General features: G+C 55.1%; 50 protein-coding genes (1 of these 50 cut by a window edge). 31 read left to right on the top strand and 19 right to left on the bottom strand.

Annotation, left to right across the window (positions count from 1 at the left end; genetic code table 11):
• Window positions 1–165: 165 nt before the first annotated feature.
• The 4 genes from csgA (at window position 166) to ymdB (ending at window position 2,101) form a co-directional block, all read left to right on the top strand.
• Complete coding sequence (gene csgA, locus ACOT1A_RS16545; protein WP_003858043.1) at window positions 166–621, top strand: curli major subunit CsgA; 456 nt, start codon at window positions 166–168, stop codon at window positions 619–621.
• Window positions 622–677: 56 nt separating this feature from the next.
• A complete protein-coding gene (gene csgC / locus ACOT1A_RS16540) occupies window positions 678–1,010 on the top strand; it encodes a curli assembly chaperone CsgC (protein WP_023299776.1) in 333 nt (110 codons plus the stop codon).
• A 153-nt stretch (window positions 1,011–1,163) separates the two neighbouring features.
• On the top strand, window positions 1,164–1,484 hold the full coding sequence (locus ACOT1A_RS16535; protein ID WP_276170113.1) for a type 1 fimbrial protein: 321 nt from the start codon (window positions 1,164–1,166) through the stop codon (window positions 1,482–1,484).
• 80 nt (window positions 1,485–1,564) lie between these two features.
• A complete protein-coding gene (gene ymdB, locus ACOT1A_RS16530; protein ID WP_150314847.1) occupies window positions 1,565–2,101 on the top strand; it encodes an O-acetyl-ADP-ribose deacetylase in 537 nt (178 codons plus the stop codon).
• A gap of 41 nt (window positions 2,102–2,142) precedes the next feature.
• On the opposite strand, the gene mdoC is transcribed toward ymdB, so the two are convergent.
• Complete coding sequence (mdoC, locus tag ACOT1A_RS16525) at window positions 2,143–3,282, bottom strand: glucans biosynthesis protein MdoC (RefSeq protein ID WP_022647705.1); 1,140 nt, start codon at window positions 3,280–3,282, stop codon at window positions 2,143–2,145.
• 255 nt (window positions 3,283–3,537) lie between these two features.
• On the opposite strand from mdoC, the gene mdoG reads away from it, so the two are divergent.
• The 3 genes from mdoG (at window position 3,538) to ACOT1A_RS16510 (ending at window position 7,924) form a co-directional block, all read left to right on the top strand.
• On the top strand, window positions 3,538–5,091 hold the full coding sequence (mdoG, locus tag ACOT1A_RS16520) for a glucans biosynthesis protein MdoG (protein ID WP_032622136.1): 1,554 nt from the start codon (window positions 3,538–3,540) through the stop codon (window positions 5,089–5,091).
• Window positions 5,084–7,612, top strand: a complete 2,529-nt coding sequence (gene mdoH, locus ACOT1A_RS16515; protein WP_023299777.1) for a glucans biosynthesis glucosyltransferase MdoH — start codon at window positions 5,084–5,086, stop codon at window positions 7,610–7,612. The genes mdoG and mdoH overlap by 8 nt, the downstream gene beginning before the upstream one ends.
• 84 nt (window positions 7,613–7,696) lie before the next feature.
• Window positions 7,697–7,924, top strand: coding sequence for a YceK/YidQ family lipoprotein (locus ACOT1A_RS16510; protein ID WP_003858030.1), 228 nt, complete (start codon window positions 7,697–7,699; stop codon window positions 7,922–7,924).
• A gap of 7 nt (window positions 7,925–7,931) precedes the next feature.
• Here the strand turns inward: ACOT1A_RS16510 and ACOT1A_RS16505 are convergent, their stop codons facing one another.
• The 3 genes from ACOT1A_RS16505 to ACOT1A_RS16495 all read right to left on the bottom strand — a co-directional run bounded on the left by ACOT1A_RS16505 (window position 7,932) and on the right by ACOT1A_RS16495 (window position 10,689).
• On the bottom strand, window positions 7,932–8,306 hold the full coding sequence (locus ACOT1A_RS16505) for a MysB family protein (protein WP_003858026.1): 375 nt from the start codon (window positions 8,304–8,306) through the stop codon (window positions 7,932–7,934).
• 79 nt (window positions 8,307–8,385) lie between these two features.
• Complete coding sequence (gene mdtG / locus ACOT1A_RS16500; protein ID WP_276170112.1) at window positions 8,386–9,621, bottom strand: multidrug efflux MFS transporter MdtG; 1,236 nt, start codon at window positions 9,619–9,621, stop codon at window positions 8,386–8,388.
• 141 nt (window positions 9,622–9,762) lie between these two features.
• Entirely contained in the window at window positions 9,763–10,689 is a 927-nt protein-coding gene (locus tag ACOT1A_RS16495; protein WP_023305852.1) for a Kdo(2)-lipid IV(A) acyltransferase, read from the bottom strand.
• A 218-nt stretch (window positions 10,690–10,907) separates the two neighbouring features.
• On the opposite strand from ACOT1A_RS16495, the gene ACOT1A_RS16490 reads away from it, so the two are divergent.
• Window positions 10,908–11,957: a rhodanese-related sulfurtransferase gene (locus ACOT1A_RS16490; protein ID WP_022647710.1), complete on the top strand. Its 1,050-nt coding sequence runs from the start codon at window positions 10,908–10,910 to the stop codon at window positions 11,955–11,957.
• 38 nt (window positions 11,958–11,995) lie between these two features.
• Here the strand turns inward: ACOT1A_RS16490 and ACOT1A_RS16485 are convergent, their stop codons facing one another.
• The 9 genes from ACOT1A_RS16485 to mdtH all read right to left on the bottom strand — a co-directional run bounded on the left by ACOT1A_RS16485 (window position 11,996) and on the right by mdtH (window position 18,679).
• Window positions 11,996–12,574 (bottom strand): YceI family protein, encoded by a 579-nt coding sequence (locus tag ACOT1A_RS16485; protein WP_022647711.1) that lies wholly within the window; start codon window positions 12,572–12,574, stop codon window positions 11,996–11,998.
• Between the two features lies 1 nt (window position 12,575).
• On the bottom strand, window positions 12,576–13,142 hold the full coding sequence (locus ACOT1A_RS16480; protein ID WP_022647712.1) for a cytochrome b: 567 nt from the start codon (window positions 13,140–13,142) through the stop codon (window positions 12,576–12,578).
• A 226-nt stretch (window positions 13,143–13,368) separates the two neighbouring features.
• Complete coding sequence (locus ACOT1A_RS16475; protein ID WP_022647713.1) at window positions 13,369–13,482, bottom strand: YceO family protein; 114 nt, start codon at window positions 13,480–13,482, stop codon at window positions 13,369–13,371.
• Window positions 13,483–13,532: 50 nt separating this feature from the next.
• On the bottom strand, window positions 13,533–14,651 hold the full coding sequence (gene solA / locus ACOT1A_RS16470) for an N-methyl-L-tryptophan oxidase (RefSeq protein ID WP_105322641.1): 1,119 nt from the start codon (window positions 14,649–14,651) through the stop codon (window positions 13,533–13,535).
• Window positions 14,652–14,765: 114 nt separating this feature from the next.
• Window positions 14,766–15,020: a biofilm formation regulator BssS gene (gene bssS / locus ACOT1A_RS16465; protein ID WP_023299782.1), complete on the bottom strand. Its 255-nt coding sequence runs from the start codon at window positions 15,018–15,020 to the stop codon at window positions 14,766–14,768.
• Window positions 15,021–15,293: 273 nt separating this feature from the next.
• Window positions 15,294–15,539 (bottom strand): DNA damage-inducible protein I, encoded by a 246-nt coding sequence (dinI, locus tag ACOT1A_RS16460; RefSeq protein WP_022647715.1) that lies wholly within the window; start codon window positions 15,537–15,539, stop codon window positions 15,294–15,296.
• 75 nt (window positions 15,540–15,614) lie between these two features.
• A complete protein-coding gene (pyrC, locus tag ACOT1A_RS16455; RefSeq protein ID WP_421625528.1) occupies window positions 15,615–16,661 on the bottom strand; it encodes a dihydroorotase in 1,047 nt (348 codons plus the stop codon).
• A gap of 128 nt (window positions 16,662–16,789) precedes the next feature.
• Window positions 16,790–17,350 (bottom strand): lipoprotein, encoded by a 561-nt coding sequence (locus ACOT1A_RS16450; RefSeq protein WP_023305855.1) that lies wholly within the window; start codon window positions 17,348–17,350, stop codon window positions 16,790–16,792.
• A 120-nt stretch (window positions 17,351–17,470) separates the two neighbouring features.
• A complete protein-coding gene (gene mdtH / locus ACOT1A_RS16445; RefSeq protein ID WP_048966512.1) occupies window positions 17,471–18,679 on the bottom strand; it encodes a multidrug efflux MFS transporter MdtH in 1,209 nt (402 codons plus the stop codon).
• A 236-nt stretch (window positions 18,680–18,915) separates the two neighbouring features.
• Here mdtH and rimJ point away from each other — a divergent pair, with 236 nt between their 5' ends.
• From rimJ to murJ, 4 genes are all read left to right on the top strand, one after another.
• Entirely contained in the window at window positions 18,916–19,500 is a 585-nt protein-coding gene (rimJ, locus tag ACOT1A_RS16440; protein WP_368958451.1) for a ribosomal protein S5-alanine N-acetyltransferase, read from the top strand.
• Window positions 19,501–19,509: 9 nt separating this feature from the next.
• Window positions 19,510–20,160 carry a YceH family protein gene (locus ACOT1A_RS16435; RefSeq protein WP_045307934.1) on the top strand — a complete coding sequence of 217 codons (651 nt, stop codon included), beginning with the start codon at window positions 19,510–19,512 and terminating at the stop codon, window positions 20,158–20,160.
• A 2-nt stretch (window positions 20,161–20,162) separates the two neighbouring features.
• The gene (locus tag ACOT1A_RS16430; protein WP_023305857.1) at window positions 20,163–21,086 is read left to right on the top strand and encodes a Gfo/Idh/MocA family protein; all 924 of its coding nucleotides are present in this window, start codon (window positions 20,163–20,165) and stop codon (window positions 21,084–21,086) included.
• Window positions 21,087–21,215: 129 nt separating this feature from the next.
• Window positions 21,216–22,751, top strand: coding sequence for a murein biosynthesis integral membrane protein MurJ (gene murJ, locus ACOT1A_RS16425; RefSeq protein ID WP_017384735.1), 1,536 nt, complete (start codon window positions 21,216–21,218; stop codon window positions 22,749–22,751).
• Between the two features lie 58 nt (window positions 22,752–22,809).
• Here the strand turns inward: murJ and flgN are convergent, their stop codons facing one another.
• From flgN to flgA, 3 genes are all read right to left on the bottom strand, one after another.
• On the bottom strand, window positions 22,810–23,235 hold the full coding sequence (gene flgN, locus ACOT1A_RS16420; protein WP_022647721.1) for a flagella biosynthesis chaperone FlgN: 426 nt from the start codon (window positions 23,233–23,235) through the stop codon (window positions 22,810–22,812).
• Between the two features lie 4 nt (window positions 23,236–23,239).
• A complete protein-coding gene (gene flgM, locus ACOT1A_RS16415) occupies window positions 23,240–23,533 on the bottom strand; it encodes a flagellar biosynthesis anti-sigma factor FlgM (protein ID WP_003858002.1) in 294 nt (97 codons plus the stop codon).
• Between the two features lie 93 nt (window positions 23,534–23,626).
• Window positions 23,627–24,286 carry a flagellar basal body P-ring formation chaperone FlgA gene (gene flgA / locus ACOT1A_RS16410; protein ID WP_022647723.1) on the bottom strand — a complete coding sequence of 220 codons (660 nt, stop codon included), beginning with the start codon at window positions 24,284–24,286 and terminating at the stop codon, window positions 23,627–23,629.
• 157 nt (window positions 24,287–24,443) lie between these two features.
• Between flgA and flgB the strand changes: the two genes are divergently transcribed.
• The 11 genes from flgB to flgL all read left to right on the top strand — a co-directional run bounded on the left by flgB (window position 24,444) and on the right by flgL (window position 34,343).
• The gene (flgB, locus tag ACOT1A_RS16405) at window positions 24,444–24,860 is read left to right on the top strand and encodes a flagellar basal body rod protein FlgB (protein WP_003857999.1); all 417 of its coding nucleotides are present in this window, start codon (window positions 24,444–24,446) and stop codon (window positions 24,858–24,860) included.
• A 3-nt stretch (window positions 24,861–24,863) separates the two neighbouring features.
• Window positions 24,864–25,268 (top strand): flagellar basal body rod protein FlgC, encoded by a 405-nt coding sequence (gene flgC, locus ACOT1A_RS16400; protein WP_003857997.1) that lies wholly within the window; start codon window positions 24,864–24,866, stop codon window positions 25,266–25,268.
• Window positions 25,269–25,279: 11 nt separating this feature from the next.
• Entirely contained in the window at window positions 25,280–25,990 is a 711-nt protein-coding gene (gene flgD, locus ACOT1A_RS16395; RefSeq protein ID WP_003857994.1) for a flagellar hook assembly protein FlgD, read from the top strand.
• Between the two features lie 26 nt (window positions 25,991–26,016).
• Window positions 26,017–27,267: a flagellar hook protein FlgE gene (gene flgE / locus ACOT1A_RS16390; protein WP_276170111.1), complete on the top strand. Its 1,251-nt coding sequence runs from the start codon at window positions 26,017–26,019 to the stop codon at window positions 27,265–27,267.
• 20 nt (window positions 27,268–27,287) lie between these two features.
• Window positions 27,288–28,043, top strand: a complete 756-nt coding sequence (locus tag ACOT1A_RS16385) for a flagellar basal body rod protein FlgF (protein ID WP_022647727.1) — start codon at window positions 27,288–27,290, stop codon at window positions 28,041–28,043.
• An 11-nt stretch (window positions 28,044–28,054) separates the two neighbouring features.
• Window positions 28,055–28,837 (top strand): flagellar basal-body rod protein FlgG, encoded by a 783-nt coding sequence (flgG, locus tag ACOT1A_RS16380; protein ID WP_000625853.1) that lies wholly within the window; start codon window positions 28,055–28,057, stop codon window positions 28,835–28,837.
• 57 nt (window positions 28,838–28,894) lie between these two features.
• Window positions 28,895–29,593: a flagellar basal body L-ring protein FlgH gene (flgH, locus tag ACOT1A_RS16375; protein WP_023299788.1), complete on the top strand. Its 699-nt coding sequence runs from the start codon at window positions 28,895–28,897 to the stop codon at window positions 29,591–29,593.
• Window positions 29,594–29,605: 12 nt separating this feature from the next.
• Complete coding sequence (locus tag ACOT1A_RS16370) at window positions 29,606–30,703, top strand: flagellar basal body P-ring protein FlgI (protein ID WP_022647728.1); 1,098 nt, start codon at window positions 29,606–29,608, stop codon at window positions 30,701–30,703.
• Window positions 30,704–31,657, top strand: coding sequence for a flagellar assembly peptidoglycan hydrolase FlgJ (gene flgJ / locus ACOT1A_RS16365; protein ID WP_023305862.1), 954 nt, complete (start codon window positions 30,704–30,706; stop codon window positions 31,655–31,657).
• Between the two features lie 75 nt (window positions 31,658–31,732).
• The gene (flgK, locus tag ACOT1A_RS16360) at window positions 31,733–33,373 is read left to right on the top strand and encodes a flagellar hook-associated protein FlgK (RefSeq protein ID WP_276170110.1); all 1,641 of its coding nucleotides are present in this window, start codon (window positions 31,733–31,735) and stop codon (window positions 33,371–33,373) included.
• Window positions 33,374–33,389: 16 nt separating this feature from the next.
• Complete coding sequence (flgL, locus tag ACOT1A_RS16355) at window positions 33,390–34,343, top strand: flagellar hook-associated protein FlgL (RefSeq protein WP_022647731.1); 954 nt, start codon at window positions 33,390–33,392, stop codon at window positions 34,341–34,343.
• A gap of 75 nt (window positions 34,344–34,418) precedes the next feature.
• Here the strand turns inward: flgL and ACOT1A_RS16350 are convergent, their stop codons facing one another.
• Window positions 34,419–35,630 carry an MFS transporter gene (locus ACOT1A_RS16350; protein WP_276170109.1) on the bottom strand — a complete coding sequence of 404 codons (1,212 nt, stop codon included), beginning with the start codon at window positions 35,628–35,630 and terminating at the stop codon, window positions 34,419–34,421.
• A gap of 109 nt (window positions 35,631–35,739) precedes the next feature.
• On the opposite strand from ACOT1A_RS16350, the gene ACOT1A_RS16345 reads away from it, so the two are divergent.
• Window positions 35,740–36,678, top strand: a complete 939-nt coding sequence (locus tag ACOT1A_RS16345; protein WP_022647733.1) for a LysR family transcriptional regulator — start codon at window positions 35,740–35,742, stop codon at window positions 36,676–36,678.
• A 40-nt stretch (window positions 36,679–36,718) separates the two neighbouring features.
• On the opposite strand, the gene rne is transcribed toward ACOT1A_RS16345, so the two are convergent.
• Complete coding sequence (rne, locus tag ACOT1A_RS16340; protein WP_276170108.1) at window positions 36,719–39,826, bottom strand: ribonuclease E; 3,108 nt, start codon at window positions 39,824–39,826, stop codon at window positions 36,719–36,721.
• 570 nt (window positions 39,827–40,396) lie between these two features.
• On the opposite strand from rne, the gene rluC reads away from it, so the two are divergent.
• Window positions 40,397–41,344 (top strand): 23S rRNA pseudouridine(955/2504/2580) synthase RluC, encoded by a 948-nt coding sequence (rluC, locus tag ACOT1A_RS16335; protein ID WP_041907418.1) that lies wholly within the window; start codon window positions 40,397–40,399, stop codon window positions 41,342–41,344.
• A gap of 79 nt (window positions 41,345–41,423) precedes the next feature.
• Here rluC and ACOT1A_RS16330 read toward each other — a convergent pair whose 3' ends face one another.
• Entirely contained in the window at window positions 41,424–42,008 is a 585-nt protein-coding gene (locus tag ACOT1A_RS16330; protein ID WP_032624478.1) for a Maf family protein, read from the bottom strand.
• Between the two features lie 140 nt (window positions 42,009–42,148).
• Here ACOT1A_RS16330 and yceD point away from each other — a divergent pair, with 140 nt between their 5' ends.
• From yceD to fabG, 6 genes are all read left to right on the top strand, one after another.
• On the top strand, window positions 42,149–42,670 hold the full coding sequence (gene yceD / locus ACOT1A_RS16325; RefSeq protein WP_003857966.1) for a 23S rRNA accumulation protein YceD: 522 nt from the start codon (window positions 42,149–42,151) through the stop codon (window positions 42,668–42,670).
• Between the two features lie 16 nt (window positions 42,671–42,686).
• Window positions 42,687–42,860, top strand: a complete 174-nt coding sequence (gene rpmF, locus ACOT1A_RS16320) for a 50S ribosomal protein L32 (protein ID WP_003857964.1) — start codon at window positions 42,687–42,689, stop codon at window positions 42,858–42,860.
• Between the two features lie 81 nt (window positions 42,861–42,941).
• Window positions 42,942–43,976: a phosphate acyltransferase PlsX gene (plsX, locus tag ACOT1A_RS16315; protein WP_152811225.1), complete on the top strand. Its 1,035-nt coding sequence runs from the start codon at window positions 42,942–42,944 to the stop codon at window positions 43,974–43,976.
• A gap of 6 nt (window positions 43,977–43,982) precedes the next feature.
• The gene (locus ACOT1A_RS16310; protein WP_003857960.1) at window positions 43,983–44,936 is read left to right on the top strand and encodes a beta-ketoacyl-ACP synthase III; all 954 of its coding nucleotides are present in this window, start codon (window positions 43,983–43,985) and stop codon (window positions 44,934–44,936) included.
• Window positions 44,937–44,951: 15 nt separating this feature from the next.
• Window positions 44,952–45,881, top strand: coding sequence for an ACP S-malonyltransferase (fabD, locus tag ACOT1A_RS16305; protein ID WP_022647738.1), 930 nt, complete (start codon window positions 44,952–44,954; stop codon window positions 45,879–45,881).
• 12 nt (window positions 45,882–45,893) lie between these two features.
• Window positions 45,894–45,904, top strand: the 5' portion of a protein-coding gene (fabG, locus tag ACOT1A_RS16300; RefSeq protein ID WP_022647739.1) for a 3-oxoacyl-ACP reductase FabG. 724 nt of this gene lie beyond the right edge of the window; 11 of the gene's 735 nt are visible here — the first part of the coding sequence; the start codon lies at window positions 45,894–45,896; its stop codon lies off the right edge, out of view.

Raw genomic sequence — 45,904 nt, 5'->3', positions numbered from 1 at the left:
GCCTGAAAGCGTGCGTATTGCCTGAAAACACAACCCGCTACGGGGGAGACTTACCCGAAATCTGATTTATTCAACAAAGCCGTACAGAGACAGTCGCAGATGGCTATTCGCGTTATTCAACGCTAGCGATGTGTGACGCCTTAATCAATCCGATGGGGGTTTACCATGAAACTTTTCAAAGTGGCAGTTATTGCAGCAATCGTAGTTTCTGGCAGTGCTTTCGCAGGTGCGGTACCACAATTTGGCGGCGGCCACGGTGGTGGCTGGGGTGGCGGCAATAACGGCCCTGACTCAACCCTGAGCATTTACCAGTACGGCGGCGGTAACTCCGCGCTTGCTTTGCAGACGGATGCCCGAGATTCTGAATTGACCATTACCCAGCATGGTGGCGGTAACGGCGCAGATGTTGGCCAGGGCTCTGATGACAGTTCTATCGATCTGCTGCAAAAAGGCTTTGGTAACAGCGCCACCATCGACCAGTGGAATAGCAAAGACTCTGTTATCAACGTGAAACAGTTCGGCGGCGGCAACGGCGCAGCGGTAGACCAGACAGCGTCCGGCTCAACGGTGACTGTGCACCAGGTTGGCTTCGGCAACAACGCGACCGCACACCAGTACTGATTCATTTCTGTACCAAAAAACAGGGCATCCGCCCTGTTTTTTTTCGGGAGGATCTCATGAGCACCTTCATTCTCCTTGCCGCGCTTGCCAGCCAGATAACGTTCAGTACCTCACAGCAGGCAAATGTGACAACCATTATTCCTCAGGTCACGCTGGCAGACGCCTGCGAATGTCAGGTTGAGGTGTTATCTGTCCGACAGGGGCAGGGGGGACAAAGTACATCGCGGCAGAAAAATACTCTTTTTATACCCGCTAATCAGCCGATTGATTTAACGCGAATCAGTTTAAATATTCGCTCAGGGGATGCGGTAAAAATAATCGTCACCGTTTCCGATGGAAAATCGCTTCATTTATCACAGCAGTGGAACGCACCGGCAAGTACGCTTTAATCATTCATAAAATCAATGATTTAATAAAGTGGCGGCGCTGCACAGGTAAGCTATGCTGATATCAAGAACCCAGCAAACGGGTTGCTTAAATTGATACGTCATAACGGAGCGTTTTTACCCCTCAAGGACGAATTTCATTGAGGAGTACAAATAATGTTCAAATCCGCAGCGTGTATTATTTCTGGTCTGGGACTGATCCTGTCCTCTTTTTTTTCTCCGGCTTATTCAGCAACTATAGAGAATGGTGGGGTGATTCATTTTCGTGGCGCGGTGGTCGCTGACCCGTGCGAAGTCACGCCCCGGCATCGGCAGTTTGCGATTTCCTGCCCGGAAAATAACCGTATGAAAATGCATACCATCAGTTATGACGAGGCGCTCCGGGGCCATCATCCTCACTCAGCGCTGGCCGCTGTCACCATGAAATACCTGAATGAAAAGAAAACGCTTGCGGTCGTTCAGGTGGATTACCGTTAACCGCCGTTTTTTTCGCGACAGTTTTTCTCCTTCTCCCTCTGCGATACACTGATGAAAAAGGCGGGTTGCAGAGGGTGTTTATGAGACCGCAAATCGACGTTATTCATGGCGATATCACGACGGTGCACGTTGACGTGATCGTCAACGCAGCCAATTCCTCCCTCTTGGGTGGGGGCGGGGTGGATGGTGCCATTCACCGGGCCGCGGGCCCTCAGCTCCTTGAAGCATGCAAAACCGTGCGCCAGCAGCAGGGAGAGTGCCCGCCGGGGCATGCTGTTATTACGCTTGCGGGCGATCTCCCGGCCAAAGCGGTGATCCATACCGTTGGACCCGTCTGGCACGGTGGCGACAGCCATGAGGCTGAGATTCTGGAGCAGGCTTATCGTAACTGCCTGCGGCTTGCGGCAGATAACGGCTATAAGACCATGGCATTCCCCGCCATTAGCACCGGGGTTTACGGTTATCCAAAGGAAGCGGCAGCTACGATCGCCGTGAATACCGTTTATCACTACCTTTCCCTCAAACCCATGCCGGAAAAAGTCATTTTTGTCTGTTTCGATGAGCACACCGCCGACCTGTATCAGCGGCTTTTGACCGCGCGCAGCCAGGCATTTTGATGTCTGAAAAGCAAAAACGGCGCTCTGGAGGCGCCGTTTTTTTATCCCGCTTTAACCTGAGGTTTGCCTGAGAACAGGAAACGCAAAAGCGGGATCCGCAGGTGGATTTCATACAACACGATGGCAATGCCAACCACAAAGACCAGACCGGTGAAGAAGCCCAGCGCATTCGATTTGATATGCGGCGTAATGTACGCCCCGAAAAACAGCGTCAGCGGATGGTGGACCAGGTAGATAAACAGTGAAGCATTAACGAAATAGGTGACGCGACTTGATTTAAAATTCAGCAGACGATGGCCAAGGGCGAACACCACGTTAACCATCCACAGGCCCATCAGCATCGTTATCACGCTCTCTGTCTCATACATCCACGCGTCCCCGCTGCCAAAGCGCTGATTGAGAAGATAGGCGGCAAAGGCCAGCGCAGCACCCACCGCACACCAGGGGGAGGGGGTGGTAAACAGCGCTTTAAGCCGGGGATGAATAAATGCCAGCGCCCCAATCAGGAAGAAGGGAATGTAGAACAGGGTCTGCATCACCACGAAATTAAACAGCCCATCGCTCAGAATGGGAGGGTAGACAATGAGTAGCGTACGCCTGACGGCGGCATACGCGACCCCCAGCGCAAGAAACAGCAGCGACAGCTTGCCCAGGGTGATGTTGGCGAAGAAGGTCGAGGTTGCGGCGCTCGCGCGCTGGCGCAGTTGACTGAAGATCAGCAAACTCACCGTGGTTAGCACCACCAGTACCAGCAGGAACCAGAGGTGGGAAATCAGCTCCCAGACCAGGGTGTTGTATTTCTCATAGAACGAGAGATTAGGCCAGTTTTCCGCCTTGCCTTTAACATGCTGCAACATGATGAACTGCGGCAGCGTCAGCAGCGGAATGGCCGTCAACATTGGTATGCCCACGCGCTCCACGCGCACTTTCCACCACCGCTTGAGGGGATAGCGCAAGAAGAGCATGTAAGAGAAATAGCCTGAAATGACGAAAAACACCTGCATGCGGAAGGCATGGATAAAATCATTGAACAGCGTCAGCCACCAGGAGGGCATCTGGCTGTTCACATGCCAGGTGTGGCTGGAATAGATCAGTGAAATATGAAAAGGGATCCCCAATAGCATGAGCCATGCGCGGATCGAGTCGAGGAAATATTCACGTTGTACAGGGGTTGTGCTCATATAACTTTGCGCATTCTCAGACTTTTCGCCTTATCCCTAAGGCTCATAATGGTTACATTCGGAGCCAACCCTACACCAAGACCGACACCCTGTCTCCAGGATAAGCACGCAAAGTGAAAAGCGGGTTCTTTCATTTGCTTAATCCATGAGCCAGCGAGCTGAACAAAGCAGTGATAATGTTGTCGGATTGCCTGAGTTTCCATTAAAATGGATCGGATCGATATAAGCACACAAAGGGGGAAGTGCTTACTTATTATGAAACATAAACCACAAATGATGAAAATGCGTTGGTTGGGTGTAGCAGTGCTGTTGTCACTGTATACCTCATCTGCACTGGCCTTTAACATCGATGATGTCGCAAAACAGGCTAAATCGATGGCGGGCAAGAGCTACGAAGCGCCAAAAAGTAACCTGCCCTCCGTTTTCCGCGACATGAAATACGCGGACTATCAGCAGATCCAGTTCAATCACGATAAAGCGTACTGGAACAATATTAAAACCCCGTTCAAGCTTGAATTTTACCACCAGGGTATGTACTTCGACACGCCGGTTGCCATCAATGAAGTGACGGCGACCGCGGTACGTAAAATCAAGTACAGCCCGGATTATTTCAATTTTGGCGATGTGCAACACGATAAAGACACGGTGAAAGACCTCGGCTTCGCAGGCTTCAAGGTGCTTTACCCGATTAACAGCAAAGATAAAAACGACGAAATCGTCAGCATGCTTGGCGCCAGCTACTTCCGCGTGATTGGCGCGGGGCAGGTATACGGGCTTTCTGCGCGCGGTCTGGCAATTGATACCGCGCTGCCATCAGGTGAAGAATTTCCACGTTTTCGCGAGTTCTGGATCGAACGTCCAAAACCAACCGACAAACGTCTGACAATTTATGCGCTGCTGGACTCCCCTCGTGCGACAGGCGCTTATCGCTTCGTGATCATGCCAGGGCGTGACACGGTGGTTGACGTGCAGTCTAAAGTTTACCTGCGCGATAAAGTGGGCAAACTGGGCGTCGCGCCGCTGACCAGCATGTTCCTGTTCGGGCCGAATCAGCCGTCTCCGGCGACTAACTTCCGCCCTCAACTGCATGATTCTAATGGCCTTTCCATTCATGCTGGTAACGGCGAGTGGATCTGGCGTCCGCTGAACAACCCGAAACACCTCGCCGTCAGCAGCTTTGCGATGGAAAACCCGCAGGGCTTTGGTCTGCTGCAACGTGGCCGTCAGTTCTCCCGCTTTGAAGATCTGGACGACCGCTACGATCTGCGCCCAAGCGCCTGGGTTACACCGAAAGGCGACTGGGGTAAAGGCAAGGTTGAGCTGGTTGAAATTCCAACCAATGATGAAACCAACGATAACATCGTGGCGTACTGGACACCGGATCAGCTGCCTGAAGCCGGTAAAGAGATGAACTTCAAGTATGCGATCACCTTCAGCCGTGACGAAGACAAACTGCACGCACCGGATAATGCGTATGTGATGCAGACGCGTCGTTCTACGGGGGACGTGAAGCAGTCCAACCTGATTCGTCAGCCGGATGGCACGCTGGCATTTATCGTGGACTTCACCGGGCAGGATATGAAAAAACTGGCGCCGGATACTGCCGTGACGGCACAGGCCAGCATTGGCGATAACGGTGAAATCGTTGAGAACGCTGTGCGTTACAATCCGGTCACCAAAGGGTGGCGTTTGACCCTGCGCGTGAAGGTGAAAGATCCGAAACAGACCACTGAAATGCGCGCCGCGCTGGTCAGTAACGATAAGCCGCTGAGTGAAACCTGGAGCTATCAGCTACCTGCCAATGAATAATACATCTGAATATATTGATGCCATGCCGCTAACGGACATTGAAAAAGCGGCACTCCCTGCGAGCGACATCCGCGCGGTTCACACCGCGCTGGATGGTGAACATCGTCACTTTTCCCGTGATGATGATACGCCGCTGGGGTCAGTGAAGGCACGTCTGGAGCAGGCATGGCCAGACTCGCTGGCAGAAGGGCAGTTAATCAAGGATGACGAAGGGCGTGACCAGCTACAGGCGATGCCGAAGGCCACGCGTTCCTCTATGTTCCCCGATCCGTGGCGCACCAACCCGGTGGGTCGCTTCTGGGATCGCCTGCGTGGGCGTGACGTGACGCCGCGCTATCTGTCACGTCTGACCAAAGAACAACAGGCGTCCGAGCAGAAATGGCGTACCGTGGGAACGATTCGTCGTTACATTCTGCTGCTGCTGACGCTGGCACAGACGGTTGTCGCCACCTGGTACATGAAAACTATTCTGCCGTACCAGGGCTGGGCATTGATTAACCCTGCTGACATGATTGGCCAGGATATCTGGGTCTCCTTCATGCAGCTGCTGCCGTATATTTTACAGAGCGGCATCCTTCTGCTGTTTGCCGTGCTGTTCTGTTGGGTCTCCGCCGGGTTCTGGACGGCGCTGATGGGCTTCCTGCAACTGCTGATGGGGCGTGACAAATACAGCATTTCCGCGTCGACGGTCGGGGATGAACCCCTCAATCCTGAGCACCGTACCGCGCTGATCATGCCTATCTGTAACGAAGATGTTGACCGCGTATTCGCCGGGCTGCGTGCCACCTGGGAGTCCGTAAAGGCGACCGGTAACGCGGCGCATTTCGACGTCTACATCCTGAGCGACAGCTACAACCCGGATATCTGCGTGGCAGAGCAAAAAGCCTGGATGGAGCTGATTGCTGAAGTGCAGGGCGAAGGGCAGATCTTCTACCGTCGTCGTCGTCGTCGTGTTAAGCGTAAGAGCGGGAACATCGATGACTTCTGTCGTCGCTGGGGTAACCAGTACAGCTACATGGTGGTACTGGATGCGGACTCCGTGATGAGCGGCGACTGCCTGAGCGGGCTGGTCCGTCTGATGGAAGCCAATCCGAACGCGGGTATTATTCAGTCCTCGCCAAAAGCGTCCGGTATGGACACGCTATATGCGCGCTGCCAGCAGTTTGCGACCCGCGTCTACGGGCCGCTGTTTACTGCCGGTCTGCACTTCTGGCAGCTGGGTGAATCTCACTACTGGGGCCACAACGCCATTATCCGCGTGAAGCCATTCATCGAGCACTGCGCCCTGGCGCCGCTGCCGGGTGAAGGATCGTTTGCCGGGTCCATTCTGTCGCATGACTTTGTGGAAGCCGCGCTGATGCGTCGCGCAGGGTGGGGCGTCTGGATTGCCTACGATCTGCCGGGCTCGTATGAAGAGCTGCCGCCGAACCTGCTGGATGAGCTCAAGCGCGACCGCCGCTGGTGTCACGGTAACCTGATGAACTTCCGCCTGTTCCTGGTGAAGGGGATGCACCCTGTTCACCGTGCGGTGTTCCTGACGGGCGTCATGTCCTATCTGTCTGCGCCGCTGTGGTTTATGTTCCTGGCACTCTCGACCGCGTTGCAGGTTGTGCATGCCCTGACGGAGCCGCAGTACTTCCTGCAACCGCGCCAGCTGTTCCCGGTGTGGCCGCAGTGGCGTCCGGAGCTGGCGATTGCGCTGTTCGCGTCGACCATGGTGCTGCTGTTCCTGCCTAAGCTGCTCAGTATCATTCTGATCTGGTGTAAAGGTTCGAAGGAGTACGGTGGTTTCTGCCGCGTAACCCTTTCACTTCTGCTGGAAGTGCTGTTCTCGGTCCTGCTGGCACCGGTGCGTATGCTGTTCCACACGGTATTCGTGGTGAGCGCGTTCCTGGGATGGGAAGTGGTGTGGAATTCACCGCAGCGTGACGATGACTCTACGCCATGGAGTGAAGCCTTTATGCGCCACGGCTCTCAGCTGCTGCTGGGCCTGGTGTGGGCCGTTGGTATGGCCTGGCTGGATCTGCGTTTCCTGTTCTGGCTGGCGCCAATCGTCTTCTCGCTGATCCTGTCGCCATTTGTGTCGGTGATCTCCAGCCGTTCTACGGTGGGCCTGCGTACCAAACGCTGGAAGCTGTTCCTGATCCCGGAAGAGTATTCTCCGCCGCAGGTGCTGGTGGATACCGATACCTATCTGGAGCAGAACCGCAAACGCACGCTGGATGATGGCTTTATGCACGCCGTGTTTAACCCGTCATTCAACGCGCTGGCAACCGCGATGGCGACTGCGCGTCACCGTGCCAGCCAGGTGCTGGAGATCGCCCGCGATCGCCACGTTGAGCAGGCGCTGAATGAGACGCCAGAAAAGCTTAACCGCGACCGTCGTCTGGTGCTGTTGAGCGATCCGGTGACGATGGCACGGCTTCACTACCGCGTGTGGACTTCTCCGGAGAGATACTCTTCGTGGGTGAACTACTACAAGGACGTGAAGCTGAATCCGCTGGCCCTGAAGGCGAAGTAAGTTGTTAAGTAGGGCGGGTAAGCGAAGCGCCACCCGCCAAATAAAATACCGGCTGTGAGGCCGGTATTTTTTTAGAGGTCAGAAATGAAAGTAATCATCGTCGTCATGATGGCATGCCTGCTCAGCGGCTGCGGCAGCATCATCAGCCGCACCATTCCCGGACAGGGCCACGGGAATCAGTACTACCCCGGCGTACAGTGGGATGTCCGCGATTCCGCATGGCGCTATCTCACCGTGCTCGATCTGCCGTTTTCGCTGATTTTCGACACGCTACTGCTGCCCATCGATGCCAGCCACGGCCCTTACGAGTAACGAGAGCTTATCGCTCGTCCCATTCGTCCGCTGCGGCCTGACCTTCTTCGGTATCCAGCGGCGGTTCGAGCTGAAACTCACCTTCATCCCATTCATGCAGCGTATTTTCTTCCAGCCACTCCTGACGTAACTCAATTTCGTCATAGTCGCCGTCGAATACCGCCTGCGCACCTTCACCACTCAATATCGGCAGACATTCTCCGTCTTCACCTTCATCAGCAAAGAATTCGGCCTGCCACATAATATCGCCGTCCTGAAGGACGTATTTTTGGATATTGAGTTGTTGCACGTCAGCATCTTCTTCCTCAATGCCGGGATTATCGGCGAGGAATTCTTCGCGAGCGGCATCAATTGCTTCTTCCAGCGTGGCGTACATGGTCATTGGTGTCTCCCTGTTTTTCGTGAAGGTATTCAGGGAAAGAATAGCTGATTATATGATTGTGCAAGTATGAATGCGTAAATTAGCCGTCACGATGTTGTGTTATGCGCGCCGGGCGTAGCGCCCGGGATAAGCTGAGCCAGGAATAAATAGCGTTGAACAGCACGACGCCTGCCGTCACGATAAAGACCGCCCGGAAACCGAAACTGGCCGAAACCCCCGCGCCGACCAGCGGCCCGGTGACGTTACCCAGATCGCGAAACGACTGGTTGTAGCTGAAAATACGCCCGGCAATCTGGTTGGTGGAGTTATAGACCAGCAGCGTCTGCACCGCCGGAAGCAACGCGCCGTCCGCTGCGCCCAGCAGAAAGCGCAACACGCCGAGCTGCCAGGGAGACTGCACCATCGACATGGGGATCAGCAGCAGGACGGAGAGGATCAGGGCGCAGATCAGAATTTTCTCCGGGCCGATGCGATCGCCCAGCTTGCCGAGTCGCGGCGCGCTCAGCAACGCGGCCACGCCGGGAACAGAGGCGATCAGGCCGCTAATAAAAGCAATGTTGCTGACGTTTCCCGCCAGATCGCGGACATAGAGCGTCAGAATAGGCGCGATTGAACCGGTGGCCACCTGAATAATCATGGTGGTCACAAACAGGCTCAGCACCAGCTTTGGGTTTTTCAGCGAGGCCAGCACATCCCGGGCGTGCAGCATCTCTTTTTTGGCTACCGGCGTGAAATTCTCGCGGATGCAGATAAGCGTCACGAGGAAGCAGAGGAACAGCACGCTGGCGGTAATGAAGAATACCGGCCGCAGTCCGTAGTGGTCGGCCAGCAGCCCGCCCGCCAGCGGACCCAGCAGTGCGCCGCTTACGCCGCCAGTGGAGAGCGTACCTAATGCCCAGCCGCTTTTATGGCGTGGGATTTGGGTTGCGATCAGGGCGTTGGCATTGGGGATAAATCCCCCGAGCAGACCCAGAAGCGCGCGTAATATCAGAAACTGCCAGACATTCTGCGCCACCCCCATCAACAGCATTATGATCGCCATGCCGAGCGCGGAGCGCAGCAGCATAATTTTGCGGCCTTTGCGATCCGCAAGCCCACCCCAGAAAGGCGACGCAATGGCGGAGAACAGGAACGTAATGCTGAACACCAGGCCGGACCACATATTCAGTGCGCTATGGCCGGTGACGCCGAGCTGTTCAACGTAGAGGGGCAGGAAGGGCATTACCAGGCTAAAGGCGGCGCCAGTAAGAAAACAACCCAGCCATGCAACCGTCAGGTTGCGTTTCCAGTTTATGGGAGCATCTGTGGAGGACATAACTATCCGCATAATGAGGTGCAGGGCACCGTGACCAGTGAGGTAATAAGCCTGCTAATTATGCGCCTGGGGTATGATTGCCGCAATGACGGGGAGCTTTTAAAGCTAAAACAGCTTGCGGCCCGGAAGACCGCATGCAGATTAATAACGAGAAGGGACGCCCTGAGGCCGGGTTTTGAAGCGGCGATGCAGCCACATGTACTGCTCGGGAGCGAGCATAATGCATTTCTCGACAATAGCATTCATCCAGCGCGCGGTGGTTTCTGCATCATCCAGCGGCGGCGTGAGTTCCGGCTCCAGCATGATGAGCTGATAGCCTGAACCGTCTGGTTTACGGCGCGGTACAAACGGCACGATAGCCGCTTTGGACATCCGCGCCAGCATCCAGGTCCCGGTGGTTGTCGCCGCATCTTCCACCGCAAAGAACGGGACAAACACGCTGGATTGCGGGCCGTAGTCATGATCCGGGGCATACCAGACCACTTCACCTGATTTGAGGGCGCGGATCATCCCTTTAAGGTCTTTGCGGTCGATCATGCTTTTATTCGAGCGCATGCGTCCGTTGGTCTGGATCAAATCGATCACCGGATTATCGTTGGGACGATAAACGCCAATACCCGGCGCCTGCATGCCGAACATGCGTGCGCCAATTTCGAGCGTCAGGAAATGAACGCCAATCAGCAGGACGCCAGTCTGGTTGGCCTGGAGATTATGCACCGGATCCATGCCGGTTCCGGCCACTTCCGTCCAGCGCGCCATGCGCTTATCAGACCAGAACCAGGCCATACCGGTCTCCATCAGTCCCATGCCGACAGATTCGAAGTTTTTAACCACCATGTCGTGACGCTCAGATTCGCTCATCTGAGGAAAGCAAAGCTCAAGATTTCGATACGCGATCCTGGCGCGACGCTTCATAAATTGTTGAGCAATGCGGCCCAGTCCTTTACCCATGCGGAAAATTACGGGATAAGGCAGCTGTACAATTAGCCACAACAAGCCAATGCCTGACCATGTTAACCAATAGCGTGGGTGTAAAAGCGCGGCAGTAAATTTCGGTAACTGGGTCATGTCTGTCCTGTGTTCTAACGTCCTGAAGGGCTATTGTCTCATTTTTTGAGGCATAGCCAAAATGTCTGTCATCGAAACATGAAAGAATATGCAAGTGTTAAGTCTGATTAATCAGGTTGACTGAAATGTAGCGTAAATTGTGTGGATGTAAATTGTCTTTGTTTGCTATATCATGCCGACCGATTTTTATTTCTCAACGATTGCAGGACTTGTACACCATGCCAGTGTTACACAACCGCGTTTCGAATGAGATGTTGAAAGCGCGTATGTTGGCCGAAACCGAACCGCGCACAACGATCTCTTTCTATAAATATTTTACCATCAACGATCCACAGGCGACCCGCGATGCGCTTTACCAGGCTTTCACCGCCCTGAACGTGTTTGGTCGCGTCTATCTGGCGCGTGAGGGTATTAACGCGCAGATCAGCGTGCCGGAAAGCAAAGTCAGCGCCTTCCGCGATCTCCTTTATGGTTTTGATCCGGCGCTTAACGGCTTACGCCTGAACATTGCGCTGGATGATGACGGCAAATCGTTCTGGGTGCTGCGCATGAAGGTGCGTGAGCGTATTGTGGCGGATGGCATCGACGATCCGAGCTTCAATGCCGCGAATGTGGGGGAGTACCTCAAGGCCGCTGAAGTGAACGCGATGCTCGACGATCCGGATGCAGTGTTCATCGATATGCGTAACCACTACGAATATGAAGTGGGCCACTTCGAGAATGCGATGGAAATTCCTGCCGACACTTTCCGCGAACAGCTGCCGAAAGCGGTTGAGATGATGCAGGAGCATAAAGACAAAAAGATCGTTATGTATTGCACCGGTGGGATCCGCTGCGAAAAAGCCAGTGCCTGGATGAAACACAACGGTTTTAATAAAGTCTGGCATATTGAGGGTGGGATCATTGAATATGCCCGCCGCGCCCGCGAGCAGGGGTTACCGGTGCGTTTTATCGGTAAAAACTTTGTGTTTGATGAGCGTATGGGCGAGCGAATTTCAGAGGACGTAATCGCTCACTGCCACCAGTGCGGTACGCCGTGCGACACGCATACCAACTGCAAAAACGACGGTTGTCATCTTCTGTTTATTCAGTGTCCTGCATGTGCCGAGAAGTTTAATGGCTGCTGTAGCGAGCTGTGCAGTGAAGAGAGTATCCTGCCTGAAGAAGAGCAACGTCGTCGCCGTGCCGGGCGCGAGAACGGGAATAAGATCTTTAATAAATCCCGGGGCCGACTGAATACCAAACTGGGTATTCCGGACCCGGAGTAAAACATTGCCCGACGGCGTAAAAGCCTGCCGGGCCTGTTTTATGACTTCTGCTGAACGCCTTCCACCGAAATAATCAGCTCTACATCCTGCGATGCCGGTCCTAAATCTGTGGTGATATTAAAATCTTTCAGATGAATTTTGCCAGCGGCTTCAAAGCCAGCACGTTTTCCGCCCCACGGATCGTCGCCCTGGCCGATTAATTTCGCATCCAGTGTTACCGGTTTTGTTACGCCGTTCAGCGTAAGATTACCGGTAATAGCGAGCTTATCACCGTCTTTCTTCACTTCTGTCGACGCGAAAGTAGCTTGCGGGAATTTGCCTACGTTCAGGAATTCAGCGCTGCGCAGATGTTTATCACGCTCGGCGTGATTAGTGTCGACGCTGTTAGTATTAATGGTGACGTTTACTTTATCGGCAGCAGGGTTTTTCTCGTCGAAACTAAATGTGCCATCGAAATCATTGAACGTACCATATAACCAGCTGTAACCCAGATGCTGAATACGGAAATTGACGAAGGCATGCTGGCCTTCTTTATCAATTTTATAGTCGGCGGCAATGGCCGAACCGGTGGTAAATAACAGCGAACCTAATGCGATACCCAACAGGCGTTTTTTCATTTTATGCTCCAGAGTCAACTGACGAACGGCCAAGCATGCGCTTCAGCGTATCGTCTTTATCGATAAAGTGGTGTTTCAGGGCCGCAAGGCCATGCAGAACAGACAGGATCACCACGCTCCATGCCAGCCACAGATGAACCACACCTGCGGTGTCAGCCTGTGAACCGGCGTCAGCCAGCGTGGCAGGGACGTCAAAGAGCCCAAACACGCTGATCGGTTTGCCGTCTGCGGTCGAAATGAGATAACCGCTGATCAGAATGGCGAACAGCAGGGCATAGAGTGCGATATGTGCGCCAACAGCGCTTATGCGGGTAAGACGGCCATGGCTTTTGGGGGCTGGAGGGGGCGGAGAGAGATGTCGCCAGATCACGCGAAAAACCAGACCCATCATCAGCAGAACCCCAATGCTTTTGTGCAATTCGGGGGCCTGATGATACCAACCGTCATAATAGCTTAATGTCACCATCCAGAGGCCGAGACCAAACATGGCATAGACAGCAAGTGCAAATAGCCAGTGTAAACACATGGATATTATTCCGTAGCGGCTGGAGGAGTTACGCCATTGCATATGAATTTCCGTTCTCAAATGACTGAGCAATAAAAATGGCCGGATTAATTAAATAATGCAACTGAAAAAAAGGAATAATGTTATTTAGTTATTTTATTTCAGCGAATTTGAATATGTTTCCGCAATGTATTTCAATCGCTTCGTTCAATAAATTTGAGATGACTTTTTATAAAAACTATAAGTTAAATAAGTTTAAAGGAGTGTCAATAAACGTCAGTGATGGTTTTCAGAAGAATACAATAAAGATGACGTCAACAATCGCCAGCAGCGACCAAAGGACAATGTAGAGCATGAAATGCTCGCGGATGTTATTGATAAGGTAATTCACCAGTCTGCGCATCATGATCCTCTCGCAAATCAGGCTCCGGTTATTCGGAGCCTGTAGCGGTATTATCGGCTAAAGCGCGAGAGCGCGAAGGGTTTGAGATCAAACGAAGGCGCAATCCCCTGAGCAAACTGGGCGGCGATTTCACCTAACACAGAGGCAAATTTAAACCCGTGACCGCTGAGCCCGGTTACGATCAGGGTGTTGTCGTGCCCAGGCAGGGTGTCGATGATGAAGTCTTCATCTGGCGTATTGTCATAGGTGCACGCTGCGCCATAAAGCAACCCGCCTACGCCCGGCAGAATATTACGTAGGAACGTGAAGGCTTCGGAACCATCCTGCGGATAGGCTCCGTACGGCTTGCGTTCTTCCGCAGAGGAAATTACCTGTCCGCCGTTATGTTTGCCAATCTTGAGCGCGTCTTTTTCCGAGGGGAAACCGTAGTACTGGTCGCCATTAGGTAACTCGCCCGTGAACGCCGGGAATTTGTTCTGGCTGCTGTAACGCCCGTCAGACTGGAACCAGGAGAAGACTTTGCGTACCGGCTGGATGGGCAGATCCGGCAGCAGTTTCGTCACCCACGTTCCCGCACTCACCAGCAGGCGCGTGGCGGTATATTCACCTTCAGACGTGGTGACGGTTGAACCCCCGGCATGGTGGGTGATACCCGTGACCGGACAGTTAAACAACTGTGCGCAGCCCGCTTTGGCGGCGAGATCAATCCAGGTCTTAATGGCCGTTTCGCTGTGCAGTACCCCGGAATTGGCTTCAAACAATCCAATGTAGTCTTCAGGGACAGAAATTTCCGGCCAGCGCGCCATTAAGTCGTTCGCATCCAGACGCTCAACGTCCAGACGGTAGGCTTTCGCGCTCTCCTCGACATTCGCCAGAAACGTGGAGTTGGCGGGCCCCAGATTAATAACCCCGGTGCGCTCAAAAATGCGTTCTTCGGTGAGTGCGGCCAGCTCATCCCACAGCGTCTGAGCCCGAAGCACCAGCGGTACATAGCGCTCACCTTCGCCGTAAGCGTGACGGATGAGACGGGTATCGCCGTGATGGCTTCCTTCAGAATGAGGGGGAAGGTGGGCGTCAATCATCAGCACATTCAGACCCGCCTGCGTAGCGTAATAACCGGCTGCAGATCCAACGGAGCCGCTTCCGATAATGATCAAATCGTATTTCATAGGCTTCTCTTTACTAACGCTTTGTTAGCAGAGTAATTAACTATGTGGGCTTATACAAGAGCGAAATAAATAAGGCACCGCGAGGGTGCCTGTTGAGGGAAAAGGGGCATAAGGTCAATGCCGTTTATACTCATTTTCCTGGTAGTCGCCAGATTCTATTTTTGCGATGCCTGCTTCCAAAATAGAAATAAACTGACGGGCGACGTCTGTTGTAAGCCACAGCGTCTGTCCAACTTCCGCTTCGTCACGGTTTAGCTGATTCGGGGTCTGGTAGTGCAAACGCAGCATCAGCGCATCGTAGCTGTCTACGGTGCTGATATCCCAGCCAACGAGTGGATGGGTCTGGATGACTTCATTATTCTTTTCCATTATAACCCCCTTAATGCGTGTTAGAAGACAACGACTTTGAGGTTCAATGCATGTTTTTCTGAAAGCTTTTTCAGTATATCAATTAATAAGGGTTCCGCAGGAAAAAATAAACGGGTAGCAACACATTTTTCTGCTTTTTAGGATTGTTTGAACAATAAAACGTCATCTTGTTCACGATTTTCTAAGAAGATACTGAAATATTTTGAACTTTCAGGAGACGAAACGAAAAAAGCCGGGGCGACCCGGCAAAAAAACACAATGAGGGAGCAAATTTTAATCAGTGATAAACCAGTCGTCGGCGCTTTCCCATGTTTCCTGCAAAATTTCGCTGATGCGGTCTTTGTCTTCTTTCGCGCCGCCAATGACGGAAAGATGGTTTGCTGTCGCATAACGTACCGTTATGGCGCCATCGTTTTCAGGAAAAGTGCTGTTAATACGTCGGGATAGCTCACCCGCCAGAGCGTCGAGTGCGCCAGCAGGCAGGACGGTGGTTTTGGCAATGGTGACTTCAATACGCATAAATGCCCCCTGTGTAATATACTGTTTATTTATACAGTTATATTGGCGGTTTGACAACAGGGGGATGACAATTTTTTAGCTTTTTACCGTCCAGCTTACGGTTTCACCGGCCAGGAAGGGGATCAGCGTATCGTCGGTGAGCGCAATCGACGCTTCAACCTGGCTTTCTTTGCGCTCCAGCTCAATGAACGTGTCATTAACCGGCAGACCGTAGAAACGCGGGCCGTTAAGGGAGCAGAAGGCTTCGAAATGGCCTAACGCGTTCATCTCGTCAAAGACGGTTGCGTAACTTGCAAGGGCGGTCGGGGCGTTAAAGCAGCCTGCACAACCGCAGCTAGCCTCTTTTCGGTGACGGGCATGCGGGGCGGAATCCGTGCCGAGGAACGCGCGCGGGAAGCCGCTGGCGACCAGCTCACGTAGCGCCTGCTGGTGGATATTGCGCTTGAGGATCGGCAGACAATACAGATGTGGACGAACGCCACCCACCAGCATGTGGTTACGGTTAAACATCAGGTGCTGCGGGGTGATGGTGGCGGCAATCAATTCGTTTCCATCCCGGACATACTCTGCGGCATCTTTGGTCGTAATGTGTTCAAACACTACCTTCAGCCCAGGAAGACGCTGGCGCAGCGGCTCCATGACCGTTTCGATAAAACGCGCTTCGCGATCGAAAATATCAATGTCAGCGTGGGTCACTTCCCCGTGCACCAGCAGTGGCATCCACAGTTTTTGCATACGCTCCAGAACGGGCATGATGGCGTCGATGCTCGTCACCCCATGGCTGGAGTTGGTGGTGGCGTTTGCCGGGTAGAGCTTCGCGGCGGTGAACACACCTTCGTTAAATCCGCGCTCAACCTCATTGGGATCCAGCGAGTCCGTCAGGTAGCAGGTCATCAACGGAGTAAAATCGTGCCCGGCCGGAACGGCGTCAAGGATACGCTGGCGATAGGCGATCGCGGCCTCGACGGTGGTGACTGGCGGAACCAGGTTAGGCATAACAATCGCACGGCCATAAATTTCGCTGGTATACGGCACGACGGTTTTCAGCATGTCGCCATCACGAAGATGGATATGCCAGTCGTCTGGGCGGCGGATTTTGAGAACCTGGGATTGTACAGTCATGGAAGCTCCGGCTTGAAAGGGATCAGTCATAAGATGGCTGTTTTTGCCGGACACAAATCATAAGCGGAAACGTTTTCGTTTGCACACTATTCCGTTAAAAAATACGGGCGCCTGAGCGCCCGGAGTATTTAGTCGGTGAAAGGAATGATGATTTCACCCGGTTTCACCTCTATCCCTTTGGCATATTTCTTCGCCAGAGATTCGCCCTTACTCTTGTCTTCGCTCAGAACGTAGGCGGGCTGCTGGTTGAAATAGTTCTGTAACGACTGGTTGAGATAAGGCATCAGCGTTTGCAGCACCGGTTTCATTTTATCCGGCGTGACGACCGCATCGACGATTTCCATCTCTTGCAGGAAAATTGCCCCTTTCTCTTTATTAAAGACCGGCAGCGCCTTGAGCTTCAGCTTGATATCCGCTTTCTGATTGCCGAAGAGCGAGGTCATGTCGAGGCTGGCATCGCCGGACAGGGTGACTTTGTTAGGCTCCTCGCGCCCAATCTGGCTGGCGAGATTCGTCAGGACGATATGTGCATCCGCAAGGCCGGGCACGCCGATATCTTTTGAAAAGTTATTATGTTTTTCCAGCGCCTGATTAATTTCCTGCTCACTGACGGTGTACTGCGTAAGCTGGTTACATCCCACCAGCAGCCCACTGACAATTAACGCAGCGGCAATAACGATCTTTTTCATGGTGTTCCTCAACATAAAATCGGCGCATCTGTCCTGATACGCCAGTATGTCAGGGTGATCCTGGAGAAACCAGCAGAAAAAACTGATAGTGAAGGGAGGTAAATATCCTCCCCCAGAAGGTCAGGCGCCAGGCTCCAGCATCCCGCGGGTGCTGCGTTTATCACTGAACTGCCACCAGAGGGCAATCAGCGTCATAAAGCCGACCATACCGAGCATGACCCACGGCAGCTCCGGCTGATGGAGCGCTTTTCCGGCATCAAACAGCCAGCCGCCACCGGTGTAACCCAGCGCGCCGCCAAGCGCCAGTCCGAGACGGCTGAAGCCCATGTAGCTGCCACGGGCCCGGGCGTCGGCAAGTGACGCGCTCAGGGTTTCACGGGCCGGCTCGGCAATGATTGAGCCAATATAGAAGGTGCAAATCAGCATAAACAGCTGCTGGAGTGAGCTCACCAGGCCGATGGGCATCATGCTCAGCGTCATCAGCAACAGCCCGGTCATCAGACGGTGCTCAAGCCGGAAACGGCGCTCGCTCCACCGGGCAATCGGATAGAGCAGAGTCAGGGAAAGGCAGGCCTCAATGGCATACATCCATTTTACCGCCGCCGGCGTGCCGGCAATATCGTTAACCATAATCGGCAGCATCAGCATGACCTGCACGGCGAGCATGTAGTAGCCGGTCAACGTTAAAACATAGGTGACGAAGCGTTTATCGCTCAGCACGCGGTCAAGCCCTTCCCGCACCGGCGCTTTTACCGTCGACAGCTTCCATGCGGGCAGAAACAGACCGTTAAACAGCGCGCAGAGAATAAACAGCACCGCGCCGGTGGCGCAGACCAGGCGGAAATCGTATTGCAGCAGCCAGCTTCCCAGCAGGGCGCCCACCACCGCGCCAGCGCTGTCCTGCATCATTAAAATCGAGAAGAAGCGCCCCCGGTGTTGCGGACGGATCAGCTTGACTACCAGCGCGGTACGCGGTGGGTCGAAAAGGGTGCCGCCAATCCCGGAAAGGAAACAGGAGAACCACAGCAGCCAGGGGTCATGAGCGATTGCCATCGTGGCGAATCCCGCCGCACGTAACAGCATGCCGGTGACGATCATCGGTTTCGCACCGAAGCGGTCGGCTATTGCCCCGCCAAACACGCCAAGACCCTGTTGTACAAACTGGCGTAAGCCCAGCGCGATCCCGACCATTAGCGCCGCCCAGCCCATTTGATCGACAAAACGAATCGATATAAGTGGAAAAACGACAAAAAAGCCGAGCACGACCAGCATGTTATCGACGAGCAGGAAATATTTACCCAGGCTCCTGGCCTGTGATACGCGGGACATTTTCCCTCCAGGGAAAATAAAAGGTGAGCACGCTAATATTCTGCGGTGTCGCCGCACTTTTTCACATACCTGCTGGCGACAATATTTTTTTATCAAAAAGGTGCTTTGATAGAGAGTTCTCATCGAAAAATGTGAAAAGCGATAAAAATGGTATGTCACTGTTTTCACAGAAGGCACAGGCGCAGGTATAGTAAAGCTAACAGGCAGAGCAGAAGCGACGGGAAGGAGTGGTATCGATGTTTGGCTATCGCAGTAATGTGCCAAAAGTGCGTCTGACGACGGACAGGCTGGTCGTTCGTCTGGTGCATGAGCGTGATGCCTGGCGTCTGGCGGATTATTACGCCGAGAATCGCCAGTTTTTAAAACCCTGGGAACCCGTTCGGGACGAGAGCCATTGCTACCCCTCTGGCTGGCAGGCGCGCCTCAGTATGATTGCGGAATTTCACAAACAGGGAAGTGCGTTTTATTTCGCGCTTCTCGATCCGGAAGAGAAAGAGATCGTTGGCATTGCCAATTTTTCAAACGTAGCACGCGGGTCGTTTCACGCCTGCTATCTCGGGTATTCCATCGGCCAGAAATGGCAGGGGCAGGGGCTCATGTTTGAGGCGCTGACGGCGGCGATTCGCTACATGCAGCGCACGCAACATATCCATCGCATTATGGCGAACTACATGCCGCACAATAAGCGCAGCGGCGATCTGCTGGCCCGCCTGGGGTTTGAGAAAGAGGGCTATGCCAAAGATTATCTGCTGATTGACGGCGAGTGGCGGGACCATGTCCTCACCGCGCTCACCACGCAGGAGTGGACCGCGGGTCGTTAAGGAGAAAAGATGAAATATCAGTTAAATGGCGCCGAAGCGCGCGTGATTGGCTGCCTGCTGGAAAAGCAGGTTACGACGCCGGAACAGTATCCTCTTTCCGTGAATGCCGTCACGATGGCCTGCAACCAAAAGACGAACCGTGAGCCGGTGATGAACCTTGGCGAGTACGAGGTGCAGGATATCCTTGATGAGCTGGTGAAGCGCCACTACCTGCGCACCGTCAGCGGCTTCGGTAATCGCGTCACTAAATATGAACAGCGCTTTTGTAATTCCGAATTTGGCGATTTAAAACTCAGCGCCGCAGAAGTGGCGGTTATCACCACGCTGCTGCTGCGCGGGGCGCAGACGCCGGGTGAACTGCGCACACGCGCCTCCCGCATGCATGAGTTTCAGGATATGCAGGACGTTGAACAGACGCTGGAGGGATTAGCCTCACGCGAGGACGGTCCTTACGTGGTGCGTCTGGCCCGCGAACCGGGCAAGCGTGAAAGCCGCTACATGCACCTGTTTAGCGGCGACGTGGAGTCCTCTACGCTAGCCGTCGAATCCGACACGCCAGCATCAAACGACAGCCTGACCGCGCGCGTGGCAGCCCTGGAAGACGAGGTTGCCGGGCTGAAGCAGCGTCTGGATGCTTTACTCGCACACCTGGGAGATTAACCGTGACTACATTACGCATTGGAGTGGTGGGGCTGGGCGGGATTGCGCAAAAAGCCTGGCTGCCCGTTTTAGGCGCCGCGTCAGACTGGACGCTGCAAGGGGCGTGGTCGCCCACTCGCGAGAAAGCAGAGCGCATCTGCAAAACCTGGCGCATCCCTTATGCTGGCTCACTCCAGGATTTAGCCCGTGAATGTGATGCGGTATTTGTGCATACCTCAACCGCGACGCACTTCCAGGTGGTGAGCGAGTTGCTGAACGCAGGCGTTCACGTCTGCGTTGATAAGCCTCTGGCGGAAAATGTGCAGGATGCTGAACGACTGATTGAGCTGGCCGCGCGTAAAAAGCTGACGCTGATGGTCGGCTTCAACCGCCGTTTTGCGCCGCTCTATCAGCAGCTTAAAGCGCAGTCCGGCTCGTTTGCCTCTCTGCGTATGGATAAGCACCGTACCGACAGCGTGGGGCCGAACGATCTGCGGTTCACGCTGCTGGATGATTATCTCCACGTCGTGGATACGGCCCTTTGGCTGAGTAACGGAAAAGCCCAGCTGCAAAGCGGCACGCTGCTGACCAACGAGCAGGGTGAAATGGTTTACGCCGAACATCATTTTGCCGTTGAGCATTTACAGGTGACGACCAGCATGCATCGTCGGGCGGGCAGCCAGCGCGAGTCCGTGCAGGCCGTTACGGATGGCGCGCTGTATGACGTCACCGATATGCGTGAGTGGCGGGAAGAGAAGGGCAATGGCGTGCTCGCGTTACCCGTTCCCGGCTGGCAGAGCACCCTGGAGCAGCGTGGCTTTGTGGGCTGCGCGCGTCACTTCATTACCTGCGTGCAGAATCAGACGGTTCCTGAAACGTCCGGGGAGCAGGCCATTCTGGCGCAGCGCATCGTGGAACGACTCTGGCGCGAAGCCATGTCGGAATAACTCGCTGTAACATCTGCCGATAGTAATTCGTTGAAATCCGGTTAGACTAAGCGCCGCTTGTTGGCTTTGCCGGGTGGCGCTTTCGCTTATCCGTCCTGGAAATCCGTAGGGTTGTGGAACTTCACGTTAATGAACTTATTAAAATCGCTGGCGGCCGTCAGCTCGATGACCATGTTTTCCCGCGTGCTTGGCTTTGCTCGCGATGCCATTGTGGCAAGGGTTTTTGGCGCAGGGATGGCGACTGACGCCTTTTTCGTTGCGTTCAAGCTGCCGAACCTGCTGCGCCGTATTTTTGCCGAAGGGGCTTTCTCACAGGCATTTGTCCCGATCCTCGCGGAATATAAAAGCAAGCAGGGCGAAGATGCCACCCGCGTCTTTGTGGCGTACGTTTCCGGTTTACTGACGCTGGCGCTGGCGATCGTGACCGTACTGGGGATGCTGGCAGCGCCCTGGGTAATCATGGTAACGGCGCCGGGCTTTGCCGACACGGCGGATAAATTTGCCCTGACGACGCAACTGCTGCGGATAACCTTCCCCTATATTCTGCTGATTTCGCTGGCGTCGCTGGTGGGTGCCATCCTGAATACCTGGAACCGCTTCTCCGTGCCGGCCTTTGCCCCCACGTTCCTTAACGTCAGCATGATTGGCTTTGCGCTGTTCGCCGCGCCGCATTTTAACCCACCGGTGCTGGCGCTGGCCTGGGCCGTGACCGTCGGCGGGGTGTTACAGCTTGCTTACCAGCTCCCGCACCTGAAAAAGATCGGCATGCTGGTTCTGCCGCGCATTAATTTCAAAGATGCGGGCGCAATGCGCGTTATCAAACAGATGGGACCGGCAATACTCGGCGTGTCCGTCAGCCAGATCTCGCTCATCATCAATACCATCTTCGCCTCTTTCCTGGTGTCGGGCTCGGTGTCCTGGATGTACTACGCCGACCGGCTGATGGAGTTTCCATCCGGGGTGCTGGGCGTGGCGCTGGGGACTATTCTGCTGCCGTCGCTGTCGAAAAGTTTCGCCAGCGGCAACCACGATGAATACTGCCGCCTGATGGACTGGGGTCTGCGTCTCTGTTTTCTGCTGGCGCTGCCAAGCGCGGTGGCGCTGGGGATCCTGGCGAAACCGCTGACGGTGTCGTTGTTCCAGTATGGAAAATTCACCGCCTTTGATGCCGCCATGACCCAGCGTGCGCTCGTAGCCTACTCAGTGGGGCTGATGGGGCTGATTGTCGTGAAGGTGCTTGCGCCCGGTTTCTATTCACGTCAGGACATCAAAACGCCGGTTAAGATTGCCATTGTGACGCTGATCATGACGCAGCTGATGAACCTGGCGTTTATTGGTCCGCTGAAACACGCGGGTCTGTCACTGTCGATTGGTCTGGCGGCCTGTCTCAACGCCGGGCTGCTGTACTGGCAGCTGCGTAAGCAGGATATCTTCACCCCGCAGCCGGGCTGGGCAAGCTTCCTGCTGCGTCTGGCGATCGCGGTAGTAGTGATGGCGGCCGCGCTGGTTGGCATGTTGTATGTCATGCCTGAGTGGGCGCAGGGCACCATGCCTTACCGCCTGATGCGTCTGATGGCCGTGGTGGTGGTCGGGGTGGTGGCGTACTTTGCCACGCTGGCGGTGCTTGGCTTCAAGGTGAAAGAGTTTACCCGCCGCACGGTATAAACGCCAAAAGGGGAGTCACCAGAAGGTGCTCCCCGCTTCATGACATGCCGCTAGTGCGTCAAATCGAAATCTTTTTCCCGCCCGTGATACGTGCCGTGGCCGTTTGACCATCCGCACCGTACAGCCCCGGCTCTTTATAGGGCTTTAACACCTCAAGCGCCTGCTGATTACGGATAATCTGACCTTCCAGCAGCCAGCCGTTATGCTGGTTGAGATCGCGAAGATGCTGGGTTTTTTCTGTAATGGTCTGCCAGCGTTCGTTGATCTCATCATTGGCGCTGCGTTTCGTGTCTTGCTCAGCGCGTCGCTGTTTTTCCAGATAATCCAGGGTCGCCAGCAGCGAGCTTTTATCTTCAGTAATGCGTTGCAACGCGCTGCCGTTGATTTGACCAGAAGAGAGGTGGTGCTGTTCTGCGTCCATCACCGTTTTCAGGTCGTTCAGGACCACCGTCATCTGATCCAGTATTTCTGACAGTCGACTCATACGGTTAGTTACTCTGGAGGAAACTCTGTGCGTCCTGAATCAGCGCATCAGCGATTTTGCTGGTATCCATTTTCAGTTCGCCGTTACGGATAGCCGTTTTCAGCGCTTCAACTCGTTCCATGTTGATATCGCTGCTGCCTGGCTGCATCAGCTTCGACTGCGCATCGCTCAGCGTGACGCTGGTGCTGTTAGCCGTCGAGGTTTTTTCCAGACGCGTTTTTTGCGGGGCAGCCTCATTCGTTTCGCGAGGTTGTACAGTGCTAACCGGCTTCAGGGCTGATGTACGATCAATGCTCATAGTGTTGTCCTCATCGAGGGTTCGCGGCGTTTGCGCCTGACATCATCATTTGTTGAATATTTATCGGCAGTCGCCGCGAAATCTTTAAAAAGATTACAGGTTAATCAGAATATTCCCATCAGGACCGACCGTGCCGCTGACCACCTGGCCTGAGGACATTCTGACTCGGGCATTTTGTGCTACTGCGGCATTATTCAGCGCTTTTCCTTCACTGTTGATACTAAAGCCTTCGCCATTGGCGACCACCATCACCTGTTGTCCCGCCTTCACCCGCCACGCCTGGCGCAGCATAGAGAGCTGTATCGCCTGTCCAGGGGCGACATCGCGCAGGCTGACCGCCTCCTGAGCCTGGTTAATATCCAGCATCGTCCGCGGTGGAAGCTGATCCAGACGGCCTCGCTTCAGCGTTACGCTGTCTGGTTGCAGCAGGCTGCCCCGGGGAATGGGAACGGCGGCGACAACATAATTGCCTGTCGCCTGAACCGCAACCTGTAAATAACGTTTTTCGTTGGCGCAACGCGCCAGCACATTCACGTTGCCCCATAAGCGGGTGCTGCCGGTCACGCTAAATGACGGGGCTTCGCAGGAAGGGTAAAGGTTAGGCGGGGTGCGTACGGTCACGCGTACGTCATCGCTGAAACCGGCCAGCTTCTGCGCAAAGAATGCATTGAGCTGGTTCTCTAACCCCTCAGCCTGCACAAGAGGGCTCAAAAGCAGCAGGGTCGCCGCAAGGCCACGTTTAAAAGTCCGCATCGCACGTTCCACCATGTCCAGAATTAAGCAAATTCTACCCGCAGTGGTTTTCCATCAACGCAACAAATAGCGACGCATTTTGCGCTTATTCCGTCGATAGGGGAGACGGGGTGAGATTTAAGCTGTGAACTGAAATTTTCTCATCAGCGGAGGAGACATGCTCGATAAACTCGACGCCGCGTTACGTTTTCAGCAGGAAGCGCTCAACTTACGCGCCCAGCGGCAGGAAATTTTAGCCGCCAATATCGCCAACGCGGACACCCCCGGGTATCAGGCGCGCGATATTGATTTTTCCAGTGAACTCAAAAAAGTGATGGAGCGTGGACGTGCCGAAGGGACGGGTGTCTCACTTGCCCTGACATCCTCACGGCATATTCCCGCTCAGGCGATGACCGCGCCAACGACCGACCTGCTTTACCGTATTCCCGATCAGCCCTCGCTTGATGGCAACACCGTCGACATGGACCGGGAGCGCACACAGTTTGCCGATAACAGCCTGCAATACCAGACAGGCCTGACGCTACTCGGCGGGCAAATCAAAGGCATGATGACCGTCCTGCAGGGGGGCAATTAGTAAATGGCCTTGCTGAATATTTTTGATATCGCCGGTTCGGCATTAACGGCGCAGTCCAAACGACTGAACGTGGCAGCCAGTAACCTGGCCAACGCCGACAGCGTGACAGGACCTGACGGACAACCGTATCGCGCTAAACAGGTCGTCTTCCAGGTTGATGCTGCACCGGGTGCGGCAACGGGCGGCGTGAAAGTGGCGGACGTGGTTGAGAGCCAGGCGCCCGACAAGCTGGTTTACGAGCCAGGCAACCCGCTCGCGGATGCCAGCGGCTACGTGAAAATGCCGAACGTGGATGTGGTCGGGGAGATGGTGAACTCCATGTCCGCGTCACGCAGCTACCAGGCAAACGTCGAAGTGCTTAATACCGTGAAGAGCATGATGCTCAAAACACTCACTCTCGGCCAGTAAAGGAGACACGCATGTCCATCGCCGTAAACGTGAATGACCCGACAAATACCGGCGTCAACAGCACCAGTAGTGCAACCGGTTCCAGCTCTCTCACCGGGAGCAATGCCTCCGATTTACAGAGCAGCTTTCTGACCCTGCTGGTGGCACAGCTGAAAAATCAGGACCCGACCAATCCGATGCAGAATAACGAACTGACCACGCAGCTTGCGCAGATCAGTACCGTCAGCGGCATTGAGAAACTGAACACCACGCTCGGCTCGGTCTCCGGTCAAATCGATAACAGCCAGTCCTTGCAGGCCGCCAACCTGATCGGTCACGGGGTGATGATCCCGGGGACCACGATTCTGGCGGGCACCAGCACCACCGATGGCACGTCCACCACCACCACGACGCCGTTTGGCGTTGAGTTGCAGCAACCGGCCGACAAAGTCACCGCCACCATCAAAGACGCTAGCGGCAACGTGGTGCGCACGATTGAGATTGGCGAGCTTAAAGCGGGCGTTCATACCTTTACCTGGGATGGCAGCCTGACCGACGGCACTAAAGCGCCTAACGGCTCGTATCAGGTTGCGATTAGCGCCAGCAACGGCACCACGCAGCTGGTGGCTCAGCCGCTACAGTTTGCCCTGGTTCAGGGCGTCATCAAAGGTAGCGATGGCAACAAACTGGATTTGGGTACCTCCGGTACCACCACACTCGACGAAGTTCGGCAGATTATCTAAGCCTTCATACTTATCAGGAGTAAGTCATGGCCTTTTCTCAAGCGGTCAGCGGCCTGAATGCTGCGGCCACCAACCTGGACGTCATTGGCAACAACATCGCCAACTCCGCGACCTATGGTTTTAAATCCGGTTCTGCATCTTTTGCAGATATGTTTGCAGGCTCTAAAGTGGGCCTGGGCGTGAAGGTTGCGGGTATCACCCAGGACTTCACCGACGGGACGACCACCAACACCGGTCGCGGTCTGGATGTCGCTATCAGCCAGAACGGTTTCTTCCGTATGGTGGATGCCAACGGTTCCGTGTTCTACAGCCGCAACGGCCAGTTTAAGCTGGATGAAAACCGTAACCTGGTGAACATGCAGGGGCTACAGTTAACCGGTTATCCGGTTGCCGGCACGCCGCCGACGGTGCAAACCGGTGCGAATCCGCAGGCGATCACCATCCCAACGACGCTGATGGCGGCGAAGTCCACCACCACGGCCTCTCAGCAGATCAACCTGAACTCCACCGATACCGCGCCAACCGTCGCCTTCGATCCGTCCAACCCTGACTCTTACAACAAGAAAGGCACCGTGACGGTGTTTGACAGCCAGGGTAATGCGCACAACATGAACCTGTTCTATGTCAAAACAACTGACAACAAATGGGATGTGTATACCCAGGATGGCAGCGTAGCGGGTTCTCCTGCAAAAAAAGCGGCACAGATGAGCTTCGACAGTAACGGTAACCTGGCGGGTGTTTATAACTACGACGCTGCTGGCGTGATAAGCGCTACGCCAAACGCCACCCCAGCTATCAACATTACTACTGGCATCATTAGCGGTGCGGAGCCTGCCGAGTTCTCTCTGAGCTTCCAGAGCTCCATGCAACAGAACACCGGTGCGAACAACATCGTGGCGACGAGCCAGAACGGCTATAAGCCGGGCGACCTGGTGAGCTACCAGATCAACGATGACGGCACCGTTGTCGGTAACTACTCCAACGAACAGACCCAGGTGCTGGGCCAGATCGTGCTGGCAAACTTTGCCAACAACGAAGGCCTGAAGTCCGAAGGGGATAACGTCTGGTCTGCCACGCAGTCTTCCGGTGTTGCTCTGCTGGGTACCGCGGGTTCCGGTAACTTCGGCACGCTGACCAACGGCGCGCTGGAAGCCTCCAACGTCGATCTGAGTAAAGAGCTGGTGAACATGATTGTCGCGCAACGTAACTACCAGTCCAACGCGCAGACCATCAAAACCCAGGATCAGATCCTCAACACGCTGGTTAACCTGCGTTAAGCGGCTGACGGGAAAGCGCAATGGATCACGCAATATATACAGCGATGGGGGCTGCAAGCCAGACGCTCAATCAGCAGGCTGTTACCGCCAGCAACCTGGCGAACGCCTCCACGCCTGGTTTTCGTGCACAGCTCAACGCACTGCGTGCGGTGCCGGTAGAAGGGCTGTCATTGCCCACGCGTACGCTGGTCACCGCCTCCACGCCGGGCGCCGACATGACGCCAGGCCAGATGGATTACACCGCGCGTCCGCTGGACGTTGCCCTTCAGCAGGACGGCTGGCTGGCGGTGCAAACGGCTGACGGCGCAGAAGGGTATACCCGCAACGGTAACATTCAGGTGAGCGCCACCGGACAGTTGACGATTCAGGGGCATCCGGTGATGGGCGAAGCCGGTCCGCTGACGGTGCCGGAAGGGTCAGAGCTGACCATTGCGGCAGACGGGACGATCTCGGCGTTGAATCCGGGCGACCCGGCGAACACCGTTGCGCCTGTCGGTCGTCTGAAGCTGGTGAAAGCCGAAGGCAACGAAGTGCAGCGTGGCGATGACGGGATGTTCCGTCTGACCCAGGCGGCGCAGGCCACGCGTGGCGCCACGTTACAGGCCGACCCGACCATCCGCGTGATGTCCGGCGTGCTGGAAGGCAGTAACGTCAAACCGGTGGAAGCCATGACCGACATGATCGCCAGCGCCCGCCGCTTCGAAATGCAGATGAAAATCATCAGCAGCGTCGATGAAAACGCAGGCAAGGCTAACCAACTTCTGGCTATGAGTTAACAGGACTCCCTATGATCAGTTCTTTATGGATCGCGAAAACCGGTCTGGACGCACAGCAAACCAATATGGATGTAATTGCCAACAACCTGGCAAACGTCAGCACCAATGGTTTCAAGCGCCAGCGTGCGGTTTTCGAAGATTTGCTTTATCAAACGATTCGTCAGCCAGGGGCGCAGTCTTCTGAGCAAACCACGCTGCCGTCCGGTCTGCAAATTGGTACCGGCGTACGCCCTGTCGCCACCGAGCGTCTGCACAGCCAGGGCAACCTGTCCCAGACCAACAACAGCAAAGACGTTGCCATCAAAGGTCAGGGTTTCTTCCAGGTGCAACTGCCTGACGGGACCTCCGCCTATACCCGCGATGGTTCGTTCCAGGTGGATCAGAATGGTCAGCTGGTGACGGCGGGCGGCTTCCAGGTTCAGCCTGCGATCACCATCCCGGCGAACGCGCTGAGCATCACCATTGGCCGTGACGGTATCGTCAGCGTCACTCAGCAAGGTCAGGCCGCGCCGGTCCAGGTTGGTCAGCTCAACCTGACGACCTTCATGAACGATACCGGACTGGAAAGCATCGGTGAGAACCTCTACACCGAAACGCAGTCTTCCGGCACGCCAAATGAAAGTACCCCCGGCCTGAACGGTGCGGGGCTGCTGTACCAGGGGTATGTGGAAACCTCGAACGTTAACGTGGCGGAAGAGCTGGTGAATATGATCCAGGTCCAGCGCGCCTATGAAATTAACAGTAAAGCAGTGTCGACGACCGACCAGATGCTGCAAAAACTGACGCAACTCTAAGGTGTAGCCCGGTGCGGTAAACGTCGCACCGGCTCCCTGTTTTCGAAGATGAAGGCAATGCAAAAAAACGCGGCGTTTCGTTATCCGATCCTGACTGTTCTGGCTGTCACCCTCAGCGGGTGTGCCTGGATCCCGTCTAAACCATTGGTACAGGGTGCGACTACCGCCCAACCCGTTCCCGGCCCCTCGCCGGTGGTGAACGGCTCTATTTTCCAGACCGCGCAGCCGATTAACTACGGTTATCAGCCGCTGTTTGAAGACCGTCGTCCGCGTAACGTCGGCGATACGCTGACCATTGTGTTGCAGGAAAACGTCAGCGCGAGCAAGAGCTCGTCGGCGAATGCCAGCCGCGACGGCAAAACCAATTTTGGCTTCGACACCGTACCGCGCTATCTGCAAGGGCTGTTCGGCAACGCCCGTGCGGATGTGGAAGCCTCCGGCGGCAACACCTTTAACGGTAAAGGTGGCGCGAACGCCAGCAATACCTTCAGCGGAACGCTGACGGTAACGGTTGACCAGGTTCTGGTGAACGGCAATCTGCACGTGGTGGGCGAAAAACAGATCGCCATTAACCAGGGTACGGAATTCATTCGCTTCTCCGGTGTGGTTAACCCTCGCACTATCAGCGGCACCAACACCGTACCGTCCACACAGGTGGCGGATGCGCGCATTGAGTACGTCGGCAACGGCTACATCAACGAAGCGCAAAATATGGGCTGGCTGCAACGCTTCTTCCTTAACTTATCGCCGATGTAAGCGAGGTGACCTATGTATAAATTTCTCTTCGCCGTGGCGCTGTCGCTGGTCGCTACCGTTGCGCAGGCCGATCGCATTCGCGATCTCACCAGCGTGCAGGGCGTGCGCGAAAACTCCCTGATTGGCTACGGCCTGGTGGTGGGGCTGGATGGGACGGGTGACCAGACGACCCAGACGCCGTTCACCACCCAGAGCCTTAACAACATGCTCTCTCAGCTCGGTATTACCGTACCGGCGGGGACCAACATGCAGCTGAAAAACGTGGCGGCGGTGATGGTGACCGCGTCTTATCCGGCCTTTGCGCGTCAGGGGCAAACCATCGACGTGGTTGTCTCGTCGATGGGTAACGCCAAAAGCCTGCGCGGCGGTACGTTGTTGATGACGCCGCTGAAAGGCGTCGACAGCCAGGTGTATGCTCTGGCGCAGGGCAACATTCTGGTTGGCGGGGCAGGCGCGTCGGCGGGCGGCAGCAGCGTGCAGGTGAACCAGCTGAACGGGGGACGTATTACCAACGGCGCGATCATCGAACGTGAGCTGCCGACCCAGTTCGGCACCGGCAACACCATTAACCTGCAACTGAATAACGAAGACTTCACGATGGCGCAGCAGATTGCTGACACCATCAACCGCAGCCGGGGTTACGGCAGCGCCACCGCGCTGGATGCCCGCACCGTGCAGATCCGCACGTCAACCGGTAGCAGCAACCAGGTGCGGATGCTGGCCGATATCCAGAATATGGAAGTGAACGTGTCGGTGCAGGATGCAAAAGTCATTATCAACTCCCGTACCGGATCGGTGGTGATGAACCGCGAAGTGACGCTGGACAGCTGCGCCGTGGCGCAGGGCAATCTCTCCGTCACGGTTAACCGCTCGGCCAACGTCAGCCAGCCGGATACCCCGTTTGGTGGCGGTCAGACGGTAGTGACCCCGCAAACGCAGATTGATTTACGACAGAGCGGCGGATCGTTGCAGAGCGTGCGCTCCAGCGCCAACCTGAACAGCGTGGTGCGTGCCCTGAACGCGCTGGGTGCAACGCCAATGGATCTGATGTCCATTCTGCAATCCATGCAAAGTGCAGGCTGCCTGCGCGCTAAACTGGAAATCATCTAAATGCTGACCGATAGCAAACTGTTGACCAGTGCCGCCTGGGATGCCCAGTCGCTCAACGAGCTGAAAACCAAAGCGGGCAAGGATCCGGCGGCGAATATCCGCCCGGTTGCCCGTCAGGTGGAAGGCATGTTCGTGCAGATGATGTTGAAAAGCATGCGTGAAACCCTGCCGAAAGATGGCATGTTCAGCAGCGATTCCACACGGCTTTACACCAGCATGTACGATCAGCAGATTGCCCAGCAAATGACCGCCGGAAAGGGGCTCGGCCTGGCAGACATGATTGTGAAACAGACCGCAGCAGCTCAGGGGCTGCCACCTGAAGAGGCTCCGCCGCAGGTGCCGCTGAAGTTTGATCTGGAAAAGGTGACCAGTTATCAAAATCAGGCGCTGACCCAGATGGTGCGTAAGGCGATGCCGAAGCCGACAGAAGCGCGTGACGAGCCGCTCTCCGGCGACAGCAAAGACTTCCTGGCGCAGCTCTCCCTGCCGGCGCGTCTTGCCAGTGAAGAAAGCGGCGTGCCACACCATCTGATTCTGGCGCAGGCGGCGCTGGAGTCGGGCTGGGGGCAACGCCAGATCCGCAGGGAGAACGGCGAGCCGAGCTTCAACATCTTTGGCGTGAAGGCCACTTCCAGCTGGAAGGGGCCGACCACGGAAATTACCACCACCGAATATGAGAACGGTGCGGCAGTGAAGGTGAAAGCCAAATTCCGCGTCTACAGCTCGTATCTGGAAGCGTTGTCGGATTATGTCGGGCTGTTGAGCCGGAATCCGCGCTACACCGCCGTGACCCAGGCCACCACGCCAGAGCAGGGCGCTCAGGCATTGCAGAATGCCGGCTATGCGACCGATCCAAACTATGCACGCAAGCTGACCAGCATGATCCAGCAGCTGAAATCCATGTCTGAGAAGGTCAGCAAAGCGTATAGCACAGATCTCGAAAATCTGTTCTGAAAGTTCTCAAGTCCCGGTGGAGGTTGCCGATAACCTTCATCAGGACTCGTGTCTGAACGTATAAAAGGAACCCCCATGTCCAGTTTGATTAACAGCGCCATGAGTGGCCTCAGTGCTGCGCAGTCGGCACTCAATACCGTCAGTAATAATATTTCAAGCTACAACGTGGCAGGTTATACCCGCCAGACTACCATTCTGGGCGCATCAAACAGCACCCTGACCGGCGGCGGCTGGGTGGGTAACGGGGTCTATGTCTCCGGCGTTCAGCGTGAATATGATGCGTTTATTACCAACCAGCTGCGCGCGGCGCAGAACCAGAGCAGCGGCCTGACCACGCGCTACCAGCAGATGTCGAAAATTGACGACGTGCTGTCGGATACCACGAACTCGCTTTCTGCCAACCTCCAGGATTTCTTTAAAAGCCTGCAAACTCTGGTGAGTAACGCAGAAGATCCGGCAGCACGCCAGACGGTACTCGGGAAGGCGGATGGTCTGGTAAACCAGTTCAAAACTAACGATCAATATCTCCGCGATCAGGATTCGCAGGTCAATACGGCGATTTCTACCAGCGTCGATCAGATCAATAACTACGCGAAGCAGATTGCTAACCTTAACGATCAGATTTCCCGGCTGACTGGCGTAGGGGCGGGCGCATCCCCGAACGAACTGCTCGATCAGCGCGATCAGCTGGTGAGTGAGCTGAACAAGATTGTCGGTGTGGACGTGACCGTGCAGGACAGCGGCACCTATAACATCTCTATCGCCAACGGCTACACCCTGGTACAGGGCAGCAACGCCAGCCAGCTGGCTGCGGTGAAATCCAGCGCGGACCCTGCACGTACAACGATTGCGTATGTGGATGCCGCAGCGGGCAACGTGGAGATCTCGGAAAAACAGATCACCACGGGGTCGCTTGGGGGGCTGTTAACGTTCCGTTCTCAGGACCTGGATCAGGCGCGAAATACGCTTAACCAGATGGCGCTGGCGTTTGCGGATGCCATGAATACCCAGCACCAGGCGGGCTTTGATGCCAACGGGGACGCAGGCGGCAAGCTGTTTGATTTTGGCTCCCCGGCAGTGCTGAGTAACGGTAAGAACACCGGAAGCGCGTCCGTGACGGCAACGATGACGGACAGTACCAAGGTCCAGGCGACAAACTACAAAGTTGAGTATAACGGTACTGACTGGACCATCACCCGTCTGTCAGACAACACCAGCTTCACGGCTATGCCGGATACCAGCGGTAATCTGTCGTTTGATGGCCTCAACGTCAACATTAGCGGCTCGGCCAATAATAAAGACAACTTTATCGTGAAGCCGGTGAATGACGTTATCGTGAATATGGACGTTGCGATCAGCGACGAATCCAAACTGGCGATGGCTTCCGCGAAAGGAAGCGGCGAAAGCGACAATACCAATGGCCAAAAGCTGCTGGATTTGCAGAGCGCCAAGCTGGTGGGGGGAAACAAAACCTTTAACGATGCTTATGCCGCGCTGGTCAGTACGGTGGGCAGCACCACGGCGTCGCTGAAAACCAGCAGCGAAACCAAAGTTAACGTTGTTACGCAGCTGACCAAACAACAGCAGTCAATCTCCGGGGTTAACCTGGATGAAGAGTATGGCAACCTGCAACGCTATCAGCAGTACTATCTGGCGAATGCGCAGGTGCTGCAAACGGCGAGCACGCTGTTTGATGCATTGATCAATATCCGCTAAGGCTGAGGCATAAAAAATGCGTATTAGTACTCAAATGATGTATGAGCAAAGCATGCGCGGCGTGACGAACTCCCAAAGTCTCTGGCTCAGCTACGGCGAGCAGATGTCTACGGGGAAGCGTATCAACCGTCCGTCTGACGATCCTATTGCCGCTTCGCAGGCCGTTGTGCTCTCTCAGGCCCAAACGCAAAACAGCCAGTATGCGCTGGCGCGCTCCTTCGCTACGACGAAAGTCTCGCTGGAAGAAAACGTGTTATCGCAAGTGACAACCGCTATCCAGGCTGCTCAGGAAAAGATTGTCAATGCAGGCAACGGTACGTTAAGTGACGATGACCGCGCTTCGCTGGCAACGAACCTGCAAGGTATTCGCGATCAGCTCATGAACCTGGCTAACAGCACGGACGGTAACGGTCGCTATATTTTTTCCGGTTACAAAACCGAAGCGGCGGCTTTCGACCAGGCTACGGGTGATTATAAGGGCGGCGGAACGCCAATCAGCCAGCAGGTTGACTCTGCGCGCACGATGCAAATCAGCCATACGGGCACTGAAGTTTTCGATAGCTTCACCAGCAATGCGAAGCCAGAGCCAGATGGTAGTACGCCGGAAACGAATTTGTTCAAGATCCTCGACTCCGCAATTGAAGCGCTGAATAAGCCGATTGGCGATGACGAAACGAAGGCTGAAGCATTTACGGCGGCTATTGATAAAGCCAACCGTGGCCTGAGCAACTCCCTCAACAACGTGTTGACCGTGCGCGCCGACCTCGGCATCAAGCTGGACGAGCTGGGCAAGCTGGATTCTCTGGGTGAAGACCGCGCGCTGGGCCAGACTCAGCAGATGAGCGACCTGGTTGACGTGGACTGGAACTCGGTGATTTCTTCCTACACCATGCAGCAGGCGGCTTTGCAGGCCTCGTATAAAGCCTTTAGCGATATGCAGGGTATGTCTTTGTTCCAGATGAACAGATAAGACTCTGACCTGTTTGACATGTCTTGAAACTGGGCATGTTTTGACTGCCCAACCCGTCCGGGTTGGGCATTTTTTTTACACACTTTCTGCCTGAGCGGACACCACCCGGGCGCTTTCAATCACTCTGATAGCCAGCGCAATGGCACCACACAGGGTTGCCAGTGCTACCACGCCCGTCCAGCCTGCCAGCGTATAGATATTGCTGCCTAATGCCGAACCCAGCGCCATTCCGATGAAAATGACGGTAAACAGCAGGGCGTTAAGGCGCCCACGGGCCTGCGGCTCAAGGCTGTAGACCAGGTTCTGGTGCGCCACGAGGCTGGACTGCAAACCGAGATCGAAACCGACCGCGGAGAGGGCAATCAGGAGCAACTGGCCGTGTACACCCAGGGCTGGCATCAGGAACATCAGGGCAAACGAGAGGGTCACCAGCGCGGCACCCAGTTGGGTCACTTTACCGGCGCCCAGCTTATCGGCCAGACCGCCTGCCAGCGGTGCGGCCAGCGCGCCTGCGGCTCCGGCAATACCAAAACCACCCGCCACGGCGCTGCCAAGGTGATACCGTTCCAGCAGCATGACCGCCAGCGTCGACCAGAATGCACTAAAGGCAATCGACAGAAAACCCTGAGCCAGCGCAGCCCGACGCAGCGCCGGGTAGCGACGCCAGAGGTGTTCCATGGAGCGCATCAGTGCCGGGTAGCTCAGCGTGGAATGAACGGCGAAGCGGGGAAGTACGGCCCACATCACCACGCCGATAAAGGCAATGCTTGCGGCGGCCAGCTGATACATCACTCGCCAGCCAAAGGCTTCACCCACCACGCCGCTCACGGTTCTGGAGAGCAAAATCCCCAGCAGCAGGCCGGTCATCACCGTGCCGACTGTTTTTCCCTGTTTGCCTTCCGGCGCGAGAATCGCTGCGGCCGGGACAATATCCTGCGCCATGGTGGCGGCCATGCCAATCAGCAGGCTGGTGAGCAGCAGGGAATGAAGTTGTCCGGTCAGGCTACAACCCAGCAGGAACACCGCCAGAGCTGCACTTTTTATCAGGATCAACGTTCTGCGGTCATAACGATCGCCGAGCGGGAGCAGAAACAGGATACCTAAGGCATAACCCGCCTGGGTGAGCGTCGGGACCATGCCCATGCCTTCGATGCTCAGGTGCAGGTCTGAGCCCATCAGCGGCAGCAGAGGCTGGGCATAATAGATGGATGCCACGCTGAAGCCCGCACCGAGCGCCAGCATTAAGAATACCCAGCGGCTTACGGCCCGGGTGGTGGTTGTGTTCATAAGATGTTCCTCATTCGTCGTGTGCGGCTATTTTTTATCAGTACGCCTTGCGACGGTAGCGGGCGCGGTGGTAAAACGCTTATACGTGTAGCGTATAGGTGCAAATGATATGAAACGGACTGAGCGTATAGATCGTGTAGAACTGATGCGAACCTTTGTTCGCATTGTGGAGGCGGGGTCCCTTTCTGCGGCGGCACGTCAGCTGGCAACAACCCAGGCCACGGTGAGCCGACGGTTGCAGTCACTTGAAACCATGCTGGGCGTGCGCCTGATGCTGCGCACAACCCATACCACACGGCTTACCGATGACGGTGAACGTTGCTATCAGCATGCCCGACGGGTAATTGACAGCTGGCTGGCGCTGGAAGACGAGGTGGGGCAGACGGAAGATGAACCGGTCGGGGTGCTGAGGGTGCGCGCGCCTCACGCGTTTGGCCAAGATCAGCTACTAAAACCGTTAACCCAATTTTTGCAGCGCTATCCCCAGCTTTCTGTTGAGTGGATGCTTAACGATCGCTCGGTTGATTTCCTCGGCGACAACCTTGACTGTGCTATTCGGGTGGGCGTGGAAGTCGATCCGGCAACCGTGTCTGTGCTACTGGCTGAAGTGCCGCGCTCGGTGGTAGCGTCACCGGCACTCCTGGCCCGTTTTCCCGCGGTTAACACGCCGGACGATCTGCAACATCTCCCCTGGATTGCCATCAGCTCTTTTTATCAACGCCATGTGGAGCTCTTCCACGAGGCAACACCCACCCCGGCGAGAGTTACCATTACGCCACGCCTGAGTACCGACAGCCTGTATGTAGCGCGCAATACGGCACTCACCGGGCTAGGCGTGGCGGTGGTATCCAGCTGGACGGTACAGGATGATATTCGGGAAGGGCGACTGGTGCATTTACTGCCAGAGTGGCAGCCAGCAGCGCTACCGGTACATCTGGTTTATCCCTGGTCACGCTATTATCCGGCGCGCTTGCGGCGTTTTCTGGAGCTGATGCGGCAGATAATGCCGGAGGTCACCGGTATGAGAAAGCCCCTGCAACAGCCATAAAAAAGCCGACCCGAAGGTCGGCTTTCAGTCTTAGCGTGCGTTATTCAACAGGCTGAGGACGAGTAGCTGGGGCAGTAGCCATGTGCGTCGCACTGTGACCACCGGCAGCACCTTTACCTTCGAAGTTGAATTCCGGACGAACCCAGTCACTATGGCGTGGTGCTTCAGGCACGTACTCAGGTGCCGGGGCACGAGTCATTGGCGCGGTAGCAATGTGAGCAGGCGCTACAGCTTCAACGATCTCAACCGGCTCAGATTTCACTTCTGGCGCTTTGACCTCTTCGACAACAGGTTCAACCTGAATCTCGACGTCCTGAACAACCTCTTCCGTCACCGTTTCGACGGCAACGTCTGCGGGCTCTTCTGCTGTGGATACAGGCTTAGCGTCTTCCGCGACTTCTTCAGCCACCACGGTATCTTCTTCGGGAATGATCTGCGGTGCGGCATCAACCGGCGCAGCAATCACTTCAGGATGGGTCGTTTCCACTTCCACAGCCTGCGGCGGCGCTGTTTCAACAACCTGCGGTTCGACCACGGTTGCCGCTTCAGTCACGACGTCTTCCACCGCGACGACTGGTGCAATCACCTCTTCGGTCACAGCCTGTTCTTCAACAGCCTGCTCCGGACGTGCAACCGGATAACGGATCCAGACTTTACCGGATGCCATCTCAGGTGACGCGCACGCCACGGTCATTGGCATTGGAGACTGGGTCGGGTAACGCTCGTCACGATAACGACGGCGACGCTGACCGCTCACGCGCAGATGGCGTGGAGAACGGCGGGAGCGACGCGGCATACCTGCGTTATCACGGTTTTCGCTGCTTTCGTCCTGCTCAACCTGATTTTCCACTACGGCTGGCAGGTCAACTTTCGCAACCTGAGTACCCGTTGTGCTTTCAGCCGCTTCAACCGCGATAACGTCGTTTTCTTCGGCCTGAACAACACCCATACGTACTTTCTGGGTCAGCTGGCGCTGCTTACGACGCGGCATAACCTGAGTACGCTCTTCCTGCTCAGTGTCCTGCTGTTCTACAGGCGCTTCGCGATTCAGGTTTTTGACTTCCTGCTGAGCCTGGCGTTTGTCATCGTTACGACGACGGTTACGCTCGCGGCGAGGCTGCTGCTCGTCACGCTGTTTGCTCTTCTCGGACTCATCGCCCGCCTGCTGGCGAATCTCACGATCTTCAACGTTCTGCTGTTGCTTCTCGCGACGGTTGCGACGGTTGTCCTCGCGCTGTTCACGGCCTTCGTTGTTATCGGAACGATTATCACGGCGCTCATTACGATCGCCACGGTCGTTGCGGTCGCGACGGTTGTTCTGACGCTTACGACGGTCCTGCTGACGCTCTGGTTTCGCTTCTTTTGGCGCTTCTTTCGGCTCCTCAGGCTGAACTTCTTCGGCGGCAAACATTTTTTTCAGCGCACCGATGATGCGGCTCAGGAGACCAGGCTGCTCAGGCTGTGCTTTTGGCGCGGCAGGAGCCACTTTCTGCACAGCAGGTTTTTCCGCTGGTTTTTCCAGCGTCGCTTCTGGCGGTGCTTCCGGCATGATGAAGGTCGCTAAAGCTGGCTGCTCAGGCAGTTTACGCTCGGCAGGCTCTTCATCAGACGGCAGCGCCATTTCTTCTTCATGCAGCTTCGGCAGCAGGTAGCTGAGGGTGCTTGTCTCTTCGCCTTTGCGCACGCGCAGCACGTGATAGTGCGGGGTTTGCATCTCGTCGTTTGGCACGATGATGCAGCGAACGCCGCCCTGACGCGCTTCGATTGCGCTCACCGCTGCACGTTTTTCGTTCAGCAGGTAGGAGGCAATCGGCACTGGAACAATAGCGTGAACCTCTTTGGTGTTCTCTTTCAGCGCTTCTTCTTCAATCAGACGCAGAATAGAGAGGGAGAGAGATTCATTGTCACGCACGGTACCTGTACCGGAACAGCGCGGGCAGACGTGATGGCTGGACTCACCCAGAGACGGGCTGAGGCGCTGACGGGACATCTCCAGCAGGCCAAAGCGAGAAATATGGCTGATCTGGATACGCGCGCGATCCTGGCGCACCGCTTCACGCAGACGGTTTTCAACCGCACGCTGGTGGCGAACCGGGGTCATGTCGATGAAGTCGATAACGATCAGACCACCCAGGTCGCGCAGGCGGAGCTGGCGGGCGATTTCATCAGCGGCTTCAAGGTTGGTGTTGAAGGCGGTCTCTTCGATGTCGCCGCCGCGGGTTGCACGCGCGGAGTTGATGTCGATGGCGGTCAACGCTTCGGTGGTATCGATAACGATAGAACCGCCGGACGGCAGACGCACTTCACGCTGGAAGGCAGACTCGATCTGGGATTCAATCTGATAATGGCTGAACAGCGGGATTTCACCGGTGTACAGTTTAATTTTGCTGGTGAAATCCGGGCGACCCAGTGCGGCGATGTGCTGGCGAGCCAGCTCAAGCACTTTCGGGTTATCAATCAGAATTTCACCGATGTCCTGACGCAGATAATCACGGAAGGCACGCACGATGACGTTGCTTTCCTGGTGGATCAGGAACGGCGCAGCACGGCTTTCTGCCGCTTTCTTGATGGCTTCCCAGTGTTTCAGGCGGAAGCTCAGGTCCCACTGCAACGCTTCGGCAGATTTGCCAACGCCTGCGGTGCGCACGATAAGGCCCATGCCGTCTGGCAGTTCAAGACTTGCCAGTGCTTCTTTCAGCTCGGTACGGTCATCGCCTTCGATACGGCGAGAGATGCCACCCGCACGCGGGTTGTTTGGCATCAATACCAGATAGCTTCCTGCCAGACTGATAAAGGTGGTCAGCGCGGCGCCTTTGTTGCCACGCTCTTCTTTATCGATCTGGACGATAACTTCCTGACCTTCACGCAGAACATCTTTGATGTTCGGACGGCCATGGGAGTTGTAGTTTGCAGGAAAATATTCGCGGGCGATTTCTTTGAGAGGAAGGAAACCGTGACGCTCAGCACCGTAATCGACAAATGCAGCTTCAAGGCTTGGTTCAATGCGGGTGATTTTGCCTTTGTAAATGTTCGCTTTTTTCTGTTCGTGTCCAGGACTTTCGATATCCAGATCGTACAGGCGCTGCCCATCCACAAGGGCGACACGCAACTCTTCTTGCTGAGTTGCGTTGATTAACATTCTTTTCATCGTAACTTACTCGTTATTCTTACATTGACGACAAAGCTGCGGGCAAGGTGACGCTTTCCGGGGTATGAACCGATGGCCTCGTGTCTATTCACGTCGCCAACCTCACGGTTGTCGCTCGCTTAAGAGGCGCAGAGTGTCGGTTGCCTGTATTTCATAGGGAAACACAGCGCAATTATCAGGGGAATTGCCTGGGAAAACTCTCCAGAGAACAATCCTTATACCGGGAAGTACTGCAACCCGCAGCCCGCTAACTGCCTGAAAGATCAATACGTCTTACGCCATTGCTGCGTGGATGATCGGTCAGACAAAATTGGTCATTCCGTCGACATCCTTACAAAACCCGGATTTAACGCGGAAAACGGATTCATTATTCCACTGCTCGCCGGGTTATAGCAAGATGACTTTTACCAATTATCACCCGGTTACTCACAGTTTCTTCACTTCAACGGGGTGATTGGTTTAATAACCACCAAATCGATTGCGCGAAAGGGGAGTGGTCCGGATAAAAGTAAATATAAGCATAGAAAAATGAGTGGCGCTAATGTCAGACGCTATTTAGAATCGCCAACCATGAAAACAGAGACTCCAGCCGTAAAAATGGTTGCCATCGCCGACGACGAGGCGGGGCAACGTATCGATAATTTTTTGCGCACCCAATTGAAGGGTGTGCCAAAAAGTATGATTTATCGCATCTTGCGTAAGGGTGAGGTGCGGGTGAACAAAAAACGTGTGAAGCCCGAGTACAAGCTCGAGGCGGGCGATGAAGTCCGCATTCCACCGGTACGTGTTGCAGAGCGTGAAGAAGAGGTCGTTTCTCCGAAGCTGCAAAAAGTCGCGGCCCTGAGTGACGTTATCCTTTATGAGGACGACCACATTCTGGTGCTGAATAAACCGTCCGGAACGGCGGTACACGGGGGGAGCGGTCTGAGCTTCGGCGTGATCGAAGGTTTACGTGCGCTGCGCCCGGAAGCGCGTTTCCTCGAACTGGTTCACCGTCTTGACCGTGATACCTCAGGCGTGCTGCTGGTGGCGAAAAAACGTTCTGCACTGCGTTCCCTGCATGAACAGCTGCGCGAAAAAGGGATGCAGAAAGATTATCTGGCGCTGGTGCGCGGCCAGTGGCAGTCCCACGTGAAAGTGGTGCAGGCGCCGCTGCTGAAAAATATTCTGCAAAGCGGTGAGCGCATTGTTCGTGTTAATCAGGAAGGGAAACCGTCTGAGACGCGATTTAAAGTAGAAGAGCGCTACGAATTCGCCACGCTGGTGCGCTGTAGTCCGGTGACGGGGCGTACTCACCAGATTCGCGTCCATACCCAGTTTGCAGGCCATCCGATTGCGTTCGACGATCGCTATGGCGATCGCGAGTTTGATAAGCAGTTGGCGGGTACGGGGCTGTCGCGTCTGTTCCTGCATGCGGCAGCGCTGAAGTTTACCCATCCTAATACCGGTGAAGTTATCCGTATTGAAGCGCCGCTGGATGATCAGTTGAAACGCTGCCTGAAAGTTCTGCGCGGCTGATTATGTGCCGGGTGGCGCTGCGCTTACCCGGCCTACGAAACCCGTAGGCCCATACAAGCGAAGCGCTGCTGGGCAAAAATCACATCGTCAGCGGATTACACTCTTCTCGCCTTAACATCTGGCAGAGCGCAATCAGCGGCAACCCCACCAGCGTGTTGGGATCCCGCCCGTCCAGCTTGTCGAACAGTGCAATTCCCAGTCCTTCACTTTTGAAACTCCCTGCGCAGTTCAGAGGACGTTCCCGACGCACGTAATCCATAATCTCCTCCTCGCTGAGATGACGGAAGTGCACATCAAATGGCTCGCACTCGGTTTGCAGATGACCGGAGGCCGAATTATAAAGCGCCAGGCCGGTATAAAAGGTCACGATACTGCCTCGCGCACGCAAAAGCTGCTGGCAGGCGTTTTCTTCCGTATGCGGTTTACCGGTGATTTCGCCGCCCAGCACACAAACCTGATCGGAGCCTATAATCAGATGAGCGGGGTAACGTACGGCCAGCGACTGTGCTTTCTCTTTCGCGAGACGGGTCACCAGATGACGCGGTGACTCGCCCGGCTGTGGCGTTTCATCCACCTCCGGCGCGGCGCATTCAAACGGGATCCCGAGCTTTTCCAGCAGCATTCGGCGATAAGGTGAAGTGGAAGCAAGGACGAGATTTGGCATATTTTTATCACCAGATATAGCGTATCGATGCCAGCCATTTTAAACTACAGGCCGCAATGTGTGCGAATAATTGGCAAAAGGCAGCTCTGGTTGCCTTTTTCTTTGACTCTATGACGTTACAAAGTTAATATGCGCGCCCTATGCAAAAGGTAAAATTACCCCTGACTCTTGATCCGGTTCGTACGGCTCAAAAACGCCTCGATTACGAAGGAATCTATTCTTCCGATCAGGCTGAGCGTATTGCCGAATCTGTAGTCAGTGTGGACAGTGATGTAGAGTGCTCCATGTCGTTCGCTATCGACAACCAGCGCCTCGCCGTTTTAACCGGTGATGCAAAGGTGACGGTAACGCTCGAATGTCAGCGCTGCGGGAAACCGTTTGTACAGCATGTTCACACAACGTATTGTTTCAGTCCGGTTCGTTCTGACGAACAGGCTGAAGCACTCCCGGAAGCGTATGAACCGATTGAGGTTAACGAATTCGGTGAAATCGATCTTCTGGCGCTGGTTGAAGATGAAGTCATCCTCTCCCTGCCAGTCGTTCCGGTGCATGATTCTGAACACTGTGAAGTGTCCGAGGCGGACATGGTCTTTGGGGAACTGCCTGATGAAGCGCAAAAACCAAATCCATTTGCCGTATTAGCCAGCTTAAAGCGTAAGTAATTGAGGAGTAAGGTCCATGGCCGTACAACAGAATAAACCAACCCGTTCCAAACGTGGCATGCGTCGTTCCCATGACGCGCTGACCGCAGTTACCAGCCTGTCTGTAGACAAGACTTCTGGTGAGAAACACCTGCGTCACCACATCACCGCTGACGGTTTCTACCGCGGCCGCAAGGTTATCACTAAGTAATCACGCGTCAGCGTGATTAGGCTTAGTGAGGAACTTCCCCGTGAAAACGGGGAGTTTACCGAACCAGGCTGCGACGATACCTTGACACGTCTAACCCTGGCGTTAGATGTCATGGGGGGAGATTTTGGCCCTACCGTGACAGTGCCTGCAGCATTGCAGGCACTGAATTCTAATTCGCAACTCACACTTCTTTTAGTCGGTAATCCCGACACAATCACGCCATTACTTGCAAAAGCTGACTTTGAACAACGTTCGCGTCTGCAGATTATTCCTGCGCAGTCAGTTATTGCCAGTGATGCCCGGCCATCGCAGGCTATTCGTAATAGCCGCGGCAGCTCTATGCGCATGGCGCTGGAGCTGGTGAAAGAAGGGCGAGCGCAGGCTTGCGTCAGCGCGGGAAATACTGGCGCGCTGATGGGGCTGTCGAAATTATTGCTCAAGCCGATTGAGGGCATTGAGCGTCCGGCGCTGGTGACGGTGTTACCGCATCAGCAGAAGGGCAAAACGGTGGTGCTCGATCTGGGCGCTAACGTAGATTGTGATAGTACAATGCTGGCTCAGTTTGCCGTGATGGGGTCGGTGCTGGCAGAAGACGTGGTCGGGATTACCAATCCCCGCGTTGCGTTATTGAATATTGGTGAAGAAGAGACCAAAGGCCTGGACAGTATCCGCGACGCTGCGGAAATACTCAAACAGGTTCCCTCCATCAACTATATTGGTTATCTCGAAGCCAATGAGTTGCTGACGGGCAAAACGGATGTATTAGTGTGTGATGGCTTCACCGGAAACGTGACGTTGAAGACCATGGAAGGGGTCGTACGAATGTTCCTTTCTCTGCTGAAATCGCAGGGAGAAGGTAAAAAAAGGTCCTGGTGGCTGATTTTATTAAAGCGTTGGTTACAAAAAAGCCTGACGCGGCGATTCAGTCACCTCAACCCCGACCAGTATAATGGCGCCTGTCTGTTAGGATTGCGCGGCATCGTGATTAAGAGTCATGGCGCCGCCAATCAGCGAGCATTTACCGTCGCGATTGAACAGGCAGTGCAGGCGGTGCAGCGACAAGTCCCTCAGAGGATTGCCGCTCGCCTGGGATCTGTATTAGCTAAAAGTGACTGAGCGTACATGTATACGAAGATTTTAGGTACCGGCAGCTACCTGCCAAAACAAGTGCGTACCAACGCCGATCTTGAAAAAATGGTAGATACGTCTGACGAGTGGATTGTCACGCGCACAGGTATCCGTGAACGTCGTATCGCCGCGCCAGACGAAACTGTGTCCACCATGGGCTACGAAGCCGCTCAGCGAGCGCTTGAGATGGCTGGCATTGATAAAGAACAGATCGGGCTTATTGTGGTGGCGACAACATCTGCCACGCATGCCTTCCCAAGCGCAGCGTGCCAGGTGCAGAACATGCTCGGCATCAAAGGCTGCCCGGCATTTGATGTTGCAGCGGCGTGCGCGGGTTTCACCTATGCGCTGAGCATCGCCGATCAGTATGTTAAATCGGGTGCCGTAAAATATGCGCTGGTGATCGGTGCTGATGTGCTGGCGCGTACCTGCGATCCAACCGATCGCGGCACAATCATTATTTTTGGCGATGGCGCGGGCGCGGTGCTGCTGGGGCAGTCCGAAGAACCAGGCATCATCTCCACGCACCTGCACGCTGACGGTCGCTACGGCGAGCTGTTAACGCTGCCTAACGCCGATCGCGTTAATCCGGACAGTTCGATTTACCTGACAATGGCGGGTAATGAAGTGTTCAAGGTGGCCGTGACCGAACTCGCTCACATTGTTGATGAGACACTGGAAGCGAACAATCTGGATCGCGCCGCACTCGACTGGCTGGTACCGCATCAGGCTAACCTGCGTATTATCAGCGCGACGGCGAAGAAGTTGGGCATGTCTATGGATAACGTTGTGGTGACGCTTGATCGCCACGGCAACACCTCTGCGGCATCGGTACCGTGCGCATTTGACGAAGCGGTACGCGATGGACGAATTAAACGGGGCCAACTGGTCTTGCTTGAAGCCTTTGGTGGTGGGTTCACCTGGGGTTCCGCGCTGGTTCGTTTCTAGGATAAGGATTAAAAAATGACGCAATTTGCTTTTGTGTTCCCGGGACAGGGCTCACAAACTGTTGGGATGTTGTCTGAAATGGCAGCAAACTATCCGGTTATTGAAGAGACTTTCCGTGAAGCTTCTGACGCGCTGGGTTATGATCTGTGGGCGCTGACCCAACAGGGCCCAGCTGAAGAGCTGAACAAAACCTGGCAGACTCAACCGGCACTGCTGGCAGCCTCCGTCGCATTGTGGCGCGTATGGCAGCAGCAGGGCGGCAAAACGCCGGCGCTGATGGCGGGTCATAGCCTGGGTGAATACTCTGCGCTGGTCTGCGCAGGGGTGATTGCCTTCGCTGACGCGGTCCGTCTGGTTGAATTGCGTGGTAAGTTTATGCAGGAAGCGGTGCCAGAAGGCACGGGCGGCATGTCTGCCATCATCGGTCTGGATGATGCTTCTATTGCTAAAGCCTGTGAAGAATCTGCTGAAGGTCAGGTCGTTTCTCCGGTAAACTTTAACTCGCCAGGCCAGGTAGTTATCGCGGGTCATAAAGAAGCGGTTGAGCGTGCAGGCGCTGCCTGTAAAGCTGCGGGTGCAAAACGTGCACTGCCGCTGCCGGTGAGCGTGCCGTCTCACTGTGCGCTGATGAAGCCCGCTGCCGATAAGCTGGCGGTTGAGCTGGAAAAAATGACCTTTAACGCACCGACGATTTCCGTTGTGAATAACGTCGATGTGAAGTGCGAAACCGCGCCGGAGGCTATCCGTAACGCGCTGGTTCGCCAGCTCTACAGCCCAGTTCAGTGGACCAAAACCGTTGAATTTATGGCGTCTCAGGGCGTTGAACATCTGTATGAAGTCGGTCCAGGTAAGGTACTTACCGGTCTGACAAAACGTATTGTAGACACCCTGACTGCCTCGGCGATTAACGAGCCGGAAGCAATGAAAGCGGCACTCTCGCAATAAAAGAGGAATACCATGAGTTTTGA

The organism is Enterobacter cloacae complex sp. SYL003 (assembly GCF_049236925.1).
Taxonomy (GTDB): Bacteria; Pseudomonadota; Gammaproteobacteria; order Enterobacterales; family Enterobacteriaceae; genus Enterobacter; species Enterobacter intestinihominis.
This window is presented reverse-complemented; position numbering and strand designations above follow the sequence as displayed.

Coding starts and splice junctions, on each gene's coding strand:
- mdtG (WP_276170112.1), bottom strand. CDS start 9,621: ATGTCCTCCACAGATGCTCCCATAAACTGGAAACGCAACCTGACGGTT.
- ACOT1A_RS16450 (WP_023305855.1), bottom strand. CDS start 17,350: ATGAAAAAGATCGTTATTGCCGCTGCGTTAATTGTCAGTGGGCTGCTG.
- dinI (WP_022647715.1), bottom strand. CDS start 15,539: ATGCGTATTGAAGTCACCATTGCCAAAACCACCGTCCTGCCTGCTGGC.
- rluC (WP_041907418.1), top strand. CDS start 40,397: ATGAAAACAGAGACTCCAGCCGTAAAAATGGTTGCCATCGCCGACGAC.
- flgC (WP_003857997.1), top strand. CDS start 24,864: ATGGCCTTGCTGAATATTTTTGATATCGCCGGTTCGGCATTAACGGCG.
- ACOT1A_RS16435 (WP_045307934.1), top strand. CDS start 19,510: ATGAAATATCAGTTAAATGGCGCCGAAGCGCGCGTGATTGGCTGCCTG.
- yceD (WP_003857966.1), top strand. CDS start 42,149: ATGCAAAAGGTAAAATTACCCCTGACTCTTGATCCGGTTCGTACGGCT.
- ACOT1A_RS16475 (WP_022647713.1), bottom strand. CDS start 13,482: ATGCGCAGACTGGTGAATTACCTTATCAATAACATCCGCGAGCATTTC.
- ACOT1A_RS16485 (WP_022647711.1), bottom strand. CDS start 12,574: ATGAAAAAACGCCTGTTGGGTATCGCATTAGGTTCGCTGTTATTTACC.
- flgG (WP_000625853.1), top strand. CDS start 28,055: ATGATCAGTTCTTTATGGATCGCGAAAACCGGTCTGGACGCACAGCAA.
- flgA (WP_022647723.1), bottom strand. CDS start 24,286: ATGCGGACTTTTAAACGTGGCCTTGCGGCGACCCTGCTGCTTTTGAGC.
- flgD (WP_003857994.1), top strand. CDS start 25,280: ATGTCCATCGCCGTAAACGTGAATGACCCGACAAATACCGGCGTCAAC.
- ACOT1A_RS16495 (WP_023305852.1), bottom strand. CDS start 10,689: ATGACCCAGTTACCGAAATTTACTGCCGCGCTTTTACACCCACGCTAT.
- ymdB (WP_150314847.1), top strand. CDS start 1,565: ATGAGACCGCAAATCGACGTTATTCATGGCGATATCACGACGGTGCAC.
- murJ (WP_017384735.1), top strand. CDS start 21,216: ATGAACTTATTAAAATCGCTGGCGGCCGTCAGCTCGATGACCATGTTT.
- ACOT1A_RS16345 (WP_022647733.1), top strand. CDS start 35,740: ATGAAACGGACTGAGCGTATAGATCGTGTAGAACTGATGCGAACCTTT.
- fabD (WP_022647738.1), top strand. CDS start 44,952: ATGACGCAATTTGCTTTTGTGTTCCCGGGACAGGGCTCACAAACTGTT.
- ACOT1A_RS16535 (WP_276170113.1), top strand. CDS start 1,164: ATGTTCAAATCCGCAGCGTGTATTATTTCTGGTCTGGGACTGATCCTG.
- ACOT1A_RS16510 (WP_003858030.1), top strand. CDS start 7,697: ATGAAAGTAATCATCGTCGTCATGATGGCATGCCTGCTCAGCGGCTGC.
- flgE (WP_276170111.1), top strand. CDS start 26,017: ATGGCCTTTTCTCAAGCGGTCAGCGGCCTGAATGCTGCGGCCACCAAC.
- solA (WP_105322641.1), bottom strand. CDS start 14,651: ATGAAATACGATTTGATCATTATCGGAAGCGGCTCCGTTGGATCTGCA.
- bssS (WP_023299782.1), bottom strand. CDS start 15,020: ATGGAAAAGAATAATGAAGTCATCCAGACCCATCCACTCGTTGGCTGG.
- ACOT1A_RS16310 (WP_003857960.1), top strand. CDS start 43,983: ATGTATACGAAGATTTTAGGTACCGGCAGCTACCTGCCAAAACAAGTG.
- flgN (WP_022647721.1), bottom strand. CDS start 23,235: ATGAGTCGACTGTCAGAAATACTGGATCAGATGACGGTGGTCCTGAAC.
- mdoH (WP_023299777.1), top strand. CDS start 5,084: ATGAATAATACATCTGAATATATTGATGCCATGCCGCTAACGGACATT.
- flgM (WP_003858002.1), bottom strand. CDS start 23,533: ATGAGCATTGATCGTACATCAGCCCTGAAGCCGGTTAGCACTGTACAA.
- rimJ (WP_368958451.1), top strand. CDS start 18,916: ATGTTTGGCTATCGCAGTAATGTGCCAAAAGTGCGTCTGACGACGGAC.
- flgK (WP_276170110.1), top strand. CDS start 31,733: ATGTCCAGTTTGATTAACAGCGCCATGAGTGGCCTCAGTGCTGCGCAG.
- ACOT1A_RS16370 (WP_022647728.1), top strand. CDS start 29,606: ATGTATAAATTTCTCTTCGCCGTGGCGCTGTCGCTGGTCGCTACCGTT.
- flgJ (WP_023305862.1), top strand. CDS start 30,704: ATGCTGACCGATAGCAAACTGTTGACCAGTGCCGCCTGGGATGCCCAG.
- flgL (WP_022647731.1), top strand. CDS start 33,390: ATGCGTATTAGTACTCAAATGATGTATGAGCAAAGCATGCGCGGCGTG.
- ACOT1A_RS16330 (WP_032624478.1), bottom strand. CDS start 42,008: ATGCCAAATCTCGTCCTTGCTTCCACTTCACCTTATCGCCGAATGCTG.
- ACOT1A_RS16480 (WP_022647712.1), bottom strand. CDS start 13,142: ATGCAATGGCGTAACTCCTCCAGCCGCTACGGAATAATATCCATGTGT.
- csgC (WP_023299776.1), top strand. CDS start 678: ATGAGCACCTTCATTCTCCTTGCCGCGCTTGCCAGCCAGATAACGTTC.
- rne (WP_276170108.1), bottom strand. CDS start 39,826: ATGAAAAGAATGTTAATCAACGCAACTCAGCAAGAAGAGTTGCGTGTC.
- mdoC (WP_022647705.1), bottom strand. CDS start 3,282: ATGAGCACAACCCCTGTACAACGTGAATATTTCCTCGACTCGATCCGC.
- flgH (WP_023299788.1), top strand. CDS start 28,895: ATGCAAAAAAACGCGGCGTTTCGTTATCCGATCCTGACTGTTCTGGCT.
- flgB (WP_003857999.1), top strand. CDS start 24,444: ATGCTCGATAAACTCGACGCCGCGTTACGTTTTCAGCAGGAAGCGCTC.
- rpmF (WP_003857964.1), top strand. CDS start 42,687: ATGGCCGTACAACAGAATAAACCAACCCGTTCCAAACGTGGCATGCGT.
- pyrC (WP_421625528.1), bottom strand. CDS start 16,661: ATGACTGTACAATCCCAGGTTCTCAAAATCCGCCGCCCAGACGACTGG.
- ACOT1A_RS16505 (WP_003858026.1), bottom strand. CDS start 8,306: ATGACCATGTACGCCACGCTGGAAGAAGCAATTGATGCCGCTCGCGAA.
- ACOT1A_RS16385 (WP_022647727.1), top strand. CDS start 27,288: ATGGATCACGCAATATATACAGCGATGGGGGCTGCAAGCCAGACGCTC.
- csgA (WP_003858043.1), top strand. CDS start 166: ATGAAACTTTTCAAAGTGGCAGTTATTGCAGCAATCGTAGTTTCTGGC.
- mdtH (WP_048966512.1), bottom strand. CDS start 18,679: ATGTCCCGCGTATCACAGGCCAGGAGCCTGGGTAAATATTTCCTGCTC.
- ACOT1A_RS16350 (WP_276170109.1), bottom strand. CDS start 35,630: ATGAACACAACCACCACCCGGGCCGTAAGCCGCTGGGTATTCTTAATG.
- mdoG (WP_032622136.1), top strand. CDS start 3,538: ATGAAACATAAACCACAAATGATGAAAATGCGTTGGTTGGGTGTAGCA.
- ACOT1A_RS16490 (WP_022647710.1), top strand. CDS start 10,908: ATGCCAGTGTTACACAACCGCGTTTCGAATGAGATGTTGAAAGCGCGT.